The 56,764-nt window shown below is 62.8% G+C and carries 57 protein-coding genes and 1 riboswitch (2 of these 58 cut by a window edge); of the genes, 30 read left to right on the forward strand and 27 right to left on the reverse strand.

Annotation, left to right across the window (positions count from 1 at the left end; translation table 11 throughout):
* A protein-coding gene (locus ACFWEM_RS22715; protein WP_378537315.1) for an NUDIX domain-containing protein crosses the window boundary here: on the forward strand, positions 1–273 show its end. 339 nt of this gene lie to the left of the window's left edge; 273 of the gene's 612 nt are visible here — the last part of the coding sequence; its start codon lies off the left edge, out of view; it ends in the stop codon at positions 271–273.
* Positions 274–366: 93 nt separating this feature from the next.
* Here ACFWEM_RS22715 and ACFWEM_RS22720 read toward each other — a convergent pair whose 3' ends face one another.
* Together ACFWEM_RS22720 and thiE are read right to left on the reverse strand one after the other, a co-directional pair.
* Positions 367–498, reverse strand: coding sequence for a hypothetical protein (locus ACFWEM_RS22720; protein WP_003944354.1), 132 nt, complete (start codon positions 496–498; stop codon positions 367–369).
* Between the two features lie 249 nt (positions 499–747).
* Positions 748–1,443 carry a thiamine phosphate synthase gene (gene thiE, locus ACFWEM_RS22725; protein WP_230816258.1) on the reverse strand — a complete coding sequence of 232 codons (696 nt, stop codon included), beginning with the start codon at positions 1,441–1,443 and terminating at the stop codon, positions 748–750.
* A gap of 26 nt (positions 1,444–1,469) precedes the next feature.
* Positions 1,470–1,616: riboswitch (TPP riboswitch) on the forward strand.
* Here thiE and thiO point away from each other — a divergent pair.
* From thiO to ACFWEM_RS22760, 7 genes are all read left to right on the forward strand, one after another.
* Complete coding sequence (gene thiO, locus ACFWEM_RS22730; RefSeq protein ID WP_378537319.1) at positions 1,616–2,695, forward strand: glycine oxidase ThiO; 1,080 nt, start codon at positions 1,616–1,618, stop codon at positions 2,693–2,695. Its footprint overlaps the riboswitch before it by 1 nt.
* On the forward strand, positions 2,692–2,907 hold the full coding sequence (gene thiS / locus ACFWEM_RS22735) for a sulfur carrier protein ThiS (protein WP_003944402.1): 216 nt from the start codon (positions 2,692–2,694) through the stop codon (positions 2,905–2,907). The genes thiO and thiS overlap by 4 nt, the downstream gene beginning before the upstream one ends.
* Positions 2,900–3,652 carry a thiazole synthase gene (locus ACFWEM_RS22740; protein WP_007726857.1) on the forward strand — a complete coding sequence of 251 codons (753 nt, stop codon included), beginning with the start codon at positions 2,900–2,902 and terminating at the stop codon, positions 3,650–3,652. The genes thiS and ACFWEM_RS22740 overlap by 8 nt, the downstream gene beginning before the upstream one ends.
* A gap of 129 nt (positions 3,653–3,781) precedes the next feature.
* Positions 3,782–4,771 (forward strand): ABC transporter ATP-binding protein, encoded by a 990-nt coding sequence (locus tag ACFWEM_RS22745; RefSeq protein ID WP_378537322.1) that lies wholly within the window; start codon positions 3,782–3,784, stop codon positions 4,769–4,771.
* Complete coding sequence (locus ACFWEM_RS22750; protein ID WP_378537325.1) at positions 4,771–5,541, forward strand: ABC transporter permease; 771 nt, start codon at positions 4,771–4,773, stop codon at positions 5,539–5,541. The genes ACFWEM_RS22745 and ACFWEM_RS22750 overlap by 1 nt, the downstream gene beginning before the upstream one ends.
* Before the next feature lie 132 nt (positions 5,542–5,673).
* Positions 5,674–7,125, forward strand: a complete 1,452-nt coding sequence (locus ACFWEM_RS22755) for a M20/M25/M40 family metallo-hydrolase (RefSeq protein ID WP_378447031.1) — start codon at positions 5,674–5,676, stop codon at positions 7,123–7,125.
* Between the two features lie 113 nt (positions 7,126–7,238).
* On the forward strand, positions 7,239–8,090 hold the full coding sequence (locus tag ACFWEM_RS22760; protein WP_378537328.1) for an adenylate/guanylate cyclase domain-containing protein: 852 nt from the start codon (positions 7,239–7,241) through the stop codon (positions 8,088–8,090).
* Between the two features lie 14 nt (positions 8,091–8,104).
* Here ACFWEM_RS22760 and thiD read toward each other — a convergent pair whose 3' ends face one another.
* Positions 8,105–8,947, reverse strand: coding sequence for a bifunctional hydroxymethylpyrimidine kinase/phosphomethylpyrimidine kinase (thiD, locus tag ACFWEM_RS22765; RefSeq protein ID WP_003945044.1), 843 nt, complete (start codon positions 8,945–8,947; stop codon positions 8,105–8,107).
* A 260-nt stretch (positions 8,948–9,207) separates the two neighbouring features.
* Here thiD and ACFWEM_RS22770 point away from each other — a divergent pair, with 260 nt between their 5' ends.
* Positions 9,208–9,558, forward strand: a complete 351-nt coding sequence (locus tag ACFWEM_RS22770) for a GNAT family N-acetyltransferase (protein ID WP_378537332.1) — start codon at positions 9,208–9,210, stop codon at positions 9,556–9,558.
* 44 nt (positions 9,559–9,602) lie between these two features.
* On the opposite strand, the gene ACFWEM_RS22775 is transcribed toward ACFWEM_RS22770, so the two are convergent.
* From ACFWEM_RS22775 to ACFWEM_RS22785, 3 genes are read right to left on the reverse strand one after another with little or no spacing between them, the layout of a single operon-like run.
* Positions 9,603–10,403 carry an exodeoxyribonuclease III gene (locus ACFWEM_RS22775; RefSeq protein WP_054186900.1) on the reverse strand — a complete coding sequence of 267 codons (801 nt, stop codon included), beginning with the start codon at positions 10,401–10,403 and terminating at the stop codon, positions 9,603–9,605.
* A 16-nt stretch (positions 10,404–10,419) separates the two neighbouring features.
* The gene (locus ACFWEM_RS22780) at positions 10,420–11,331 is read right to left on the reverse strand and encodes a GNAT family N-acetyltransferase (RefSeq protein WP_378537336.1); all 912 of its coding nucleotides are present in this window, start codon (positions 11,329–11,331) and stop codon (positions 10,420–10,422) included.
* Positions 11,332–11,371: 40 nt separating this feature from the next.
* Positions 11,372–11,971 (reverse strand): peptide deformylase, encoded by a 600-nt coding sequence (locus tag ACFWEM_RS22785; protein ID WP_230816827.1) that lies wholly within the window; start codon positions 11,969–11,971, stop codon positions 11,372–11,374.
* Positions 11,972–12,214: 243 nt separating this feature from the next.
* Here ACFWEM_RS22785 and ACFWEM_RS22790 point away from each other — a divergent pair, with 243 nt between their 5' ends.
* From ACFWEM_RS22790 to ACFWEM_RS22810, 5 genes are all read left to right on the forward strand, one after another.
* Positions 12,215–12,565 (forward strand): DUF3263 domain-containing protein, encoded by a 351-nt coding sequence (locus ACFWEM_RS22790; protein ID WP_378447035.1) that lies wholly within the window; start codon positions 12,215–12,217, stop codon positions 12,563–12,565.
* 53 nt (positions 12,566–12,618) lie between these two features.
* On the forward strand, positions 12,619–13,215 hold the full coding sequence (locus tag ACFWEM_RS22795) for a LytR C-terminal domain-containing protein (protein ID WP_317825021.1): 597 nt from the start codon (positions 12,619–12,621) through the stop codon (positions 13,213–13,215).
* A gap of 95 nt (positions 13,216–13,310) precedes the next feature.
* On the forward strand, positions 13,311–14,012 hold the full coding sequence (locus ACFWEM_RS22800) for a superoxide dismutase family protein (protein ID WP_378537338.1): 702 nt from the start codon (positions 13,311–13,313) through the stop codon (positions 14,010–14,012).
* A gap of 89 nt (positions 14,013–14,101) precedes the next feature.
* Complete coding sequence (locus ACFWEM_RS22805; RefSeq protein ID WP_378537341.1) at positions 14,102–15,226, forward strand: glutamate--cysteine ligase; 1,125 nt, start codon at positions 14,102–14,104, stop codon at positions 15,224–15,226.
* A 107-nt stretch (positions 15,227–15,333) separates the two neighbouring features.
* A complete protein-coding gene (locus ACFWEM_RS22810; RefSeq protein ID WP_378537343.1) occupies positions 15,334–16,701 on the forward strand; it encodes a DUF5933 domain-containing protein in 1,368 nt (455 codons plus the stop codon).
* Here ACFWEM_RS22810 and mnhG read toward each other — a convergent pair.
* Genes mnhG through ACFWEM_RS22840 form a run of 6 tightly spaced genes read right to left on the reverse strand, consistent with a single transcriptional unit; the run spans position 16,667 to position 23,006 of the window.
* The gene (gene mnhG / locus ACFWEM_RS22815) at positions 16,667–17,011 is read right to left on the reverse strand and encodes a monovalent cation/H(+) antiporter subunit G (RefSeq protein WP_058038511.1); all 345 of its coding nucleotides are present in this window, start codon (positions 17,009–17,011) and stop codon (positions 16,667–16,669) included. The genes ACFWEM_RS22810 and mnhG overlap by 35 nt on opposite strands.
* Entirely contained in the window at positions 17,008–17,277 is a 270-nt protein-coding gene (locus ACFWEM_RS22820; protein ID WP_003945061.1) for a monovalent cation/H+ antiporter complex subunit F, read from the reverse strand. The genes mnhG and ACFWEM_RS22820 overlap by 4 nt, the downstream gene beginning before the upstream one ends.
* Positions 17,274–17,846, reverse strand: coding sequence for a Na+/H+ antiporter subunit E (locus ACFWEM_RS22825; protein WP_050655100.1), 573 nt, complete (start codon positions 17,844–17,846; stop codon positions 17,274–17,276). Before ACFWEM_RS22825 ends, ACFWEM_RS22820 begins: the two co-directional genes overlap by 4 nt.
* The gene (locus ACFWEM_RS22830; RefSeq protein ID WP_378537346.1) at positions 17,843–19,543 is read right to left on the reverse strand and encodes a Na+/H+ antiporter subunit D; all 1,701 of its coding nucleotides are present in this window, start codon (positions 19,541–19,543) and stop codon (positions 17,843–17,845) included. The genes ACFWEM_RS22825 and ACFWEM_RS22830 overlap by 4 nt, the downstream gene beginning before the upstream one ends.
* Positions 19,540–20,172 (reverse strand): Na(+)/H(+) antiporter subunit C, encoded by a 633-nt coding sequence (locus tag ACFWEM_RS22835; RefSeq protein WP_378537348.1) that lies wholly within the window; start codon positions 20,170–20,172, stop codon positions 19,540–19,542. The genes ACFWEM_RS22830 and ACFWEM_RS22835 overlap by 4 nt, the downstream gene beginning before the upstream one ends.
* A complete protein-coding gene (locus ACFWEM_RS22840; RefSeq protein WP_378537350.1) occupies positions 20,169–23,006 on the reverse strand; it encodes a Na+/H+ antiporter subunit A in 2,838 nt (945 codons plus the stop codon). Before ACFWEM_RS22840 ends, ACFWEM_RS22835 begins: the two co-directional genes overlap by 4 nt.
* A 190-nt stretch (positions 23,007–23,196) precedes the next feature.
* On the opposite strand from ACFWEM_RS22840, the gene ACFWEM_RS22845 reads away from it, so the two are divergent.
* A complete protein-coding gene (locus ACFWEM_RS22845) occupies positions 23,197–23,622 on the forward strand; it encodes an NUDIX domain-containing protein (RefSeq protein WP_378537352.1) in 426 nt (141 codons plus the stop codon).
* Here the strand turns inward: ACFWEM_RS22845 and ACFWEM_RS22850 are convergent.
* Genes ACFWEM_RS22850 through ACFWEM_RS22865 form a run of 4 tightly spaced genes read right to left on the reverse strand, consistent with a single transcriptional unit; the run spans position 23,579 to position 28,493 of the window.
* Positions 23,579–24,958 carry a hypothetical protein gene (locus tag ACFWEM_RS22850; protein ID WP_378537354.1) on the reverse strand — a complete coding sequence of 460 codons (1,380 nt, stop codon included), beginning with the start codon at positions 24,956–24,958 and terminating at the stop codon, positions 23,579–23,581. The genes ACFWEM_RS22845 and ACFWEM_RS22850 overlap by 44 nt on opposite strands.
* A 48-nt stretch (positions 24,959–25,006) precedes the next feature.
* Positions 25,007–26,422: a hypothetical protein gene (locus tag ACFWEM_RS22855; protein ID WP_378537356.1), complete on the reverse strand. Its 1,416-nt coding sequence runs from the start codon at positions 26,420–26,422 to the stop codon at positions 25,007–25,009.
* A gap of 13 nt (positions 26,423–26,435) precedes the next feature.
* Positions 26,436–27,848: a hypothetical protein gene (locus tag ACFWEM_RS22860; RefSeq protein WP_378537359.1), complete on the reverse strand. Its 1,413-nt coding sequence runs from the start codon at positions 27,846–27,848 to the stop codon at positions 26,436–26,438.
* A 9-nt stretch (positions 27,849–27,857) separates the two neighbouring features.
* A complete protein-coding gene (locus ACFWEM_RS22865) occupies positions 27,858–28,493 on the reverse strand; it encodes a TetR/AcrR family transcriptional regulator (protein ID WP_378537361.1) in 636 nt (211 codons plus the stop codon).
* 128 nt (positions 28,494–28,621) lie between these two features.
* Here ACFWEM_RS22865 and ACFWEM_RS22870 point away from each other — a divergent pair, with 128 nt between their 5' ends.
* From ACFWEM_RS22870 to ACFWEM_RS22880, 3 genes are read left to right on the forward strand one after another with little or no spacing between them, the layout of a single operon-like run.
* On the forward strand, positions 28,622–29,890 hold the full coding sequence (locus ACFWEM_RS22870) for a cytochrome P450 (protein WP_003945041.1): 1,269 nt from the start codon (positions 28,622–28,624) through the stop codon (positions 29,888–29,890).
* Positions 29,891–29,936: 46 nt separating this feature from the next.
* Complete coding sequence (locus tag ACFWEM_RS22875) at positions 29,937–30,689, forward strand: isocitrate lyase/phosphoenolpyruvate mutase family protein (protein ID WP_378537364.1); 753 nt, start codon at positions 29,937–29,939, stop codon at positions 30,687–30,689.
* A 2-nt stretch (positions 30,690–30,691) separates the two neighbouring features.
* Positions 30,692–31,711, forward strand: coding sequence for a DUF2804 domain-containing protein (locus tag ACFWEM_RS22880; protein WP_378537366.1), 1,020 nt, complete (start codon positions 30,692–30,694; stop codon positions 31,709–31,711).
* 89 nt (positions 31,712–31,800) lie between these two features.
* Here the strand turns inward: ACFWEM_RS22880 and ACFWEM_RS22885 are convergent, their stop codons facing one another.
* The 8 genes from ACFWEM_RS22885 to ACFWEM_RS22920 all read right to left on the reverse strand — a co-directional run bounded on the left by ACFWEM_RS22885 (position 31,801) and on the right by ACFWEM_RS22920 (position 40,578).
* Positions 31,801–33,039: a DUF222 domain-containing protein gene (locus tag ACFWEM_RS22885; RefSeq protein ID WP_378537368.1), complete on the reverse strand. Its 1,239-nt coding sequence runs from the start codon at positions 33,037–33,039 to the stop codon at positions 31,801–31,803.
* A gap of 65 nt (positions 33,040–33,104) precedes the next feature.
* Entirely contained in the window at positions 33,105–34,727 is a 1,623-nt protein-coding gene (locus tag ACFWEM_RS22890) for an amidohydrolase (protein WP_378537370.1), read from the reverse strand.
* Positions 34,728–34,736: 9 nt separating this feature from the next.
* Positions 34,737–36,914, reverse strand: coding sequence for an AAA family ATPase (locus tag ACFWEM_RS22895; RefSeq protein WP_075832584.1), 2,178 nt, complete (start codon positions 36,912–36,914; stop codon positions 34,737–34,739).
* Between the two features lie 21 nt (positions 36,915–36,935).
* Positions 36,936–37,766, reverse strand: a complete 831-nt coding sequence (locus ACFWEM_RS22900) for a phosphatidylcholine/phosphatidylserine synthase (RefSeq protein WP_029254795.1) — start codon at positions 37,764–37,766, stop codon at positions 36,936–36,938.
* A 59-nt stretch (positions 37,767–37,825) separates the two neighbouring features.
* On the reverse strand, positions 37,826–38,539 hold the full coding sequence (locus ACFWEM_RS22905; protein ID WP_003941540.1) for a phosphatidylserine decarboxylase: 714 nt from the start codon (positions 38,537–38,539) through the stop codon (positions 37,826–37,828).
* 72 nt (positions 38,540–38,611) lie between these two features.
* Positions 38,612–39,631 (reverse strand): MerR family DNA-binding transcriptional regulator, encoded by a 1,020-nt coding sequence (locus tag ACFWEM_RS22910; protein ID WP_378537373.1) that lies wholly within the window; start codon positions 39,629–39,631, stop codon positions 38,612–38,614.
* Positions 39,621–40,073 (reverse strand): hypothetical protein, encoded by a 453-nt coding sequence (locus tag ACFWEM_RS22915; protein ID WP_007733713.1) that lies wholly within the window; start codon positions 40,071–40,073, stop codon positions 39,621–39,623. Before ACFWEM_RS22915 ends, ACFWEM_RS22910 begins: the two co-directional genes overlap by 11 nt.
* 34 nt (positions 40,074–40,107) lie before the next feature.
* Positions 40,108–40,578, reverse strand: coding sequence for an SRPBCC family protein (locus ACFWEM_RS22920; RefSeq protein WP_003941500.1), 471 nt, complete (start codon positions 40,576–40,578; stop codon positions 40,108–40,110).
* Between the two features lie 189 nt (positions 40,579–40,767).
* On the opposite strand from ACFWEM_RS22920, the gene ACFWEM_RS22925 reads away from it, so the two are divergent.
* Complete coding sequence (locus tag ACFWEM_RS22925) at positions 40,768–42,159, forward strand: amino acid permease (protein ID WP_378537375.1); 1,392 nt, start codon at positions 40,768–40,770, stop codon at positions 42,157–42,159.
* Here the strand turns inward: ACFWEM_RS22925 and ACFWEM_RS22930 are convergent.
* Positions 42,131–43,384: an NAD(P)/FAD-dependent oxidoreductase gene (locus tag ACFWEM_RS22930; RefSeq protein ID WP_378537377.1), complete on the reverse strand. Its 1,254-nt coding sequence runs from the start codon at positions 43,382–43,384 to the stop codon at positions 42,131–42,133. The genes ACFWEM_RS22925 and ACFWEM_RS22930 overlap by 29 nt on opposite strands.
* Positions 43,385–43,539: 155 nt before the next feature.
* A complete protein-coding gene (locus ACFWEM_RS22935) occupies positions 43,540–44,685 on the reverse strand; it encodes a PucR family transcriptional regulator (protein ID WP_378537379.1) in 1,146 nt (381 codons plus the stop codon).
* 82 nt (positions 44,686–44,767) lie between these two features.
* On the opposite strand from ACFWEM_RS22935, the gene ACFWEM_RS22940 reads away from it, so the two are divergent.
* From ACFWEM_RS22940 to ACFWEM_RS22980, 9 genes are all read left to right on the forward strand, one after another.
* Entirely contained in the window at positions 44,768–45,553 is a 786-nt protein-coding gene (locus tag ACFWEM_RS22940; RefSeq protein ID WP_064443292.1) for an HAD-IIA family hydrolase, read from the forward strand.
* 81 nt (positions 45,554–45,634) lie between these two features.
* Entirely contained in the window at positions 45,635–46,192 is a 558-nt protein-coding gene (locus tag ACFWEM_RS22945; RefSeq protein WP_019744475.1) for a DUF6764 family protein, read from the forward strand.
* Positions 46,193–46,465: 273 nt separating this feature from the next.
* Positions 46,466–48,091 carry a chaperonin GroEL gene (groL, locus tag ACFWEM_RS22950; protein ID WP_003941476.1) on the forward strand — a complete coding sequence of 542 codons (1,626 nt, stop codon included), beginning with the start codon at positions 46,466–46,468 and terminating at the stop codon, positions 48,089–48,091.
* A 588-nt stretch (positions 48,092–48,679) separates the two neighbouring features.
* A complete protein-coding gene (locus tag ACFWEM_RS22955) occupies positions 48,680–49,459 on the forward strand; it encodes a hypothetical protein (protein ID WP_378537381.1) in 780 nt (259 codons plus the stop codon).
* 723 nt (positions 49,460–50,182) lie between these two features.
* Positions 50,183–50,314 carry a hypothetical protein gene (locus tag ACFWEM_RS22960; protein WP_378537383.1) on the forward strand — a complete coding sequence of 44 codons (132 nt, stop codon included), beginning with the start codon at positions 50,183–50,185 and terminating at the stop codon, positions 50,312–50,314.
* A gap of 868 nt (positions 50,315–51,182) precedes the next feature.
* The gene (locus ACFWEM_RS22965; protein WP_378537385.1) at positions 51,183–52,643 is read left to right on the forward strand and encodes a wax ester/triacylglycerol synthase domain-containing protein; all 1,461 of its coding nucleotides are present in this window, start codon (positions 51,183–51,185) and stop codon (positions 52,641–52,643) included.
* A gap of 136 nt (positions 52,644–52,779) precedes the next feature.
* On the forward strand, positions 52,780–54,225 hold the full coding sequence (locus tag ACFWEM_RS22970; RefSeq protein WP_378447059.1) for a wax ester/triacylglycerol synthase domain-containing protein: 1,446 nt from the start codon (positions 52,780–52,782) through the stop codon (positions 54,223–54,225).
* A 122-nt stretch (positions 54,226–54,347) separates the two neighbouring features.
* Positions 54,348–54,623, forward strand: coding sequence for a hypothetical protein (locus ACFWEM_RS22975; protein WP_378537387.1), 276 nt, complete (start codon positions 54,348–54,350; stop codon positions 54,621–54,623).
* Positions 54,624–54,686: 63 nt separating this feature from the next.
* Positions 54,687–54,830, forward strand: coding sequence for a hypothetical protein (locus tag ACFWEM_RS22980; RefSeq protein WP_003941503.1), 144 nt, complete (start codon positions 54,687–54,689; stop codon positions 54,828–54,830).
* Positions 54,831–54,923: 93 nt separating this feature from the next.
* Here the strand turns inward: ACFWEM_RS22980 and ACFWEM_RS22985 are convergent, their stop codons facing one another.
* Positions 54,924–55,127, reverse strand: a complete 204-nt coding sequence (locus ACFWEM_RS22985) for a PspC domain-containing protein (RefSeq protein WP_003941534.1) — start codon at positions 55,125–55,127, stop codon at positions 54,924–54,926.
* 145 nt (positions 55,128–55,272) lie between these two features.
* Between ACFWEM_RS22985 and ppk2 the strand changes: the two genes are divergently transcribed.
* Both ppk2 and ACFWEM_RS22995 read left to right on the forward strand, forming a co-directional pair.
* Positions 55,273–56,187 (forward strand): polyphosphate kinase 2, encoded by a 915-nt coding sequence (gene ppk2, locus ACFWEM_RS22990; protein WP_007733731.1) that lies wholly within the window; start codon positions 55,273–55,275, stop codon positions 56,185–56,187.
* 51 nt (positions 56,188–56,238) lie between these two features.
* Positions 56,239–56,764: the 5' portion of an alpha/beta fold hydrolase gene (locus ACFWEM_RS22995; RefSeq protein WP_378537389.1), read on the forward strand. The gene runs 308 nt beyond the window's last position; the window shows 526 of its 834 coding nt (coding positions 1–526); the start codon lies at positions 56,239–56,241; its stop codon lies off the right edge, out of view.

A 56,764-nucleotide genomic window follows, 5' to 3' on the forward strand; every position in this document is an offset into this window, starting at 1 on the left:
CTCTCGACGGTTGCCAACGGTGAGAGCACCGAGTTGCGGTGGGTCCGTGAAGCCGACGTCGACTCGCTGCCACTGCATCCGGGATTCGGTTCCTCGTGGCCCGAACTCCGGACTGCGCCGGTTGTGTCGGTGGACGCCGATCCGCACACCGTCGTGCTCGAGGACGGCGGATTCGGATGGTTGTCGGGTAGTTCCCCCGAAGACAGCGCCCACGAAGACAGCGACCAGAACCTGTCCGAGGCGAGCAGGACGGCGAGCAGTACCCAGTCGTAACAACTCGAGTATTGACAGTTCGTACACAGCAGAAGGGCCGGACTCCTCGGGAGTCCGGCCCTTCTGTGTTTCGGTCGTCGACCGAAACGAGGCTCAGCTGAGCGAGTTCAGCGCCGTGATGAAGCTGACCGCGGTGATACCGAGCTTGAGCAGCTCGCTGATCTTGCCGAGATTCAGGTCTTCGAGCGATTCGGTGCTGAGCGAGCCGGTGTCGAGGGATCCCATTTAGTGCTCCTAGGTTTCAGTTAGTAACTGGGAGTAAACTACAACAAACCGAATGGGATGCGACACGCAATCGAACTAACTGTGATGAAGATCACTTAATCCGACTTTTCGGACATCCAATCGCACCTAGGAACTGGGGATTTGTTGTCTAATTGGACAACTTCCATTCACGTTTCGCGTCAGGCGTGCTGACCCGTAACTGTGTGGGAACGGCCCGGCTAACAGTCGACGGTCGCCAGTTACCGGTTTTCAGCGCCCGGCGACGGCCGCGGCAAGGCGTTGCGCGGCGGCCTGGGGATCCGATGCTTGCGTGATTGCACGCACGACGACGATGCGAGTGGCACCGGCATCGAGAAGCTCTGGCAGGCGTTCCTCGTCGATGCCGCCGATCGCGAACCAGGGCCGCGGCGGTGCGGCGTCGGCAGTCGATCGAACAAGTTCCAGGCCGGAAGCACTTCGATTCGGTTTGGTCGGTGTCGCCCAGACCGGCCCGGTGCAGAAGTAGTCGACGCCCTCTTCGATGGCGGCCAGACTCGCCTGTGCGCGACTGCTCGTCGAACGGCCGATGACGACGTCTTCGCCGACGACAGTTCGCGCGTAGGGGACGGGGATGTCGTTCTGGCCGAGGTGGAGGATGTCGGCACCGGAAGCCATTGCGAGATCCGCGCGGTCGTTGACGGCCAACAATGCGCCGTGACGCCGCGCTGCAGTTGCGAGAATGCCCAGCGCTACCAGTTCGTCTTTGGCCTCGAGCGGGCCGAACTCGCGCTCACCGGCAGAGCCCTTGTCGCGCAATTGGATGATGTCGACTCCGCCGGACAATGCCGCCTCGGCGAACTGCGCGAGGTCGCCTTTCTCGCGGCGCGCGTCGGTGCACAGGTACAGCCGTGCTGCTGCCAGGCGCTCGCGCCGGTCGATGACGTTACTGGGATGTGTGGGGTGCACGGAGCAAACGGTAGCCTCTAGGGAGCAAGGTTCGACACGGGAGTCCTGAAACGTCGTCGTCACTTTTTGTCGTGACTGCGAGGTTCGTAGGGCTGAGAGGGGATCGCGACCAGATCCCGACCGTCAGACCTGACCCGGATCATGCCGGCGCAGGAAGTGGAGGTGGAGTTTCGTGAATACACACGCTCGTACGGTGTCGGTGGTCGGCGGCGGTGTCATCGGTCTCGCCATAGCGTGGCGCGCAGCCCGCGACGGTTGGACTGTTCGGTTGTACGACCCGTCCATCGGATCAGGGGCTTCGTGGGTGGCGGGCGGAATGCTTGCCCCACTGTCCGAAGGCTGGCCGGGCGAGGAAACAGCGTTGACCGTCGGCGCGGCCTCCCTGGAGCGGTGGCCGACGTTCGGTGAAGAGCTCGGAAAATTCGGTCCCTCGGTCTTCACTGCGGACAGCTCGCTGACGGTCGCTCTCGATGCTGCCGACGCGCAGGACCTGCAGACCATCGCCGAATGGGTGAGCTCGCAGGGCCATGAACTCGAAATCCTCGGTCGCGCCCGCATCCGTGAACTCGAACCGATGCTCGGCCGCGGCATCCGGTCGGGACTCATGGCTGTCGGTGAGTCCGCCGTCGACAACAGACTTCTGCTGGAGGCCTTGCAGAAGGCTTGTGCGGAATCCGGCGTCGAATTGATCGCGCGTGCCGTCGACGACCTTGCCGAACTCGATACCGATCAGATAGTGCTCACCGCCGGTATCGCGTCACCCAAGCTGTGGCCCGGACTGCCGGTGCGACCGGTCAAGGGTGAGATCCTTCGCCTGCGTAGCAGGCCGGGAGTCACCCCGGCGCCCAGTCGCACAATCCGCGGAAGCGTCCATGGGCGACCCGCGTATCTCGTCCCGCGCGGCGACGGAATCGTCGTCGGCGCAACACAATACGAGTCCGGCGAGGACACGCAGGTCACGATGGCCGGAGTGCGGGACCTGATCAACGACGCCGAGGCACTGATGCCCGCGATCGGCGAATACGAACTCTACGAATGCGCGGCAGGCCTGCGTCCGATGACGCCGGACAACCTGCCGTTGATCGGGCGCGTGTCCGATCGTGTTGTCGTCTCCACCGGGCACGGCCGCAACGGGGTCCTGCTGACGCCCGTCACCGCCGATGCGACGGTCGCGTTGCTGAACGGCACATCTTTGGTCGAGGTAAAAGGAACCGAACCCGAGCGGTTCGCAGTAGCTAAGGAAAATTCATGAGCGAGCAGGTCCCGATCGGGATCACCGTCAACGGCGAAGATCTCGAGTTCGATCGAGCAGTCACGGTGACCGAACTTCTGACGCATCTCGAGTTGCCCAGCAAGGGCATCGCCGTCGCCGTCGACGGTGCACTGTTTCCGCGCGGGCGTTGGGACGAATCCGTCGGACGTGGTTGGGAAATCGAGATCCTCACGGCGGTGCAGGGTGGCTGAGCAGGATCTTCTCACCATTGCGGGCCGTAGTTTCGGTTCCCGGCTCATCACCGGCACAGGTGGCGCCGCCAACCTCGCGGTGCTCGAAGAAGCTCTGGTGGCCTCGGGCACCGAACTGACCACCGTCGCGATGCGGCGAGTCGACGCGGCCGGCGGCACCGGGGTACTGGACCTGCTCCGCCGCCTCGGAATCGAACCGCTCCCGAACACCGCCGGTTGTCGCGGCGCCGCCGAAGCAGTGCTGACGGCGCAGCTGGCACGGGAAGCGCTCGAGACGAACTGGGTGAAACTCGAAGTCATCGCCGACGAGCGGACCCTGCTGCCCGATGCGATCGAACTGGTCTCCGCCGCAGAACAATTGGTGGACGACGGCTTCACCGTCCTGCCGTACACCACGGACGATCCGGTTCTGGCGCTTCGCCTCGAGGAGGTCGGCTGCGCGGCAGTCATGCCGCTCGGTTCACCCATCGGGACAGGGCTGGGTATCGCGAATCCGCACAACATCGAGATGATCGTCGAGCGCGCCGGTGTGCCCGTCATCCTCGACGCCGGAATCGGAACGGCCAGCGACGCCACCCTTGCCATGGAGTTGGGCTGCGACGCAGTCCTACTTGCGACAGCAGTGACGCGGGCCAAGAATCCCGCACTGATGGCGTCGGCGATGCGGCACGCAGTGGTAGCCGGTTTCGAGGCGCGTCACGCCGGCCGGATTCCCAAGCGGTTCTGGGCTCAAGCATCGTCCTGACGGACCATTTCCGGGTGTTTTCTCAGGGTTATGCCCGGATTGCCCGGCTTCGTGTCCTACCTGAGTACCACTCGGAACTAGACCTGTGGCCGATGTGCTGGTCATTGCCGGTAGGGCAAAGTTCTCCTCATGATTGAACTGAGGGGATTGACCAAGGTTTACGGACCGACGAAAGCGGTGGACGATTTGTCGTTCACGGTCAAGCCGGGCATCGTGACGGGCTTTCTGGGCCCGAACGGTGCGGGTAAGTCGACGACGATGCGGATGATCCTGGGTTTGGATCAGCCGACGTCGGGTGCGGCGTTGATCGACGGCAAGCCGTACCGGGAGCTCAAGACGCCGTTGCGGACGGTGGGCGCGTTGTTGGATGCGAAGTGGGTGCACCCCAATCGCAGTGCGCGGGCGCATCTGCAGTGGATGGCTGCCTCGAACGGGATCCCGAAGTCCCGCGTCGACGAGGTGCTCGGGTTGGTCGGGTTGTCCGAGGTGGCGGGCAAGAAGGCCGGCGGGTTCTCGCTCGGCATGTCGCAGCGTCTCGGGTTGGCCGGTGCGTTGTTGGGGGATCCGAAGGTGCTGTTGTTCGACGAGCCGGTCAACGGTCTCGATCCGGAAGGCATCGTCTGGATTCGTAAGTTCATGCAGCGGTTGGCGGCCGAGGGCCGCACGGTGCTCGTGTCGAGTCACCTCCTGTCGGAGATGGCGCTCACGGCGGAGCAGTTGGTGGTGATCGGTCGGGGTCGGTTGATTTCGGATTCGACTGTGGCGGAGTTCGTGGATCGTTCGTCGGAGTCGACGGTGCGGGTGCGCAGCCCACAGCTCGATGCGTTGCGCAGTGTGTTGCTTTCGCAGGGGTTGACGGTGCGTGAAGACGGTTCCGGTGTTGCGCCGGCATTGGTGGTGGTGGATTCGACTACCGATGTGATCGGTGGTTTGGCTGGTTCGCAGGGAATCGTGTTGTACGAGTTGGCGTCTCAGCAGGGGTCGCTCGAGGATGCGTTCATGAAGTTGACCGGAGACGATGTCCAGTACCACGCGTCCGGTATCGATCCGGGTGCTGGAGCCCACCAAGCAAATGCACACCAGGCAAACACACAGCAGGCTATGGGAGGTGCACTGTAATGGCTGTTCTCAGTGCTGAACGTATCAAGATCACCACGACCAAGTCGCCGCTGTGGTGCTCGGTCATCATCGTCGTGCTCGCTCTCGGCTTCGCGGCCATCATGGGCGCCGTTGCCAAGTCGGCTCTGACGTCTTCGGACGTCCAGGGAGCACCTGACCTCGACACCGCCGTCGCCACGGCCGGCATCTCGGGTTTCGGAATCATGGTTCTCATGATCATGGCGGCCCTCGCGGTCACCAGTGAGTACCGCTTCGGGACCATCCGCACCACCTTCCAGGCAGTTCCCAACCGCGCCTCGGTTCTGATCGCCAAGGCCGGTTTGATCGGTGCCTTCGGTGCTGTACTGACATTCGTTCTCGCTTTTGGTGCGTACGCCATGGCCAAGGCCATCGCCGGTACCGAGGCGAGTGCCGGGTTGACGTTGTCGAGCGGCAGTGACTGGCGCGCGATCTACGGCATCCCCGTTTACGCGTTCCTGTGCGTGATTCTTGCTGTCGGCGTCGGATCGATCATTCGCCAGTCGGCCGGCGCAATTGCGTTGCTGCTGCTCTGGCCGCTGCTCATCGAGAGCCTGTTCGGACTGTTCGGCAGTTTTGGTGAGAAGATCACCCCGTTCCTGCCGTTCGCGAATGCCAACCACTTCCTCAGTGCGAGCAGCGGTGGCGTCGACTTCCACTGGGGACCCTGGGGAAGCCTGATCTACTTCGCGGCCTTCGTTCTGGTGATTTTCGGAGCAAGTATCGTCATCGTGAATCGTCGCGACGCCTGATCTTGTCGCTCACTCGGTAGGTGTTGTCGGGAGACCTACCGAGAACCAGGAGTGACAGCAGAGTAGGGACCCAGTACGAAAAACCATTCGTACTGGGTCCCTTTCCTGTGCTTCGGCCGATATCCTCCGAAGATGAGACTCTTCGGTGTGGTTGTGGTCGCAATGGCTGGAGCACTCGTGGTGAGTGGATGCTCGTCGGGAAGTGAAGCGGCCGTCCCGACAGACCCGGTTGCATTCTCCGAGACCGTCACGGTCGACGCCGTGACCGGGCATCTGGAGCAACTCGAGAAGATCGCCGCTAACAACGACGGCAATCGATCGGCCGGAACCCCCGGTTACGACGCCAGTGTCGACTACGTGGCAAACCTGCTCGAAGACAAGGGCTTCGACGTCAGCACCCCGGAATTCGACTTCAGCTCCTTCGATCCCGGCACCGAATCCCTGAAAGCCGCTGACGGCTCCGATGTTCCGGTGCGGGCGTTGACGTATTCGACGTCCACGGGACCGACCGGAATCACGGCGCGTCTGGTGGCGATTCCCGCCGACGAGACCCCCGGTTGCGAGGCCACCGACTACGACGGCCGCGACGTGAACGGTGCCATCGTGCTGGTCACCCGTGGAGTGTGCCCGTTCGGCGACAAGCAGAAGATCGCCGCAGAGCGCGGCGCGGCAGCGTTGCTGGTTGCGAACAACGAGGACGCAATGCTGGGCGGGGCTACCTTGGGTGAACCCGAAGACGCCCGCATCCCGACGGGCGGGGTGAGTAAGGCGTCGGGCGAGGCTCTTGCCGCAACTCCCGGAGATCTCACGCTGATTCTCGACACGTCGACGGAAACGACGAAGTCGCGCAATGTGATTGCGCAGACCAAGACCGGCGCGACCGACAATGTGGTTGTCGTGGGCGCCCACCTCGACAGCGTGCCGGAAGGTCCCGGAATCAACGACAACGGAAGCGGTACCGCAGCCGTACTGGAAACCGCGTTGCAGATGGGAAGCTCACCGAGCATCGAAAATGCCGTGCGCTTCGCATTCTGGGGAGCGGAAGAAGTGGGATTGGTCGGCTCCACTCGCTACGTCGAGGGCCTGAGCGATCAGGAACGGGCCGACATCGCCCTGTACCTGAATTTCGACATGCTCGGTTCGCCCAACGCCGGATATCTGGCTTACGACGGCGACAACTCGGATGCCGTGGGGGAGGGGCCCGGGCCCGAGGGCTCGGCAGGCATTGAGCGCACTTTCGTCGATTTTCTCGCCGGGCGGGGGATTGCGGCGGACGGAACGGACTTCGACGGGCGCTCCGACTACGGCCCGTTCATCGAGATCGGAATCCCGGCGGGGGGAGTGTTCAGCGGCGCCGACGAACGCAAGACGCCGGCACAGGCGGAGAAGTGGGGCGGAGAAGCGGAGGAGACCTTCGACCCGAATTACCACAGTGCCCAGGACAACCTCGCGAACATCGATCGCGAAGCGCTCGCTGCCAATGCTTCTGCAGTAGCCTTCGGAGTTGCGACGTATGCCCAGGACTTGAGCGGGCCCAACGGAGTGCCCGTCGGCGATGCCCGGACACAGGCCAGAACCGAATGATCGACTGACCGAATGATCGACTGACCGAATGATCGATTGCGCGAGCGACCAGGAGGTCACTGTGCGAGAACCGCGGCAGCACACTGTCTGTAACTCTGAGTTACGCTTGAGTTATGGCTGATCTGTCCCCGGAGAGCACCGACACGACAGGTGCTTCTTCCTCCTCCGTTCGAGGCGTCGTCGACGTCGTCTTGAACTCTGCGGCAGAACTGAACCGTCGGCAGCAGCTCATCGACGCGCTACGGCGGCTCAGGCGGGCATTACCCGGCGATCCCGGGTTCGGGGATCCGCTCTCACTCGCCGGCCCCGGCGGTGCCCGTGCCGTGGCCCGCGTCGCCGACAGATTGCTCGATCAGAAGCCGGCAGCCACTCGGGAAGTGAGCCTCGGAGCACTGCAGGTATGGCAGGCGGCGCTGGAAAAGATGGGCCGCGGCCGCGGAGATCAAGAACTGACCATCGTCTTCACCGATCTGGTCGGCTTCTCCACGTGGTCGCTCGAAGCCGGTGACGCGGCCACGCTGACCCTTCTGCGTGCGGTGGCGCAGGCCGTGGAAACCCCGATCACCGACAACGGCGGACACGTCGTCAAACGGATGGGCGACGGCCTGATGGCGGTGTTCATTCGCCCGGATGCGGCCTTGAAAGCGGTGTTCAACGCACAGGACGCGCTCGCGGGAGTCGACCTCGACGGATACACCCCACGCATGCGCGTCGGCCTCCACACGGGAACTCCGCGTCAGATCGGCGACGACTGGCTCGGTGTCGACGTAACCATTGCCGCCCGGATGATGGGCTTGGGCGGCGACGGCAACATCATGATGTCGGCGACCACCCTCGAGGAACTCGAAGCTGGCACCCTCGAGGATCTCGATCTCACGATCCGGCCGTGGCGGCGAGGGTTTTTCGCCACCACGCCCAACGGAGTTCCCGTCGATCTGGGAATCTGGCGCGTACGACGGAACTAGCTAAACCTCGAAGGCTAGACCTGGAGTCGCCAGAGAGGGGACACCGGACCGTGGCCGGCGCCCAGGTCGTACGACGCTTCGAGGCACTTGGTCACCCACTCCTTGCCGAATGCCACTGCATCCGGAACGGAATAGCCGTGTGCGAGAGCACAAGTGATCGCAGCAGCCAGTGTGTCACCACCGCCGTGATCGTTGCCGGTGTCGATCCGGGCACTGCTGAATTCGAGGAAACGGTCGCCGTCGAACAGCAGGTCGGTGGACAATTCCGACGTTCGAAGGTGACCGCCCTTGACGATGGACCACTGAGCGCCGAGCGCATGCAGCGCTTCTGCCGCTTGGCGGGCGCTCTTGTCGTCGACGACCTCGATACCGGTGATCAACCGAACCTCGTCGAGGTTCGGAGTGACCACCGTGGCAGCCGGAATCAAGGTGTTGCGGACCGCGTCGAGCGCTTCTTCGTGCAGCAGTGGATCACCGTGCATCGATGCGCACACCGGGTCGACCACGAGCGGAATCGGTCGATCGCGCCCGATCCCCACCTCGGCGGCCACAGCGGCCACGGCTTCGATGATCGTCGTCGATGCCAGCATTCCCGTCTTCGCCGCGCCGACACCGATGTCCGAGACCACGACGCGTACCTGGTCGGCGACGATCTCCGGCGGAATCTCGTGGAAACCGCTGACGCCCACCGAATTCTGGACCGTCACAGCGGCGACGGCCACGCAGGCGTGCACTCCACACATCGCCATCGTGCGGGAATCGGCTTGAATACCGGCTCCGCCACCGGAGTCGGTTCCGGCGATGGTCAATGCCCGAATCGGGGTCTGTCCGGCGGGGGTCAGGGGCAGCAGCTTCACGACGACGAGCCTACCGATCGGACCTGGGGAAACGGCAGCTCGGTCCACCCCTTGCATGAACGACGGTACGAACGACCGCACGAACGGCCGCGCGAACTGCGATTGCCATCCGGTCGCTTCCGGTGCAAAAATTGGTCGAATCCGGGACAGCGTCGTCGGTAGCTGATTCTATGAGTGGCATGGATCACAGTTATGGAGAGCGTGCGAACGCAGCTGTCGCCGATCGCGCAGGTGCACATCGTGCCGTGGAGGTCGCCGCAATGAACGACATCGAAAACTCGAAAACCGGAACCTCACCGGAAGTGACGCTCGTGGACAATCCGTCGCACGATCGATTCGAACTGCTCTCCGGCGACGAGTTGGTCGGCATCCTCGGGTACCGCGACGAGGACGAGATTCTGGGCAGCGGAGCCGAAGCCGGCGACGTGGTCGCGTACATGCACACCGTGGTCAAGGAAGAGTACGGCGGGCAGGGGCTGGCAGCGGTACTCGTGCAGTTCGCGATGGACTGTGCCCGTGACCGTGAATGGTCGGTACGGCCCGTGTGCACCTACGTTCAGCGGTACCTCGGCGAGCATCCCGAGTATCTGGAACTGCTCGTCGAAGACTGACCGCCGGCAACTACGTACAGACGATCAGGCTCCGAGATCGACGCTTACCCGAGATTTACGATCACCGGAGCGTGATCGCTGGCGCCCTTGCCTTTTCGCTCGTTCCGATCGATCTCGGCCGCCTCGACGCGCGCTGCGAATGCCGGTGAACCGAGGATGAAGTCGATGCGCATGCCCTGCTTCTTCGGGAAGCGAAGCTGCGTGTAGTCCCAGTACGTGTACACACCGGGGCCGGGGGTGTACGGGCGAACTACGTCCGCGAACCCGGACTCGGTGAAGGCGGTGAACGCAGCTCGTTCCGGCTCCGACGTGTGGGTCTTGCCCTCGAAGAAAGCGGGATCCCACACGTCGTCGTCCGTGGGAGCGACGTTCCAGTCGCCGACCAGGGCGATTTGCGCGTCGGGATCCTGCTTGAGCCAGCCCTCCGCGTCGTCGCGCAGCTTGGCCAGCCAATCCAGCTTGTAGGCGTAATGCGGGTCTTCGAGCTCACGGCCGTTGGGGACGTACAGGCTCCACACCCGCACACCGCCGCAGGTCGCACCGATCGCACGTGCCTCGCGGACCGGATCGGCCTCCGGGTCCTTGTCGAAGCCGGGCTGATCCTCGAAGCCGATCTGCACGTCTTCCAGGCCGACGCGGGAAGCGATCGCGACACCGTTCCACTGGCTCAACCCGACGTGGGCGACCTCGTAGCCGATCTCCTTGAAACGCTCGTACGGAAACTGCTCGTCCTTGCACTTGGTTTCCTGCATTGCCAGGACGTCGACGTCGGATCGACCGAGCCAGTCGATGATCCGGTCGGTACGGGCACGGACGGAGTTGACGTTCCAAGTAGCGATGCGCACGAGGGCAAGCCTAGCGTCAGCCGCCGACAGGATCGGTGGCGTATCGGTAGCGGTGGTGTTCGACGAACCCGAGCCGCTCGTAGAGCGCGATCGCCGCGGAGTTCCCGGCCGAAACCTGAAGGTACGCGTGCGTCGCACCGTTCTCGCGACCCCGGGAGAGTAGATCTCCGCAGATCAGCGACCCGATTCCGTGACGACGGTGTTCAGGGGCGACGTGAATGCCGGTCAGCCCTACCCAGCGTTTGTGGTCGGGTGCCTCGGTGAGCGCAGCGCGCCCGATGGCAAGCGTGGTGTCTGTGTTTCCGATCGCGCCGAAAGTTGCAGTGCCCACGACAGCCGTGAGGACCGCCTCGACGTACGCCGGGTTGCCGTGGGCGTCGTACATCGACAGCCAGTTGTGGTCGGGGCGGTCGGCGAACGAGGTGACCGGAGGACCGAGCGGCAGCGTGACATTGCCCAGATCGGCGGCCATCACGATGGTTTCCTTCTCGCTGGTCCACCCGTCCGGAGCGGTGCCGAGTCGATCGGGGAGGAGCAGCAGGGTCGGCAGTCCGCGGTCACCGAACCACTGGCGTATCCGCTCGATGGTGCTCGCGTCGAAGCCGGCAACCGCCCCCGCACCGCCGAGCGGCAAAGCGGAATTGGCGCGACCGGTGACACCGTGACCGGCGCGCAGCAACCAACCGTCGATCCACGCCTGCTCGACCCCCGGCCACGCCGCCGCAGCAGCCGTTTCGAGGTTTCGAATCTCGCCGATGCGAATCGGGCGGGCCGAGAGACTCTTGAGCGCGATCACCTGATCGGCGGAGACCTGGACCAGCCGACCGTCGCCGGCGCGGACGGCGATGGGATCGGCGCCCTCGAGGATGCCGATGACGTCGGTCATGGGATGCGAATAGCCGGGTGGGAGCTTGTATCGCAAAACCACCCGGCTACCGATCGAAATGTTGCCGTTCAGAGCAGAATTCTCAGTCTTCGTAATCGTCGTCGTCGTGACCGAACGGATCGTCGACGGTCCCCGGCGTCCACGTCAGGCCGGGCTTGCCCCAACCGGAACGCTTGATGATCTTCTTGGCGGCGCGCGCGTTGCGGCCGATCAGCACGTCCGTGTAGAGGAAGCCGTCGAGATGGCCCGTCTCGTGTTGGAGCATCCGTGCGAAGAATCCGGTGCCCTCGACCTCGATCGGGTTGCCGTCGGCGTCGGTGCCGGTGACCTTCGCCCAATCGGCGCGGCCCGTCGGGAACTGCTCGCCGGGGACGGACAGGCAACCCTCGAAGTCTTCGTCCGGGTCGGGCATCGTCTGGGGGATTTCGGAGGTCTCGAGTACCGGATTGACGACGACACCGCGTCGACGCTCGCTGGTGCGGTCGTCACCGGGGCAGTCGTAGACGAAGACTCGGAGTGAAACACCGACCTGATTGGCCGCCAGACCGACGCCGTTGGCGGCGTCCATCGTCTCGTACATGTCTGCGATCAGTTCGGCGATCTCGGCCGGGGACTGAGTGACCGGCTCTGTCGCCTTGTGCAGTACCGGGTCGCCGACGATTCGGATGGGGAGGATAGCCATGCGGACAAGGATAGTGCGGCGCGCCCGCGTAGTTATCACGGCCCGCACACTCGATCATGGTTCAATGGTTGCTGAAGAACAGCGATGTAATTCGTTGCTCGGTCGGAACGTGGGCCGCGGGGGAAATTGTGAGTTACCTTCGGGCCAGGGGACCGGGAAACTCACGGCCGCGAGAATTCGGTCGGAAAAGAACACCGGGCATACGAGTCTCGCTGACGCCGAGCACAGCAGTCGAGGAGTGACATGGACGGCGCAACCGCGCGTAGTCGGAACCAGTCCGAAGGCACTGGCGCCGACGATTCGGTAGTAGATACAGCAGGCATGCACGAGGTCGGCGACGACGGCCTCACCCGCCGGGAACACGACATCCTCTCCTTCGAGCGCCAGTGGTGGAAGTACGCCGGTGCGAAGGAAGAGGCCATCAAGGAGTTGTTCGACATGTCGGCAACCCGCTACTACCAGGTTCTCAATGCCTTGGTCGATCGCCCCGAATCCTTGGCGGCTGATCCCATGCTGGTCAAGCGCTTGCGTCGTCTGCGTGCCAGCCGTCAGAAGGCCAGGGCCGCCCGTCGCCTCGGCTTCGAGGTCACCTGAATCACGCGCACATATGAGCGGGCTGTCCACGTACTGGCGATAAGGTCGACATCGTGAGTACCCCGAAAGAGCAGCCGTCCGGACCTCCGCTTCGCGCAATCGCCATGGTGTTGATCGCTCTCGCGATCGTGTTCATCGGTCTCGGAGCAGCCTCTCTCGGTGGATCGGGCGACGGTGGATCGGGCGACGAGAACACTGCAGCAGAGCAGACCGAATCTTCGGCGCCTGCCACGACGAGTGCTCCCGCGGCGGCCCCTGCCACCTCCAAGCCGGCAGCGACGACGCAACCCGCTTCGGGCGATACCACCACCACGTCGCGTCCTTCGGGAACTGCGACGACTACGACTTCCAGCTCCGCGAGCGGCACCGACACGTCGAATGTCAGCGTGCGAGTTCTCAACAACAGCACCGTCTCCGGTCTGGCAGCAGGCACTGCCGAGGAGTTGACGGCAGCAGGTTGGAACGTCGAGGAGACGGGTAACTACAGCGAGGGCACCGTCAGTACGACGACGGTGTACTACGGATCGTCCGCGGCGGAGAAGGCAGCGGCGCAGAAGATCGCAGCTGAACTCGGAGTCACCGCAGAACCTCGATTCGCCGGCATCGCGAACGCGTCACCTGGCGTGATCGTGATCGTGACCTCCAACTGACCGGTCGTGAAGGTGGAACTGACCCGTCGGTTCCAGCTACTACACACGCCGTTATGATCAGAAGCACTTTCTCGCCACCTCAAAGGAGCGGTTCGATGGCCCCCAGCAGCACCCGGCGTATGTCCTGGCGCGTCGTTGCCCCTGTAGTCGCGATTGCCGCTTTCGGCTTGACCGCTTGCAGTAACAGCGAAGAGCCCAGCAGCGTCCCCGGCACGACTCCTCCGGTGTGGACCGGTGCAGCCGATCCCAGCGCGCACGAAAGCGCGGGCGGCCACGGTTCCGAGACGGCTCACGCCGGCGCGTCTGCCGAGACGGTCACCGCAACGCTGAACGGCACCGACGGCGCCAAGGTCGGAACGGTCACGTTCGCGCAGGAAGGTAGCGACGTCAAGGTCACCCTCGACGCCAAGGGCCTGACCCCCGGATTCCACGGATTCCACGTTCACCAGGTTGCCAAGTGCGAGACCAATTCCGTTGCCCCCAGCGGCGGAGAGCCGGGTAACTTCCTCTCGGCAGGCGGACACTTCCAGGCCGAGGGCCACACGGGCCATCCGGCGAGCGGCGACCTCACTTCAGTTCAGGTCCTCGAAGACGGCACCGCCACACTGGTCACCACGACAGACGCATTCACCGTCGACGAACTGATCGCGAACGGCGGAACTTCCGTCATGATCCATGCCGGTGCGGACAACTTCGGCAACATCCCGACGCGTTACGCGCCGGCACCGGATCAGCAGACCCTCGACACCGGTGACGCAGGCGGACGCGTTGCTTGCGGTGTCATCACCAAGAGCTGACAACTCACCTGAGTTTTGCATCACTTCCGGCGACTACCACGCAGTAGCCAGCACGGTGTTTTTACCGACACTGTGATTGGATTCTCTGCGTGGTAGTTCCATTTCCAGGTTCGCCGCGCCCGACGCTGGGCGTGGAGTGGGAGATCGCGCTGGTCGATCGCAAGACCAGAGATCTCTCTAATACAGCAGCCGAGGTGTTTTCGGCGGTCGAAGAGCTTGCCGGCTCCGAGACCCCGCACATCACCAAGGAACTACTGCGAAATACCGTCGAACTCGTCACGGGTATTCACTCGACGGTCGGCGAGGCGATGAGTGATCTCGACAGGTCACTGGATCTGCTGCGTCGCGCGGCGAATCCGCTCGGCGTCGACCTCATCAGTGCGGGCACGCACCCGTTCGCGCAATGGTCGACGCAGTTGGTCACGCGGACGCCCGACTACGACGAACTCATCGAACGCACGCAGTGGTGGGGCCGGCAGATGCTGATCTGGGGCGTGCACGTTCACGTGGGTGTCTCGTCCGCGGACCGCGTGTTCCCCATCATCAACGCATTGCTGCAGCGCTATCCGCACCTGCTGGCGCTGTCGGCGTCCTCGCCGATGTGGGCCGGTGTGGATACGGGGTATGCGTCCAATCGCGCATTGATGTTCCAGCAGCTGCCCACCGCAGGCCTTCCGTACCAGTTCGAGAACTGGGCCGAATACGAGTCGTTCATCGACGACCAGATGAAGACCGGTGTGATCACCAAGATCGGTGGCATGCACTGGGACATCCGCCCCGCACCGAAGTGGGGAACCATCGAGGTCCGGGTGTTCGACGGCGTCTCGACGCGCGCAGAACTGGGCGCACTGGTTGCTCTGGTCCACTGCCTCATCGTCGACCTGGATCGAAGACTGACCGCCGGTGAGACTCTGCCGAACATGCAGCCGTGGCACGTCAAGGAAAACAAGTGGCGCGCAGCGAGATACGGACTGGACGCCGAGATCATCCTCGACTCCGACGCGAACGAGTGCCTCGTCACTGACGATCTGGATCGCCTGCTCGACGACTTGGCGCCGATTGCGGTCTCACTCGGGTGCGCGGACGAGTTGGCGTCGGTAGCGGACATTCCCCGTCGGGGCGCGTCCTACCAGCGTCAACGCCGTGTTGCGGAAGCGACGGGCGGCGATCTGGTTGCGGTCGTCGACGCCCTGGTCGCAGAGTTGGGCACCTAGCAAGCTCAAGGCTCGAAGGGCTGTTTCGCGCGCTGGAAATCCGGGCATACCAACCGTTTGTCCAGTGGGTGTCCATATTCGGTTCACACGCCGTTTACTATTGTCCGGTGTTGATAGACAGTTGGTCCCAACGAGGGGACGCACCCGGACAGTCGGATCGTTCGTGGTCGAGTTCTCATCGAGTCCTTCTGATCGGCACAGCAGCATTGACCGTGCTGGTCCTGGGCGTGCAGGCGTTCGCGTCGTACAAGGGCTATCTCGGTCCGGTGGAAAGCCTGTTCGGTGACTACTTCCTCGTTCCCCGATCCGCGACGATGCCCTGGGTTGGCCTCGCTCTCGCACTGGTCGGACTGAACAACAAGGAGCGCATCTACGCGGTATCCGCGGCCGTCGTGATCGACGTGGTCGTCGGCGCGATCCGCTGGTTCTCCGGTGGGCCGCTGACGATGGGCACCGGCGGCACCTGGGTGCTGACGGCCATCGCGGTGTACGCGGTGTGGAAGTTGTCCGGTGAGCGTCGACTCAGCGTTCTGCACGGCGTTGCGCTGGGCGCGTTGCTCATCATCGCGGCCAAGGTTGCCGAGACGTGGCTGGAGATCACCATTCTCGTCGGCACCGATGTGTGGGACGAGTACGTCTTCCTCGCAGACCAGGCTCTCGGGAACCCGTCGTGGGTGATGGGCCAGATCGTCGACGCCATGGGCCCCGTCGGCGCCGCAGCGCTCGACTGGATCTACGTCGAACTGCCGGTAGCGGTGATCGTGGTCGCGCTCTATCAAGTACGCAAGGGATGGCCGTCGCATCACCTGCTGCGTACGTTCCTGCTCATCGGGTTGATCGGCCCGATCTTCTACGTCCTGTTCCCGGTGGTCGGTCCGGTGTTCGCCTTCGGTCCGCGTGGTTTCGGATTCCAGATCGGTGACTACTGGCCGAACATCGTGCCCAACTTCGACTTCGCGTCACCGTCGTCGCTGCCGTTCGACGACGCCGCGCCGCGAAACTGCATGCCGAGCCTGCACACCGCGTGGGCAGTCGCGTTGTTCATCCACTCTCGCAGCGGGCCGTGGTGGATTCGCAGCCTGGGATCGTTCTGGCTCGTCGCGACCCTGACGGCGACGCTCGGTTTCGGATTCCACTACGGCGTCGACCTCATTGCCGGTGCGGTTCTTTGCTTGACCCTCGATGCGGCGCTGCGTGATCCGGAGCGCGGCTGGGGTTGGTTCCGAGTGCGTCTGTTGCTCGGTGGCTCGGCACTGCTCGCGGGGTTGTTGCTCTCCTACAGATTCGCTTCGGTGCAGATGGCCGAGTACCCGGCGATCTTCGGTCCGCTGCTGCTGGCTGTTCTCGTTCTCATGTCGGTGGCGTACTTCGCCACCTTCTTCGCCCGCCCCGGCACCGCTCTTGCAGTGTGGGGCGAGCGCGACGGTGAGTGGGATGTCGTTACCGGAGAGAGTCCGGGTCTTCCAGTTCGTTGATCTTCATGAGGTCGTCCTCCTCGCGCTGTTCGCGGTAGGCGACCCGTCCGACGCTGTGTGCGATGACCGGCGCGGTCAGCAACGTGAAGATGCCGACCAGTACCAGCATCCAGATGTCGACGCTCCCACGAAGCAGGAACACGGCACCCATCAGAACAAGGATGAGCCCGACCACCTGAGGCTTGGTGGCCGCGTGCATACGGCGCAGGGTGTCGGGGAAGCGAACGATTCCCACTGCGGCGGTCAGCGCGAGCAGCGCGCCCAGGAAGATGGAGATTGCCCCGATCGTGTCGAGGATGTTGCCGATCACTGGTCACTCACCCGGAAGCGTGCGACGGACACCGAACCGATGAAGCCGACCAGTGCCAGCGCGACGATCGCGGGAACGATGGTCGTGTCTTTGCTGTACGCGGCCCAGACCGCGAGCCCACACATCGAGACCGCAATGATCGTGTCCAGGGCGACGAGGCGGTCGAGTGAGCTCGGCCCGTCGAGCAATCGGAACGTGGTCAGTACGGCGGCGATCAGGAGAATCACTCCCGAAATGATCAAGATCGTGGTGATGAACCCGTTCATGGTCGGTCCTCCTGCCGGGGTGCATCGAATTCGTAGTCGCGCTGGTGCCACGGGCTGGGCTGCCAGTCCGAATCACGTTCGAACGACGCGATGAACAACCGCTCGAGATCCTCCACCGAGCGGTAGAACGCGCTGACGGCTTTCTGCGAACCGACGTCGAGCACGTGGACGTAGACGATGCGCCGGTTCTGGTCGATCTCGAGAACCATCGTGCCCGGGATCAGGTTCAGAACGTCGATGCACAGCGTGAGAACCAGGTCCGACTTGATCCCGAGTTGGTACCGCAGAACTCCGGTGACCGGCGGCGGCGACGGACGGATCGCCAGCCAGGCGACCTGGATACTCGACTGGATCGCGTAGTACACGATCATCCACAGCAGACGCAGGATCGAGAGCAGATGGACCCGGCCCTCGACCGGTACGCGGGGGAGGGGAAGCAGGACCATGATGATCAGGCCGACGGCGAGTCCGCCGAAGATGTTGCCGAAGCTGATGTTGCCCCACAACAGGATCCACACGACCATCAGCCACAGCAGGATCCCGACGCGGAGTACCTGTTCGCGTTTCATCGCGGAGCCTCCTCGGTGTTCGGGGCCTCGGTGTTCGGGGCATCGGTACTGGGAGCTTTTGCAGGGTCCTCTGCAGCGACGGGAGCCTCGTCGACCGGAACGGGTCGGTGGTTGCCGAGAACCGCGTCGATGTAGATGGAACGATCCTGCAGATCCTTCGCCGCTCGGTCGCTGATGTCGATGATCCGGCCCGCGAATACCGTCAGCCCCAGGCCGACGATGACGAGCCCGACCGTCGGAATCAGCATGAAGATCGGAATCTTGCCGACGTCCTCGCGGTCGACGAACGCGATGTCCTCTTCGGATTCGTCGATCAACGCTGACGGGCTGACGTCGGCGAGGTCACCTTCGGGCGCGTCGGCGCGGGCTCGCCAGAATGCCTTTGTCCACACGCGGGCGACCGCGTAGAGCGTCAGCAAGCTGGTGATCGTGCCGCCGGCGACGAGGATCCAGGCCAGCGCGCTCGCGTCGGACGCACCGGCTTGCAGGAGTGCGACCTTGCCGATGAAGCCCGAGAACGGTGGGATACCACCGAGGTTCAGGGCTGGGATCAGGAAGACGATTGCGAGGATCGGGCTGGCCGCCGCGAGACCACCGAGACGACGCAGCGACGACGACCCGGCTTGTCGTTCGATCAGACCCACCACGAGGAAGAGCGTCGTCTGCACGATGATGTGGTGGGCGACGTAGTAAATCGCGCCGGACAGCCCGGACGTCGTGGACAACGCGATACCGAAGATCATGTAACCGATATGGCTGACCAGGGTGAACGAGAGCAGACGTTTGATGTCGCTCTGCGCGATGGCACCCATGATGCCGACCACCATCGTCAGCAGGCCACACACCATCAATACGTTGTCGAGTTCTCCTTGCGGGAACAGCAGCGAGTGCGCCCGGATGATCGCGTACACACCGACCTTGGTGAGCAACCCCGCGAAGACGGCGGTAATCGGTGCGGGCGCGGTCGGATACGAGTCCGGGAGCCACGCCGACAGCGGGAAGACCGCAGCCTTGATGCCGAACGCCACGAGGAGGACACCGAAGATGGCGGTGCGTGTTCCTGGCGGAATGTTGTCGAAGCGCAGGGCCATGTCGGCCATGTTGAGGGTGCCGGTCGCCGCGTAGGCGAAGGCGATGCCTGCCAGGAAGATCAGCGAAGACACCATCGAGACCATCACGTACGAGATGCCGGCCCGGACGCGGTCGGCGCTGGCACCGAGCGTCAGGAGCACGAAACTCGCGGCGAGCAGGACCTCGAAACCGACGTACAGGTTGAAGAGGTCTCCGGCGAGGAACGCGTTGGAGATACCAGCAGTCAACGCCAGATAGGTCGGCAGGAAGATCGAGACCGGCTGGGCCTCGCTGCCGTCGCGAATACCCTGACCGATCGCGTAGATCATGACGGCGAGCAGTACCACCGACGAGACTACGAGCATCATCGCCGAGAGACGGTCGACCACGAGTGTGATGCCGATGGGCGAATCCCAGCCGCCGACCTGAACCGCGGTCGTACCGTCGCGGTCTGCGAGGTAGAGAAGCAGGCCCGACACCGCGACGACGCCGACGAGCGCGATCAGTGTGATCACACGCTGGAAGCGCGGGCGTCGGCCGACGACCAGCGTCGCGGCTGCGGCCAGCATCGGGATCAGGACAGGCAGGGGCGCAAGGGCTCCCATCAGGTTGTCCGAGATGGTCATGCGCCTCCACCTCCCTCGATCTTGGTCTGGCGAGCGTCTTTGCGCCGCTTCTCGGATTCCTTCTTACGAGCAAGGTCGGTGGCCCAGTCGGGTACCGGTTCGTCCTCGAAGTCGCCGTCGTGGAGGTCGTCGTAGCATTCGATGTCCTCCAGGTTGACCAGTTGTTCGAGGGGAATAGGGTTGCCGTCCTTGTCGAATGCGTCGCCGCCGATGCTCGGGGCACCGGTGAGCGGGTCGTCGGAGCGGTCGTGGTCGGGAGCGTCGGCGGGCAGGCGACGCTTGAGAACCTTGGTGTCCTCGGGATCGTCCTCGACGGCGTCGGCGGTGTTGATCTTGTAAGACCGGTACGCCAGTGCCAGAACGAAGCCGGCGATACCCATCGTGATCACGATCGCCGTCAGGATCATGCCCTGGGCGAGCGGATCCGCTATCTCCTCGTGGACCGAATCTCGGCCGACGATGGGCGGATTCCCGTCCGATCCACCGACGGTCAGGATCAAAAGGTTGATGGCGTTGCCGAACAGGAGCAAGCCGAGGAGCATCCGGGTGATGCTTCGTTCGATCAGGAGGTAGACACCGGCCGACGTGAGGACGCCGATCAGGATCAGCATTCCGATGTTTGCGCTCATGGTGCTTTCACCTCGATTTCTGCGTCGAGGCGGGCGCCGAGACTTCGGAGTACGTCCAGGACCAGTCCGACCACGATGAGGTAGACGCCCAGGTCGAAGAACAGTGCGGTGACCAGTTTGACGTGGCCGATGAGCGGGAGGGTGAACTCGAAGACGGCCGACGAGAGTGCCGGGGCGCCGAGGAACAGCGACACCAGGGCGGTGCCCGCGGCCAGCGCCAAACCGAGGCCGAGAATCTTGCCCGCGTCGATGGGTACGGCTTCACCGAGTTCATAGCGGCCACCGGCGAGGTAGCGAAGTACCAGTGCCAGGCCCGCCGTCAGGCCGCCGGCGAAACCGCCGCCGGGAGCATTGTGGCCGGAGAAGAAGAAGTAGATCGACAACACCATGATGGTCGGGAAGATCAACCTCGTGGTGACCTCCAGAACCAGCGAACGGTGTCGCGGATCGATCAAGTCTCCGCCGCGCAACCACGTCGTGTCAGAGTTGGCGGCCGCCTTGTCCACGATGACGGAGGGTGCGTCGGCGACGCGAGGCGCAATGCCGAAACGGCGGTTGCGGAACACGAGGCTGGCGACGCCGGTTGCCGCGACCAGCAGCACCGAGATCTCACCGAGGGTGTCCCATGCGCGGATGTCGACGAGTAGGACGTTGACGACGTTCTTGCCGTTGCCCAGGTCGTAGGCCGCGTCGGGAAGCAGCTCGTAGATCGGACGAGTGTTTCGGGCATTGGTCGCGAAGGCCGCGATGGTGGTGACGGTGATACCGACGGCGACGGCGAGTGCGGCACGCGGCCACTTGAAGCCGATCGCCTTGCTCTCGTCGACTTCGGCGGGGAACTTCCGGAGCACGAGCACGAAGATCACCAGTGTCAGCGTCTCGACGAGGAACTGGGTCAGCGCGAGGTCGGGTGCACCGTGCAGCGCGAACAACACGCCGCAGCCGTAACCGGTGAGTCCGACCAGGATGACGCTGGCGAGGCGGTTGCGCATCAGCGTCGCGGCGATGGCGGCCGAGATCATCATCAGCGCGATAGTGAACTGGATGGGCGAATCCCACATCCGAAGGTCGACTCCGCCACCCTTGGTGTCGATGATCAGCAGGAACAGCGGCACCACGACCAGCGTCGCGAGAATCGTCGACTGCGTGCGGGGGAGCGAACCACGCTGAGTGGCGCCGGTCAGGCGCATCGAGATGGTGTCCATGCCGCGCAGGGTTGCGTCGTAGATACGGTCGGCGTTGCCGAGTGGCGGGTGCTCGAAGTGCAGGCGGCTGATCTGACGCTGCGCGATGTAGAGCGCGACACCGCCGGCGATGACGATGCACGTGAGCAGCAGCGGAGTGTTGAATCCGTGCCACAGCGCGAGGTGGTAATCGGCGTGCGGTCCGGGAGCCAGCGTGGTGGAGTACGGCGTCAGCAGCTTCTCGAGTTGGGGCGAGAGAATGCCTGCGGCCAGACCGAGAACAGCGAGCAGGCCGGGCGCGAACAAGAACAGCCAACCAGACTTGTGCATCTTGCTCACGGCCGGACTTGGCTTGCTCAGGGTCTTGCGTCCGAAGGCGCCCCAGATGAAGCGGACGCTGTAGCCGACCGTCAGGATCGAGCCCAACACGATCACCGTGACGACGGCGATGGACGACCAGTGCCCGAGCGCGTTCGTTTCGAGCACCGATTCGAGTGCGGCTTCCTTGCCGACAAATCCGAGGAGTGGTGGCAGACCGGCCATGCTGGCGGCAGCGAGGCTCGCAATGATCGCGAGAGCTGGTGCCGCCTTACCCAGGTGAGCAAGTTTGCGCAGGTCACGGGTGCCGGTGGTGTGATCGATGATGCCCACCACCATGAAGAGCGCGGCCTTGAACATCGCGTGCGCCACGACCATCGTCATGCCGGCGAGGGCGGCGTCACGCGTGCCGATGCCGACCAGGACCATCATGAAGCCGAGTTGGCTGACGGTTCCGAAGGCAAGGACGAGTTTGAGGTCGTACGCGCGCATGGCTCGCCAACCGGCGAGGATCATCGACAGCAGACCCAAACTGATGATGGTGATGCGCCACGGCGGCGAATCGGCGTAACCGGGAGCCAGGCGCGCGACCAGGTAGATACCGGCCTTGACCATCGCGGCAGCATGGAGATAACCGCTGACGGGGGTGGGCGCGGCCATTGCACCGGGCAGCCAGAAGTGCAGCGGCACGATTGCCGATTTGGAGAGCGCACCGATCAGGATCAGCACGATCGCGACGGACGGGAGCCAACCCGTCGGCGGGTTCGCGACCAGTTCGGACAGGTTGTAGCTACCGCCGACCTGGCCGAGGATGATCATGCCGACCAACATCGCGAGACCACCGGCGGTGGTGACGAGCAGTGCCTGCGTTGCGGCGCGGCGACTGGTGGCGCGCTCGGCGTAGTGACCGACCAGCAGGAACGACAGGACCGTCGTCAGTTCCCAGAACACATAGAGAAGCAACATGTTGTCGCTGGTCACGAGCCCGAACATGGCACCCGCGAAGGCGACCATCTCGGCGGCGAAGATGCCGAGTCGAGGTTCGTCGTCGTTGAAGTAGCGGGCGCAGTAGATCAGGATCAGCGTGCCGACGCCCAGGACGAGGACGGCCATGATGGCCGAAAGCGCGTCGAATCTGAAGTCGATGTCCATCGACAGGCCAGGGACCCAGGTGATGTGCAGCGTCTCGACGGTGCCCCATTTGTCGATGACCCAGCCGAGGCTGGCGAGGGGGACTATCGCGAGGGGGAAGAAGCCGTTTCGCCCTAACCTGCGCACCACAAGCGGAGCCAAGAGGGCGGCAACGGCATGGGCAAGCAAGATAGCGAGCAAAAGGCACTCCGTCGTGTTGTCAGCGGGCGGCGGGGTGTCCGAACAAAATCGAACCTATCGGATTAACGAGACAATTCACCTAGTCGGAGAGGTTGTCTTTGCGTACATATTACCGGGCGTGGCAGTTTCGATGTGCAGCGAGTCGATTCGGACATCTTCAGCACTCGCTGATACACGTAGGTTGGACGACGTGAATTCGCCGACTCCCACCACGATCATCCGTACCGCTGCCCTCGCGCACATTCGCGATCGCAAGCTGATCCAGACCCGCTCCGTGGGCAAGACCGCGTTCTACATGGCCGGCGGAAAGATCGACCCGGGTGAGACACCCGAGCAGGCGCTGCACCGCGAAATTCGGGAGGAACTCGACGTCGATCTGGTCGACGGAACGGTGAAGTTCCTCGACGTCTTCGAGGCTCACGCTTTCGGTCATTCCGCGGACACCGGGCTGCACATGAGTTGCTATCTGGCGGAGATGGCCGGAGACCCGCACCCGACCAGTGAGATCGCCGAGTTCCGATACTTCACGCTCTCCGAGTACGCGGCGATGGACGAGGTGGCGCCGGGATCGCTCAAAGTGTTCCATCGCCTGGCGTCGATGGATCTGATCGACTGATCGACGGAGGAACGGATCGTGTTATCCGGCCCAATCGCAGACTTGTGTAGGCGCAAACGGCCACGATGATCAGCGCGACGGCGTCGAGTATCAGGATGTCGGTCGAGATCTCGAACGGGCCGACCGTAGTGATGCCGTTGAAGGGCTTGTTCTCGTCCAGCGGGGTGTACGCCGTCCATCCGTAGTCGAACTGCGGATAGACGAGCAGGGCCAGCGCCGTTGGGCCGAAGATGACACCGAATCCGACGAGGGCTCGTGACGCTCCGGTCCGCGGTGGTTCCCGGTACATCGCGCTGGCGATCGCGTAGGTGACGACCGCTGCGGTCAGGGCGACAAGAAGATCGCTGATCGTGAGAAGGTCACCGATCTTCGGCGAAGGCGACGTGGCATAGCTGACGATCCCGGCGACCGTCACCGTCAGGAGCAATCCGTAGCCGACGACGCGGGACGGTGCGAGAGCGCCGACGGCTGCCGCGGCAACGATGACGACGCCGATCACGACGGCGGTCGAGGCCGGGGTTTTCGACCACTCCATCGCCTCGGTTGCCGGACGATTCGCCGAGACCGCCGCCAGAGTTGCGACGGCAGCGGTACACATCAGCAGGATCCGACTGCCGTCGCCCAACACCCGCGCACAGATCACCGTGATCACCAGCGCGACGAGTAGCAGGGGCACCGCCGCCGTGACGGTGGTGATGTCGAACCACCAATTTGCCGCGACGCCGAAGAGGGTTAGCACCGCTGCGATCGTCACCGGCCGAACGGCCATCCGTTCCTTGGGGTGGTCCTTGTCGAAATCGTGGAACCAGAACGCGGCGACACATGCGGCGGTCAATGCCAGTGCGATCAGTGTTGCCGCCAGCACTGGTGGTTGAAACTGGTTGGTGTTGTCGGCGATGTAGTCCGCGTACCGCCGAGGAATTGCATCCTCGTCCAGGAGCGAATCCGAGACATGTACGGCAACAATCGTTCCCGCGACCGAAGCGGCTCGGACCCGGGGAGCGGCAGCAACCGTGACCGCGCCGACAGCGACTCCCGCCCCGACGGGCGAGAGTGCCTCGAAGTTGTGATCGTAGAGTCCGGGCAGTTCGAGGAGGAGCCCACCGAATGCCGTCATGGCAGCGGTCCGTAACCGGCAACGGGCCATCATCGCGGCTGTCCCGACCGCGACGACAGCCAAGACGCCGGCACCGATGGTCGAGATCGACCAGAATCGGTCACCCGTCGAAATCGACGTCGACTGGCTGTTGACGAAGGGCGCCAAAGCGACGACGGTGACGACGAATGCCGTCACACCACTCAGTGCGACGAGCAGCGTCCTGCGGGCGATGGGCACTGCTCCAAAATAGTCAATCCGGTACCAGTTGCACCGCAATAGGAGGTCTCAGTCCGGTGACGGTGTGTCAACGGCGTTTCGGCGACGAAGCGCGATCCCGGAGGCGACGACAACTACACACATCAGAAGCGCGGTGCCGACGGAACGTGGTGGCGCCTCAGTTGCGTCGACGATAACGAACGAGACGTCCGCCTGCCAGGCTGCGCCGGGCTCGCTCGCGTCGACGTAGCCGCGCAGTCCGGTGTCCTGCTGGAAGTACGTCGAGGGCGGATCGGGCCGGACGTACGTTGGTGACACAGTCTCGATGTCGTGCTGCCCGATCGACATGAAGACCAGGGCAGTGAAAGGAATGGTCAACCCCAGCGCCCCGATGACGGGATTCGAGGGCAAGACGGATCCGAACAGTAGCCCCGTTCCGACGCCTAGCGCGACGATCCGGAGCAACAGAACCAGTTCGTGATCGCCGCTGAAGATCCACTCCGACAACGGGATCGCAGCGAGGAGTGCCAGAGCTGCGATCCTGCGATCTCGGTGTCGAGCACGCGTCAACCCGAAGGCAACTGCGATGATCGCGAGGGCAGTGATCACCAACAGCGAGGTTCGGTCACCGTCGAGAAAGAAGCGGTCGGTCAGATCGGCGAACACCGTCGTGGCGGCGGCCGCAACGGCGGTTGCAGCCCAGAGGAATCCGCCGCTGTCTGAAGTTGCGTCGAGTTTCCTCGTACAGAACCAGGTCAGGGTGAGGACGGCGATGGTGGACGCGATCATGACCAGCCAACCCGAATACGTCGACGGGCGCTCTTGCCGGTCGATGACCGAACTCAGAATCCGTTGAGTGACAGCGAGCCCGGTGACAACCGCCAGAGCGGTTGCGGCAATGCCCGGTTCGCTTTTGCCGATCCCCGATTCGGGATCAACGGTGATGGCGCACGCTACTGCGCAGATCAACGTCAGCCACAGAAGTGCCCAGGCGGGTTCACCGATGGACGACGTGCTGACGGGTATCAAATCTCCGGTGGACGATTGCGCGGCCAACCACGTCGACACCAAGCCCACGATCAGCAGGTTGCGACCGATGCGACTGTCCCACGAGGCGGCGACCGCGCCGCCCAGGATGAGTCCTGCGGCAATGGTTTTGGCAAAACCCAGAACGCTCAGCAGATCGAGACCAAGTTCTTCGGGGACGACGTATCTGATCAGAATCAGCACGACGACGCCTACGTACACAAATGCCCACGCGCGCCGGCGAGAACCGCGGTGCTGGAGATATACGCAGGCCGCCACCGCGACGATGGCGCCGACCACGACGCTGGTGGATTGGCTGCTGATCCATTGGTCGATCTTCGACTGCGGTTCGGTAACAGGCCATCTCATTCGCACCGGGTTCGTCAGCGCCACGGCGGCAAGGATTCCCGCGAGAAAGGCCGCAAGGGCGCCGGTGCTTGACCGGACGTCGATGGTCATCGGTCTGTCCTGATCAGGCGGTCTCGGTGGGTTCCGGTACCTCGACGGGCGGATGTGACCGTCGGAGGATCGCCGCGCCGCAGAAGCCGATGATCAGGGTGAAGAGTACCGCTGCGCCGACGGTCTGAGCGGTGACGTAGTCGACGGTGATGCCGATGCCGCGTCCGAATAATCCTCCGTCGCCGTGGGGAGAGACCGCGTCGATGTCGAGCTGGCCTTGGATGTATATCGACCTCATCATCGGTGGGAAAGAGAGCTGATCGGTGAGGATGGCGATCGACGAGAAGGTCATCGCGGCAAAGGGAATGGCGAGTCCGAGTGTGGCGTCGACCAAGCTGCCGGGAGCCAGGGAACCGAACAGCAGTCCGGCGGCGAATCCCAGTGCGGCGATCTTCAGCGCGATTGACCAGACACCGTGCGCGGAGTCGAAGGGCAGTAGTTCTGACAGAGGTACCGCAACGAGAACGGCGATGGGAACGAGGTGTGGCACCTGCTTGTGCAGTCTCAATCCGACGGCCACCGGCAGGGCTGCGAAAAGCACCAGTACCCAGGGGGACTTCAGGTCTCCCCAGTGACCGGAACCCTTCGCGATGTCGACGAACAGCGGAGCTGACGCAGCGGCCAGAGCGGTTGCCGCCCAGAGGAACTTGCCACCAGCACCGGAGGTGTCGCCGAGACGGTAGGCGGCGATCCACGTCAACGCGAGCGCAGCACCTGCCGCCAAAACCATGACAATCCAGGCGGTCGCTTCGGACGCGTATTGCTGGCGGTCGATCACGGCGCCGAGAACGCGATGCCCGATCGCCAGCGCGGTGATCACCACGAGAGCGATGCGGATTTCACCCGCGTCGGGCTTGCGGATCCGGAAGCCGGCCTGCGCCGTCACTGCGCAGGCGATCGCTGCTGCGGCCGTGGCGCCGATCAGCCACCATGACGGCTCACCCACCGAAGACGTTGTCATCCTGGCTGTCCCACCGGCGAACGTGCGGATCGCGAGGAAGGTGGCGAGTACTCCGAGGAGTGTCGCGTTCTTCGTGGCAGTGCGGTCCCAACTGACGGCAGCCACACAGCCCAGAATAGTGCCGGCTGCAACACTTTTGACGATGATCAAGGCGATCAGCAGGTCCAGTGACGCAACCTCGGGTACGACTGCCCGAATGATCGCGATGACGGCGACCCCGACAGCGATCGCGATCCAGGCCGCCCGCCGGGACCCGCGACGCTGCGAGAGTGCGCAGGCAAGCACGGCAACTACGGCGCCGAGTCCGACAGCAGTGGGTCCACTACTGATCCAGCGATCCACTTCCGATGGGGAGGCGACGATGGCCCAGTCACGAAGAACGGGATTGGTCAGGGCCAGCGCAGCGAGTATCGCGGACAGGAGCGCAGCGACGGTGGTGAGGATCGCTCGAGGATCGAGTGGCATCGGGCCAACCTATCGCGGCGCCGCAACATCGGTAGCGGGCGGCGTGAGTGCCGGAAACCAGATGTCGGTGAGAACGTCTGCTGCGACGTCCGCACCCGCGGTGATTGCGCCCTGCTCGGCCCAGCGAATGAAGAAACGCTCGATTTGTGTGAGCAGGAGCTCTACTCGGAGTTTTGCTTCGTCATGCCGGTCCTGCGGCCACCGGGCCAGGTACGACGGCATCGCGTTGGGCAGTGCGGAGATGCCTTCGCGGGCCAGTGTGCGGAACTCTGGTTCGAGGACCATGGCCTCGTCCCACGCCCGCATCATGTGGTGGTGATCGCGGCACCAGTCGAGAGCGCGTGCGATCCAGCCGGCGAATTCTTCGCGCGAACCGGAGTCGAGTACATGGTCGAGATCCTGGAATATGGCGAGGGTGCTGGATACGACAGTGTTCGAGCCGAGGGCCTTGAGAATGTCGATCTTTCCGGGAAAGTGCAGGTAGAAGGTGGCTCGGCTGCAGCCGACCCGGCCCGCGATGTCTTCCACGGTGACAGCCGCGTATCCGCGTTCGGTGAAGAGCGCGCCGGCGGCGTCCACGAGGTCTGCGCGGGTTCGCTGCTTCTGCTTCTCTCGCAGCGTCAGTCTGCCGGAGGTATCTGTCATTACCGGGATCCTAGTGCCGCGGGGGCTCTTGCGGGACGGTTGCACGAGACTCCCCGTCTTTCACTTGACAGGCCGTTAGTGAAAGCTACTCTGTGGTGTAGCGCACATTCGACCGATCAGAGGACGCCATGACCATCTCGGACACAACACGCACGCCTGACCTGCCGGCCGGATTCGACGTCACCGATCCTGCTGTCCTCGGGGAGCGGATCCCTTTCGAGGAGTTCGCCGAACTGCGTCGCAACGCACCCGTGTGGTGGTGTGAGCAGCCGCCGACGGTCGGCGGATTCCAGGACGAGGGCTACTGGGTGGTCTCGCGTCACGCTGACGTCAAAGAGGTCAGCCAGCGCAGCGATGTGTTCTCGAGCTGGGAGAACACCGCGATCGCGCGTTTCGCCGACGACATGCCTCGCGAGGCCGTCGAGATGCTCCGCCATCTTCTGCTCAACAAGGATGCGCCGGAGCACACCAAGCTCCGCAAGCTGATTTCGAAGCTGTTCACGCCGCGCGCGATCAACGGCATGCGCGACGAGTTGGATCGTCGTGCGCGGAGCATCGTCGACACCGCTGTGAGCGAAGGCCCGGGCGACTTCGTGAAGCAGGTTGCCAGTGAGCTGCCGCTCCAGGCGATCGCGGATCTGATCGGTGTGCCGCAGGACGATCGAGACAAGCTGTTCAAGTGGTCCAACGAGATGATGGGCTACGACGACCCGGAATACCAGGGTGATCCGGCAGTCGCGTCCACCGAAGTCCTCGGATACGCGTACCAAATGGCAGACGCGCGTCGTACCTGCCCGGCAGACGACATCGTCACCACACTGGTCCAGGCGGATATCGACGGCGACTCTTTGAGCCCGGAGGAGTTCGGGTTCTTCGTGTTGATCCTGGCGGTGGCGGGCAACGAGACCACCCGCAACGCCATCACGCACGGAATGATCGCGTTCCTGGACAACCCCGAGCAGTGGGAGCTGTACAAGAAGGAACGTCCCAAGACGACGGCCGACGAGATCGTCCGTTGGGCGACACCCGTCACCGCCTTCCAGCGCACCGCGCTCGAGGACACGGAATTGGCAGGAGTGTCGATCAAGAAGGGGCAGCGCGTGGTGATGCTGTACAGCTCCGCGAACTTCGACGAGGACGTTTTCGAGAACCCGATGACGTTCGACATCACTCGTAACCCCAATCCGCACTTGGGCTTCGGCGGAACGGGCGCGCACTTCTGCATCGGTGCCAACCTCGCTCGTATGGAGATCGACTTGATGTTCAACGCGATCGCCGACAACGTCCCGGACATCACCAAGATCGGTGATCCGCGCCGTCTGCGCTCGGGTTGGATCAACGGCATCAAGGAGTTCCAAGTCGATTACAAGAGCACAGGCTGCCCGGTCGCTCACTAGAGTCGGTAGGTGAGAGGTACACCCCACGATCTCGAGGAGCCACCGCATGACTTCGATCAACGACAAGGCAACTGCTCTATTGGCGTTGCACCAGCCAGGTAATCCGGTCATTCTTCCGACGGTGTGGGACGCGTGGTCGGCGAATCTTGCGGTGGCTGCAGGTTTTGCAGCCCTGACGGTGGGCAGCCACCCGGTTTCCGATTCCATCGGCAAGCCGGACAACGAGGGCATCACCTTCGACGAACTTCTGCACCGGATCAAGCAGATCACCGTTGCGGTCGACGCCCCGATCTCGGTGGACATCGAGGGCGGTTACGGGCTCGAGCCGGCAGTTCTCATCGACGGGTTGATCGATGCCGGCGCTGTCGGACTCAACATCGAGGACACCGTTCACAGTGAAGGCGGACGCTTGCGCGAGGCGCAGGAGCACGCCGACTTCGTGGGTGGGCTTCGTCAGGCCGCCGACGCAGCCGGAGTTCACGTTGTCGTCAACGCGCGCACCGACCTGTTCGTGAAGCAGGTCGGTGACGAGTCCGATCGCGTCGATCGCGCCATCGCACGCCTCAAGCTGGCGGCCGACGCCGGCGCCGACGTTCTTTACCCCGTCGGGCGGCATGACGACGCGACCCAGCGCCGCCTGACGTCCGAGCTCCCACTTCCGATCAATGCGATCGGAATCCCGGATCAGGACGACCCGGCAAGTTTCGGTCCGCTCGGAGTGGCACGTGTGAGCTTCGGTCCGTTCTTCCAGATGGCATTGGCCAACCGTGCGAACGAAATCTTGGGACGCTGGAAGTAAGAATGCAGACACTGATGTCGCCCGGCCCGCTTCTCGACGATGGCGGACATTTGGTCGAGACGGGTTGGGCCCCATCGGAGATTCGCAAGTATCGACGCTCTGCGATCACCGCTCCCAAGTTCCGGATCAAGGAGTGGGACTACTACTGCGTTCTTACTGCGGATTACGGCATCGCGTTGACCGTCGCCGACAACGGGTACATGGGCTTGCTCGGGGTTTCCTGGCTCGATTTCCGAACGCCGCACGAGATCACCGAAAACGTGATGCTGCCGTTCCCGATGGGAAGGCTCGGTCTGCCCGAAAGTGCGGACGACGGTGATGTGGTGGTGTCGAAAGGTAAGGCTCGGTTCGAGTTTCGCCATGTAGACGGCGGGCGACACCTGATCGTCGACTATCCGGCTTTCGACGGTGGACGAGGTCTACATGCCGATTTGTTTCTGGCGAGTCCTGCCGATGACCGGATGGTGATCGCCACGCCGTTTCCGAAGGCGCCCCGATCGTTCTATTACAACCAGAAGATCAACTGCCTTCCCGCAGCCGGGGCCGTGCGAATCGGGAGCGACGACTTCTCATTTCACTCGGAAGACTCGTTCGGCGTTCTCGATTGGGGCAGGGGAGTCTGGACTTACGACAACACCTGGTACTGGGGTTCTGCATCCGGACTGGTGAGCGGCGAGCGGTTCGGATTCAATATCGGTTATGGCTTCGGGGACACTACGGCGGCCAGTGAGAACATCGTGTTTGTCGGCGGGCGGGCGCACAAACTGGACAGGATCGACTTCGATATCCCGCAGGGCACGTACGACGGCGCTCCGTGGACTTTCTCGAGCAGCGATGGTCGCTTCGAGATGACTTTCGAGCCGGTTATCGACCGCGCCGCGACTTTCGACGTCGGGGTGTTGCGTTCGATTCAGCATCAGGTGTTCGGAAAGTTTTCCGGCACAGTGATCCTCGATGACGGTTCGTCTCTGGTGGTTCGAGATCTCCTCGGATTTGCCGAGGAGGTTCGGAACCGCTGGTAAGCCGTGCGCATCCGCGAAGGTGTCGGGAACGCAGCACGAGCACCGAGGCATGGAGGTGCCCCGGTGCTCGCGTCTTCAGTTGTCGCGGTTCATGCCGCTGTCGGTGGACTGTTCCCGCCGATCGGATGCTGGAACGGGTCGATCGACATCGGCGGATAGAACACTGTTTTTCGGTCGGGGCCGATCTCCACTCGCCATTCCGTGTGGTGCAGTGTCCGATGATGATGGCCACATAACAGAATCAGGTTGTCGAGATCCGTTGGGCCACCATCATTCCAGTGAACGATATGGTGAGCATCGCACCATCCCGATGGAGTTCCGCACCCTGGAAACGCGCACCCACCATCACGCACAGCCAACGCCCGCCGCTGGGGTACCGTCGCGGTCCTTGCTTCCTTGCCGCACTCGAGCGGAACACCATTCTCATCCAACAAAATCCGCGTCACAGTGCAATCGCACGCCAACATCCGTGCAGTGTCGATGCTGATCGGCCCCACCCAATCCGTCCACGCGAACCCGAGTTCCTCGGTCGACGGCAACAAGTCTTTCAAAGCCTGCATATCCGTCATGTCTTTCGCGCTGGCCGTGACAGTGATGTGCGGTTTCACCCCGCCCTCGATCGGACCCAACCCCGCCCGCTCGTACCGGCGCAACAACTCACTAAACCCGTCCGCGCGTCGCAGTGCCGGAGTGCGGGTGTCTTTGACGCCGTCTTTCTCCGGCGTCGGAGCGGACAGGCTCGACAGCAACGTGATCAGACGAGCCCCGTTCACGGCATCCAGATCGCCCTTCACCGACACGCGCCCGTACAGGCCTTTCGAGGCGTAGAACTCGTTGCGCTCCGAATCCTCACCGACCGGGACACCGTCCTCGCGTTTTCCGTACTGCTTCTCGATCCGGCGGATCGCCGCCCGCACCGCATCACAATCGGCAATGTTCTTCGACGCCAACCCCAACAGGATCCCGCGGGCCTTGTCGACGTCCGCCGGGGTCATGTTCTTGGGTGGATGCTGACAAAACGACGCCACCTGACGGGCCTTCAACGCATCCACATCGCCCCGGTGAAAAGCATCCGCCACAACAGGTTCGAGCAACAACAACCGCGCCAGACTGACCAGCAGACTGCACTCACCGATCTCCAGATTCGTCGAACCGTGCAGCCATTGCGCGATCGCCCGAAAACCCTTCCCGACCACAGTCTCCCGGGAAAACATTTCCACGATCAGCAGCACCATCCGCGACTGCAACTCGTGCCGGACGCGCACCAGATCCAGAACCTCACTCTTGAGGCCCTCGCCATCCAGCTGCCACGCTTCCCGACTGTCCATACTCAAAGTTTAATCGAACATATTTTCGATAACCAGGGACATATCGGACGACTTTGAGTTCGAGATCAGCCGATCGCGCTCAGGTCCCCGTACACCGTCCGGCCCTCCAGGACGGTGGCGAGCACCGTGATGTCGGCCAGCTCGGTCGGCTCGACATCGAGGGGATTTTCCGACAGCACAACAAGATCCGCGTAGGAACCGGGAAAGATGGACCCGATGTGATCCTCGCTGAACAGCTGCCAAGCGGCGTTGACCGTATGGGCGCGCACGGCGGCGTCCACGGGGATCCGCTCCTGGGGCGCCACGACGCGGCCGCTGGGTGAAAGTCTGGTGACGGCATCCTGCATGTTCCGTAGCGGATTGGCGGGGGTGACGGGTCCGTCGTTGTGGAAGGTGAACCGTTGTCCGGCCGCGAGTGCAGATCCTGCTGCGGCCCAAACGGATCCGTATTCGGGGCCGAACAGGTCATCCACCAGAACGTCACCCCAGTAGTGCAGGTGGTCGATGAAGATGCTGACCGTGACACCCAGTTCCGCCGCGCGGACGAACTGATCCGGACGCATCGCGCCGACGTGTTCGAGACGCAACCGGTGATCGGGCCGGGGGTGCTCCTTCAGAAGTTGCTCCCACGCATCGAGAACCATGGTGATCGCGTCGTCACCGTGGGCGTGGCACGCCATCTGCCACCCTTTGGCGAAGTAGGCGGAACTGATGTCGTGGATCTGTTCGCCGGTGTAGTTGGCGTGCCCGTGCGTGCAGGCGATCCCGAGCGCGCGGGTGGCTTCGGTATCGAGATACGGGAAGCTGGTGGCGATGTTACCGACCCACGGTGAACCGTCGGACCAGACCTTGATGCCGATCTGGCGCACCAGGTCGTTTCCGTCGCCCGGTGACGCCTCGGTAGTGCGCGCGTCGTTGGACATCTCGTAGAGCCGCAGGCGGGTGGTGAGGAGTCCGGCGTCGGCTATCGCTGCCAGGGCGGGCCGCATCTTGGGGTCGAACGACAATTCGGCGATGGTGGTGATTCCCGCGGCGTTCAGCCGGGCGCATTCGGCCGCCACCAGTGCGGGGAAGTCGTCACCGATGGTGACTGCGTGGCCCGCGACTGCGAACACCGCAGGCATTTCGTACGCGGCTCCGTCGAGTGCGCCCGTCGCGTCGTGGCCGTACGATCCGCCGATCGGATCGGGGGTATCGCGGGTGATGCTGGCCTGCACTGCTGCCGCCGTGTTGAAATACGCGACGTGTCCCGAGTTGTGCATGATCACGAGGGGGTACTCCGGCGCTACGGAGTCCAGCCAGTCGATGGTCGGATCGGGTAGGCCCTTCTGCAGCAACGGGTCCCAACCGTTCAGAGAAGCGCCGGCAGCACCTCGCGAACGAACAGTGTCGACGACGGCAGCAACTACGGCATCCGCCTCGGCGATCGTGACAGGCCGGATGTCGACGACGTCAGGCCCGAGAACGATGGCTTCTTCCAGGGGGTGACCGTGCGGCTCGATGAACCCCGGTAGAACGGCGGCACCTCCGACGTCGACGACGAGGGTGTCCGGCACCACCAGTTTCTCGACGTCCGTCCGTGCTCCGACGGCTGTGATCCGGCCGCCCGTCACGGCGAGCGCCTGGGCGCGTGGTGATTCCTCGTGCATGGTCACGATGTCGCCGTACAGAACCAGATCAGCAGCCATGGTCAGTCCTTATCGGTTGTCCGCGTACGCCTGTAGGTGTGCCACCTGCTCGGGATCGAGTGAGGGACGTACCTTCTCACGGGCGGTTGCCACGTCCGCGGCCGTCACGTCGGCCGCGTCCATGCTCCGACGCATGGCGGCGAGTGCAGCCTCACGCAGGAGAGCCGAGCAGTCTGCTGCCGAGTATCCCTCGAGATCGACGGCCAGAATGTCCAAATCGACATCTTCGGCGAGCGGTACCGACTTGCCGGAAGCACGCAGAATCGCTTTGCGGGCCTCCGCATCCGGCGGCGGTACGAATACGAGACGTTCGAGTCTGCCGGGGCGCAAGAGAGCCGGGTCGATCAGATCCGGTCGATTGGTGGCGCCCAACACCACGACGTCGCGTAGCGGTTCGACGCCGTCGAGTTCGGTCAGCAACGCGGCTACGACGCGATCCGACACCCCGGAGTCGGAACTTTGACCACGACGCGGGGCAAGGGCGTCGATTTCGTCGAGGAAGATCAACGAGGGCGCCGAATCGCGTGCGCGCTGGAACAACTCGCGTACGGCCTTTTCGGAGGCGCCGACCCACTTGTCCATCAGCTCCGCACCTTTGACGGCGTGGACGCTGAGGTGACCTGAGCTGGCAAGGGCACGAACGAGATACGTCTTACCGCAGCCGGGAGGGCCGTAGAGGAGCACGCCGCGGGGTGGGTCGACACCGAGGCGTGCGAAGGAGTCGGGGTGCTGTAGCGGCCACAGCACCGCTTCGGTGAGGGCCTGTTTGGTTTCGACCATGTCGCCGACGTCGTCGAGGGTGACGCTGCCGATCGACAGTTCTTCGGTACTCGAACGAGACAGTGGCCGAATCACTTCGAGGGCACCGACAAGATCTTCCTGCGTGATCTCCGGAGAATCACCGGATTTGGACGCCCGCGTCGCCGCTCGCAAGGCAGCTTCACGGCAGAGCGCCGCGAGGTCGGCGACCACGAATCCCGGTGCGCGCGAGGCGATGGCGTCGAGTTCGAGGGTTCCGGTGGGCACGCGGCGGAGCAGGAGTTCGAGCAACGCCTTGCGGGTTGCGCCGTCCGGCAGGGTAAGTGCGAGTTCTCGATCGCAGAGATCCTGGCCGCGAAGGCGCGCGTCGACGGTCTCCGGATGGGCGGAGGTCGCGACGAATGCCACGCCCGGGGTTGCGACGGCGCTGCGCAGTTGTTCGAGGATCAGTGCGGATACCGGTTCCGCGGTGGCCGGAAGCAGAGCGTCGATGTCACTGATCAGCAGTACACCACCGCCGCGCACGGCAGCAACGGCGTCGACGATTCGCTGCAGGCGGGTATTCGCCTCGGTGGCACCGACTCCCGGGCCGTCGAGTTCGACAAGTTTGCGCGAGGACAGGACCGAGCGGGCCAACGTGGCTTTGCCCACGCCGGCGGGGCCCGTGATGAGGACGCCGAGGTGCGGTGAGGCGCCGAGCGTACGGAGCAGTTCTGGTTCGTCGAGTGCCAGGCCGAGCCACTCGGTCAGCTTGGCTGCCTGCGCTTGCGCGCCGGCGAGGTGATCCAGCGGAACCGACGGTGCAGGCTCGATCGCGACGGCGGCCGGACTGGAAACAAGCGCACTCGGTGTCAGTGTGCCCGCCGAGCCGGAACCCCAGTTGACTGCCGAATTCGGCTGGACGCTGACCGGACCACCGGCAGGTTCGACGGCCGTGACGGTGAGCAGTTCGGATGTCCACGCGACGCCGAAGGTACGGGAAAGCGCTTGGGTGGCTTCGGAAGTGCTCGTACCCGGACCGAGATCGCGGGGGAGGAGCGAGACCGTGTCGCCGACGCTGACGACCTTGCCCAGAAGGGCCTGTCGCAGAACCGTCGAACTGATCGAATTTGTCGCCATCGAAGATCCGGTGACGGAGACGGATCGCGCTCCGTACACCGTCACCGGACCGACCACGACGGAAGAGTTCTCGGTCAGGCCGACGTTCGACATGGTGACGTCGTCGAGAAGGATCGTGCCTGCCGGGGTTCCGGTGGGTGCACGGCCCGCGACGGTCGCGGTGCCGCGGGCTCCCATGAGTGCGATGGCATCCCATTCGCGGATGCCCAACGCCGCCAACGCTTCGGGGTGCAAGCGCACGACCCCGCGGCGTAGGTCGGCGGCAGAGGTGTTGAGTCGAACGGTGAGGGCGAGTTCCGGCGAAGTCACCTCTCGAGAGTACGTCGTGGACTAGCGGGGTCGCCGCAATCCGAGACGAGCGGCCGAGCGGCGGCCACCGACGTTGGGTTGGCGTCGGATCGCGCGGCGTTCGGAAGGCTTGATGTCCCAGGTTTCGGGACGCGCTGCCACCCACCGCTTCGAGTGCACGGCAAACGGGATGTGCACCAGGTAGATCGCGATGAGAACGATCAGCAGGATGTACGGGTAGGTGATGAGTGCGGCCGCAGCCAACGTCACCAGGACGAGCAGGCCGGCCGCCATGTGCGGCGGCACGGATACCGACTTCATCGCCAGCGTCGGGATGCGGCTGACGATCAGTGCAGCCGAGAAGAGCGTCCACACGATGACGACGAAGTGCGAAGACCACCAGCCGTCACCCCACTGAGCCGTCGCGGCCAGAGGGGTGAGGGCGATGAGTGCGCCGGCCGGGGCCGGAACGCCGACGAAGTACTCACGTGCGTACGCGGGGACGTCGTCGTCGTCGAGCAGGGTGTTGAAACGTGCGAGTCGCAACACGATGCTGACCGCGTAGATCAACGCGATGATCCAGCCGATGCTGGTGCCGTCCAGCAAGGTCACGTACAGGACCAGAGCTGGGGCCACGCCGAAGGAGATGGAGTCGGCCAGTGAGTCGAGTTCGGCGCCGATCTTGCTGGTGGCGTCTAGCAGTCGCGCGATGCGGCCGTCGAGTGAATCGAGGACGGCTGCGGCGCCGATCATCGCGAGCGAGGTACCGGGTTGTCCGTCGAGAGCGAACTTGACGGCGGACAGCCCGGCACACAGCGCCAGGATGGTGATGACGGACGGCAGCAACCGCACCGCCTGGGTGCGTTTGGGCATCTTTGCGCCGGGTTGGGCTGCTCCCGGCTTCTTCACGGCTGACTTCATCTTCGGCGTCTTCACGGCAGTTGCGCGATAACTGTTTCAGCACCGATCGTGCGTTGTCCCGGCTCGACCAGGAGAGTGGTTCCGGCGGGGAAATACGTGTCGACGCGTGAGCCGAAACGGATCAGTCCGTACGTGTCGCCGATCGGCAGGACGTCACCGACACCGGCGTAGCAGACGATGCGGCGCGCGAGCAGTCCCGCGATCTGGACAACTGCCACGTCGTGACCGTCGGCGGTTTCGATGAGCATGCTGTTGCGCTCGTTGACCTCGCTGGCGTCGGCGAGATCTGCGGAGAGGAACTTGCCTGCCTGGTGAACGACCTCTTTGACCGTTCCACCGACAGGGCTGCGCTGGACATGCACGTCGAGAACCGACAGGAAGATGCTGACGCGCGGGCGCGGCTCGCTTCCGAGATTGAGCTCGGCGGGCGGAACGGCGTTGTCGACCAGAGCCACTTCGCCGTCGGCGGGTGCGACGACGACGCCGATGCGGTTGGGCGGCACCCGGTGCGGGTGACGGAAGAACGTGGCGCATGCGGCGGCGGTGGTCAGACCGGCTCGGCGCACCCACTTACGGTTGCGGCCCAGTGCTGCAACTCCCAGCGGGGCCAGCACGAACGGCAGGCCGGCGGGATGAAGTGGCGGAATCGCATGGCGAACCAGATCGACGATATGTCCGATCCCGGTGGGTTGCGGGGTTCCGGGGGGTGTGGGTCGGCGTGCCACAGGCTCCTCTAACTACTCGGTAGGTCTTCTGCTGGTCGCACTGACAGTACGGGGTGGTAGAGCATCCATAGATTACGTGAACGCCTTCTCTCCTACAGGCTGTAGTGGCATCAAGTACGAGTAGTACCCGACACAGTCGCCCGTGCGTATCGCCAGCGGGAGCGTCGCACCGCTTACTCGGATCACCAGTTGCCGCCCCGGTTGGGCTGCGGCGGCGTCGCGCAGTCGCTGCCGGTCGACCAGTACGCGGAACCTCTCACGGGGATCCATTCCACCCGGATCCACCCGGGCACCACCGTCTTCGCCGACGCTGACGACGGCACTGTCCTCGGTGCCGTTGAGCAGGGCGGCAAGGTGGTCGCCGCTCAGTTCGACGGCGTTGTGGTGCTCGCGCAGGATTCGGTGATCGGGGAACTCTCCGTCCTCGATCAGGGGACTGGACACTTCACCTCCTGGATACGACGCAGTCACCGTGCGCGCGGAGAAAGTCAGCGTCACGACGCCGGCGACATCGCGTAACAATCGCGCGAAGGCCACGGGAACGACGGCGGACACTGCCAGAGCGGAGTGAACTTTCACCTCGGCGACCGCGAGCCGGAACTGATCAGTGGTGACAAACGCAGCGACGCCGTCGTGAATGTCGAGGTGGACGCCGCGAAGTATCGGGAACTCCGATTCCTCGTTCACTGCGAACAGCACGGCGTCGAGTGCGCGTCGTAGATCCCAGGAGTCGATGTCCACGCCGCCGGAGGCAGGTAGCGAATCGATCAGCCGGTGGATTCTCTCGAGTTCGGCGCGGGCGCCGGCGAGGCCGTCCTCGAGATTGCGCAGATGGGCGTCCAGGCACGAATGGGGTTCCGGCCCGGTCAGGACGGCCATCATGTCGCGGATCGGAACACCGACGCGCCGCATACCGGCGATCACGCGTGCGTCGCGGAGTTGGTCGTCGGTGTACCAGCGGTAACCGGTGTGCGGATCGACGGAATGCGGGACGAGCACGCCTTCCTTGTCGTAGAACCGCAGCGCGCTGATCGGGAGCGCCGACGCCCTGGACATCTCGCCGATCGTCAAGAGGGCGGAACTAGTGGTCACGGATCAATTCTGCCCGCAGTCGCTCGATAGCGCCCCTGATCATCCGGCCGTAACCGTCGTCGGCGAGTGTGCCGACCGACGCCTCGGCCTTCGTCAGATGCTCGACGGCCTCGGCGTCGCGTCCGAGTTTGCGGTAGTCGGCAGCCAGGTTGAGGTGCAGCGATGGATAGAAACCGGCGACCTGCAGCGATGCGTGGTGTTCCTGGGCTCGCGCGTCGGTCAACGAATCTGCAGCGTCGAGGGCGCGCAGGTCCCAGCAGAGCTCTTGAGCCGGATCGTCTTGAACGTCGGCCATGTAGTGCGCGAGGGAGACGATGTGGAGCGCATCGGGGGCGGCGCTGATCTCTTCCCACACCTTCTCGAACGCAGAGCGAGCCCCGGCTCGATCGCCGGAGCTCGCCAATTCTTGTGCCTGCGCTATCTGTGTCATCACGGGATCCATGGAACGGATCCTGATGCCTCGACCAGGTCGAGGGTCAAGCAGAGGTGCGTGCAGCCGCCTCGGCCTCGCTCTTCACACGCTTCAAGGTGGCATTCATGCCTTCAACGAGCTCGACCTCGAAGTCGGCGTTTCCGCCCAGGACGGTCTTGACGAGGAACTGCGAGACCTTCGACGTTCCGGTGGGAGCCTCGCGACGCTCGGTCACTTTGGTGCCGGTAGCGGTCGGCTCGAGTTCGTAGGACCAGATCGTGCGGTTCTCCGCGATGCGGAACGCCACCGACTTGTTGGGCTCGAAGCGAACGACCTTCGACGACGTCGGCCAGACCAGCAGGCCCTTGCGGTTGACGTTGATCGTCTTGGCGCCCTCACGCACGGTCCCGCCGATTACCTTCATCACCTTGCACTGGGGGCTCCATTCGCCCATGCGCTGCAGGTCGGCGACGATTGCCCACACGTCCTGCGGTGATGCGTCGATGTCGATGCTTGCTTCGAGGGTGTTGGACACAGTCTCTCCAGTCGAGTTGATGCTACGTAAAGTTACAAACACTTTTGTCGATCGTAAGCGATCCGTCAATGGACCATGTGTGTCAGGTCACTGTACGGCCGTCCAACAGGGTCGTGCGGGAACACGCGCGGTGGTAGCGGACAATGGTTCGCGCACGTATGACGATCCATCCGACTGGAGTACCGAGAAGTGAACAGCGACGCAGCGACGCAGGATGGCCTCAAGCGAGGGCTGACAGCGCGCCATATCCGCTTCATCGCCCTCGGATCAGCCATCGGAACCGGACTGTTCTACGGCAGCGCCGAGGCCATCAAACGAGCCGGCCCGTCGGTGCTCCTGGCCTACCTGATCGGCGGTATCGCGGTCTACCTAGTGTTGCGAGCGCTCGGCGAGATGGCGGTCCGTAACCCGGTTTCCGGTTCGTTCAGCGAGTACGCGAACAAGCACCTCGGACCACTCGCCGGTTTCATGACCGGGTGGACGTACACGTTCGAGATGGTGATCGTGTGCCTCGCCGATGTCACCGCCTTCGGCCTGTACATGCAGTTCTGGTTCCCGGACGTACCGAGATGGATCTGGGTTCTGGCTGTCGTCTTCTTCATCGGCGCGATAAACCTGTTGAGCGTCAAGGTGTTCGGCGAACTGGAATTCTGGTTCACGCTCGTGAAGATCACCGCCATCGTCGCGATGATCGCCGGCGGCATCGCGATCATCGTGTTCGGATTCGGCGTTCACGACACCGATGCCGGAATCAGCCACCTCTGGTCGGACGGCGGGTTCTTCGCGACGGGCTTCGGCGGATTCGTCGCGTGCTTCGCGATCGTCATGTTTGCGTTCGGTGGCACCGAGATCATCGGTATCACCGCGGGCGAAGCCGAGGATCCGGCGCAGACCATCAGGAAAGCCGTCAACACGGTCCCGGTGCGCATCATTCTCTTCTACATCTGCACCCTCGCCGTCATCATGGCGATCATTCCGTGGCAGACCATCAACTCCGACAACAGCCCGTTCGTCCAGATCTTCGAGAACCTCGGATTGGGAACGGCCGCATCGATCCTCAACATCGTCGTCATCACCGCGGCCCTGTCCGCCATCAACAGCGACGTTTTCGGTGCGGGTCGCATGATGTTCGGAATGTCGCATGCCGGCCAGGCCCCGCAGGTGATGAAGAGAGTCTCCGCCAACGGTGTTCCGTGGATGACCGTTGTCATCATGACCGGTGCCCTGTTGGTGGGAGTACTGCTCAACTACCTGATCCCGGACCAGGTGTTCCTCGTCATCGCCTCGCTGGCGACCTTCGCCACCATTTTCGTCTGGATCATGATCCTGCTCTCGCAGTTCCGTTCCCGCGCTCAGATGAGTGCAGACGAAACAGCGGCACTGAAGTTTCCAGTGCCGCTGTGGCCGTACGGTCAGATCTTCGCGATCGTGTTCCTGGCTTTTGTCATCGTGTTGCTCGGCGTCATCGCCGATACCCGAGTTGCGCTGCTCGTCGGTGCCGGATGGCTGGTTCTGCTGACGGGCGCGTACTACAAGTGGGTGAAACCGGCTGTCAGCGCAGCGGATCGAAGTGACGCATGACGGTCGGCGTCTGAGCGCCGGTCATCGAGTCGGCCACCATCTTTCCGGTCAACGGACCCAGGGCGATTCCCCACATCCCGTGACCACCGGCGACGTGCACGCGCGGTGAGCGCGTGGCTCCGATCAACGGCAAGCCGTCGGTAGTGCACGGTCGTGAGCCCACCCATTCCTCTTCCCGCGCAGTCCAGTCGATGCCACTGAGCATCGGCTTGGCCGCATCGATGATCGCCTGCACGCGGCGCGGATCCAACGGCGCGTCGGGGCTGCGGAATTCCATCATTCCGGCCACTCGGAAGCGGTCGTGCAACGGCGTGCACGCAACGCGCTGGGTGGGGAAATACACAGGATTCTTGGGGAGGTGCTCGGGCTTGACGCTGAAGCTGTAGCCGCGCCCGGCCTGCACCAGTTTGCGTACGCCGAACGGTGCTGCGAGCTTGTTCAAGCGGGCACCACTCGAGATGACCACGGCGTCACCGTCGCGTGAATCACCGTGTGCACTGCGAACACTGACTCCGCCGACCCGATCGTCGATCTGCGTGACGTCGAAACCGCTGACGATTTCTCCACCGCGTTCACGGACTGCGTCCGCCAACGAGTTCACGAACAACGGGGGATCGATGAAACGCTGATTGCGCAGACGCAAACCGGCTTTCACGCCCTGACCGAGTGAAGGCTCGAGCGAATGAATCGCGTCGTAGTCGAGGAGGTCGAAGTCGACTTCGCCGCCGGCAGCTTCGACGTGATGGAACTCGTCCACCAAAGTCTGTCGGTCCTTCTCGGACGCAAACGCGGCTAGGAAAGGATCGGCCAGGCGCGTCAACTCTCGGACGCCACCGTCGGCGAGTTCGTCGTACGCGCCCAAGGCTGTTCGGTTGACCTCGGTGTAGACCGACATCGCTTCCTGCCACTTCGACGGCGTGCAGTGGCGCGCGAACCCGACCAGGAACCGAATCAGCTTCAGATCGGTGGTCAGTGGCACGTACACCGGGGACGACGGGCTGAGCATCGCGCGCAAGCCGTATTGGAGCACTGCGGGTTCGGGCAGCGGAAGCGTCAATGCGGGTGCCAGCCAACCGGCGTTGCCCCAGCTCGCGTCGGCTGCGACGCCGTCGCGATCGACGACGGTGACCTCGACTCCACGTTCCTGCAAGAACCAGGCCGTCGACAATCCGACAACACCCGCACCGACCACGACCACACGATCGGGGCTCTGACGAGTTCCCATGACGCACTCCTTCTACAGACTCTGCTCGAACCGAGACGCCGGTCACATCCGGGTCTGTCTCAAGCATGAATCGCGGGGCCGGCAAAAGGACTGGCCGTTCGGCCATCGTCGGAGCTACCTCGTTGTGGATTCGCACAACGCGCCGCCGCGCCTGCTCAGCGAGCGAGTTTGAACTGCAGCATCAGAATCAAGCGGGTGTCGGCGTCGGTCAGGTCGACGCCGCACATCTCCTTGCCTCGACGCAAGCGGTTGCGGAGCGTGTTGGGGTGAACATGCAGTGCGGCAGAAGAATTCGCCACGTCACCGCCGTGCTCGAGAAAGGCTTTTGCCGTCGCGACCAGATCGCTGCCGTGCTGAGAGTCGTGACGTTCGAGGCTTCCGAGTGGTGTGGCGTCACCGAGACCGTCGATGATGTCGGCGACGTGCAGGGCGAGTACGGAGGCCAACGTGTCCCTCATTCCCGCGACGGTTCCGCCGGACCGGCCATGACGAAGCGCTCCGAGAACATGGTCGGCGTCCGAACGTGAAAGATGTGATTCGCTTGCAGACTTCACGGTCCGGCCGACGGCTACTGCCAGGAATTCGCGACCGCGAGCGCGGGTGAGGAAATCGGCGGACAATCGGCGAGCGTTGGTCTCGTCGGCCGCGATGACAAGGTAGATGGTCTCGGACAGTTGAGCGGCAACGGCGTCGACGGCCAGAGTGTCGAGGTACAGGCTCAAGGACGCGACCAACCCCGCCGGCAGTGGTTCCGCGATTGTTCCGACGGCGACGACGGTGAGCGGGCCTGCCAACCGCAAGTCGTCTGCGGCGCGGAAAGCCGGTTCGCCACCGCCGATCAGAGCTTGGACGCGCTGGGACTGGCGACGGCGTGTGCTGTCGACACGGTCACGCTCCGAGGCGATTCTCTCGGCCACGACGGATACCGCGGAACGAAGTATCGATTCCTGTGTGGGCGTCGGTGTTCCGGCGAGTGCAACCCAGATCGAGCCGACGGGATGATCGTTCTCGCGAACTGCGATGACCATGCGCGGCGTGATCGCAGGGTCTTCGAGGTCGACGTAGATGGGATCGCTCTCTCGGTGGAGGCGATCGAATACTCCTGCATCGGAGAGTAATTGGCGGAATCGGCTGGGTACCTGCCGGCCGAGGATCGTGCCGATGCGAGCTTCGTCCACGGCCTGCTCGCCGCCGGAGTACGCGAGGACAGTCGAGTTCTCGTCCTCGATCGTGACGGGAGCGCCGAGTAATTCGGCCAGAGAACCGGCAACGGAGAAGAGGTCGTCGTCGCGCAGGTCCATGGGTGGGAGCCTACTGAGCGATCGACGGATTTCGGGTTACGACGCCTCGGCAGGACCTCGATGGCGAATATAGGCTGGTGCAATGGCCGACATCGAAGGTGTTCTGTTCGATATCGACGGAGTCCTGCTCACGTCCTGGCAGCCGATCGAGGGAGCAGGGGAAGCAGTACGCGAAGTTCGGCGGCGGGGATTGGCCTGTGGGTTTCTGACCAACACAACCTCGCGCAGTTCGACGCTCATCGCGCAGGGGTTGTGCGACGCCGGTATCGAGGTCGAGGCGAGCCAGATAGTTACTGCCGCCAGGCTCACGGGGGAGTACGTGCGGGCGACGTACCCGGACGCGCGGGCGTGGGTCCTCAATCACGGTGACGTGTCTGCCGATCTCGAGGGAATCGAATTCGACGACGCCGATCCGGAGGTCGTGATTCTCGGCGGCGCCGGCCCGGAGTTCACCCACGAGGCGCTGAGTCGAGTGCTCGAACTTCTGCTCGCCGGTGTGCCCGTCGTCGCGATGCACCGCGGGATGATGTGGGAGACGTCAGGCGGCCTTCGAATCGACACCGGGACGTACTTGCCGGGCTTCGAGGAAGTGGCGGGTGTAAATATCGCGGCAGTGGGTAAACCGTCTCTCACGGGGTTCCTGACAGCCACGGAGCTGATGCACGTCGAACCGGAGGCGACGGTGATGGTCGGCGACGATCTGATCGGGGACGTCCTTTCGTCACAACGAGTCGGCTTGACCGGAGTTCTGGTGCGCACAGGCAAGTTTCGGCAAACAGTGCTCGACCTCTCCGTTCAGAAGCCCGACCACGTCATCGATTCGGTCGCCGATCTTCCGGCCCTTCTCGGGGTCGTCCTCGAGGCTTGACCAGCCGGGGGTGACGGACTTCACTCGAGCGGGTACTCTCGCGCCCGAATCCAATGAACCTGTTCCACGAAGGAGTTTTCTATGCCCTTGATCTCGTCAGTCTGGTTCCGTCGCTCATCCTCTCGAGTCAGCGGAATTTCCAGTAGTCGGTTGGGGGGCCGCCTGGCGAGAACAGGGGCTGTGATGACTGTAGGTATGGGGCTCGCCGCCGGGCTGGCGCTGACCGGTGCGGGAGCTGCTTCGGCAGCCCCCGTCACGTGTGTCTCGCCGCCGTCGGCCAATGACATCCAGGTCTCCGAGACCGCGAGCTGCGGCGCGCAGTCCGTCGGAGCCGGCCGTTCGCAGGCCGGTGCTGCCGAGAGCGGTACCGCTGTGAGCGTCGCCGCCGACAACGGCTACTCCAATTCATATGCAAACGGCTTCGGAACCGCGCTGGGGGCTTCTCGCGGTAACGGTCAGGCGCAGGCATTTGCGCTCGGCGGCGGTATCGCGCGGGCCGGGGCGGCGGACGGAAACGTCACCTTCGCCATCGCCGGTTACGGAGCGGGCGCTACGGCCGATGCCAACGGCGTCGACTGCGTCGGAGTGCTCTCGTTTGCGGTCAATTTGAGTAACGGACAGTTCTGCATCGCGGGCTGAGGCTCAACCTTGCACTCGGCACGCTCGAGTGCTAAAAATGCAGTTGGCACTCGCGAACCGTGAGTGCCAGGTCGAGGCAGTGAGACCGGGAACCATAGACACCCCCGGTCGTCCGTCGCGGGCACTGACTAGACCACAGGCGTAGATGGGTGACCAGGCAAATCGGTCGCCCGTGTAATGAGGTGACTGGTCAAACGGTCGCCTTGTGCCGATGAGGTGACCCGACGAGCGGTCACCTTGTGTGTCACCCCCTATCCGGAGGATCACTTCGCAATGGCAAAGATCATCGCGTTCGACGAAGAGGCACGTCGTGGCCTCGAGCGAGGCCTCAACGCCCTCGCCGACGCTGTCAAGGTGACGTTGGGCCCCAAGGGTCGCAACGTCGTTCTCGAAAAGAAGTGGGGCGCCCCCACGATCACCAACGATGGTGTTTCCATCGCCAAGGAGATCGAACTCGACGACCCGTACGAGAAGATCGGCGCCGAGCTCGTCAAGGAGGTCGCCAAGAAGACTGACGACGTCGCTGGCGACGGCACCACCACCGCTACCGTTCTCGCACAGGCTCTGGTCCGTGAAGGCCTGCGCAACGTCGCAGCCGGCGCGAACCCGCTCGGCCTCAAGCGCGGCATCGAGAAGGCTGTCGAGGCTGTCACAGCTCGCCTGCTCGAGACCGCCAAGGAGATCGACACCAAGGAGCAGATCGCTGCTACCGCCGGTATTTCCGCCGGCGACCCGTCCATCGGTGAGCTCATCGCCGAGGCTATGGACAAGGTCGGCAAGGAAGGCGTCATCACGGTCGAGGAGTCCAACACCTTCGGCCTGCAGCTCGAGCTCACCGAGGGCATGCGCTTCGACAAGGGCTACATCTCGGCGTACTTCGCCACCGATGCAGAGCGTCAGGAAGCCGTCCTCGAAGACGCGTACATCCTGCTCGTCAGCTCCAAGATCTCCACGGTCAAGGACCTGCTGCCCCTGCTGGAGAAGGTCATCCAGTCCGGCAAGCCGCTCCTGATCATCGCCGAGGACGTCGAGGGCGAAGCTCTCTCCACCCTCGTGGTCAACAAGATCCGTGGCACCTTCAAGTCTGTTGCCGTCAAGGCTCCCGGCTTCGGTGACCGTCGTAAGGCTCAGCTCGCCGACATCGCCATCCTCACCGGTGGCGAGGTCATCAGCGAAGAGGTCGGACTCTCCTTGGAGACCGCAGGCCTCGAGCTCCTCGGCCAGGCACGCAAGGTCGTCATCACCAAGGACGAGACCACCATCGTCGAGGGTGCCGGCGACGCCGACGCAATCGCCGGTCGTGTCAGCCAGATCCGCGCCGAGATCGAGAACAGCGACTCGGATTACGACCGTGAGAAGCTGCAGGAACGTCTGGCCAAGCTGGCCGGCGGCGTTGCAGTCATCAAGGCCGGCGCTGCTACCGAGGTCGAGCTCAAGGAGCGCAAGCACCGCATCGAAGATGCAGTGCGTAACGCAAAGGCAGCTGTCGAAGAGGGCATCGTCGCCGGCGGTGGCGTTGCACTTCTCCAGGCAGCTCCCGCACTGGACGACCTCAAGCTCGAAGGTGACGAGGCAACCGGCGCGAACATCGTTCGCGTTGCACTGTCCGCTCCGCTCAAGCAGATCGCATTCAACGCAGGCCTCGAGCCCGGCGTTGTTGCGGACAAGGTCTCCAACCTGCCCGCAGGTCACGGCCTCAACGCTGCGACCAACGAGTACGGCGACCTGCTCGCTGCAGGCATCAACGACCCGGTCAAGGTCACCCGCTCGGCACTGCAGAACGCAGCGTCCATCGCGGCTCTGTTCCTGACGACCGAAGCCGTTGTCGCTGACAAGCCCGAGAAGGCCGGAGCGCCCGCAGGCGATCCGACCGGCGGCATGGGCGGCATGGACTTCTGAGTCCATCTCCACCTAGCTCCTAGAGCCCGGCCCACCGTTTGGTGGGCCGGGCTTTTGCTTGTCTGGAGATGAATGCGGGCATTTTGTCGACTACTGCGACGCGATTGCGCTGTTTGGCTGTCCACCGATTCCGGATCAATTTCAAGTTCGTACAAAAGTAGTAAGGCCACGATAAATGCCCTCAGGTTCGTACTTTTGTAGGATATTTTGGGCCTTGACGGCGAATTTTCTTGCTACTTAAGTCTAGCTAATCGGATACCCTTGCTTTCGCTAATGTTGTCGAGAATTCGGGAGTTCAGAGCTGCTCCAGGAAAACTGGTACACGTTTCAGAAGTATGGTCTACGCTCGCAAATGCCGCATAGCCCCCAGAGTCGACGCTTCGGGCAACGCGGATCGGGCGTCAAAATTCGAACAGGCCGGTGCGCGCGGTTCTGATTCAGTTTCTTCGAATGTTTGATGCACATGCTCGCTTCTCGATAGCAGTGATTGTGTGCTGCGGAGAGAGTGAAGCATGCTTTCGGTAGTTGAAGATATCCTGATACCTTCAACTGCTTCATCCGTCTATCCCTTTTATTGGGGATTACTTCATGATGAAATCTGGAATTAAATTCGAGAGAGATGAAGGAACGATGAAGAAGATGCGTCATTCAGCTGTTCGTCAAATTGCTACCAGCGTCGCAATACCCGCAGCTGCGATAGGGCTGGTGCTTGCTGCAGTTTCGCCCGCATCGGCTCACACGGTTGCCACCACGGATAACATGGCGTGCATGGGTGATCCGGTAGCGTCCGGAATTGCGAATGTTCACCAGAGTTTGGTCGCGTTCACTGAAAATGTCACGCATCCCACGGCAAACACTTTTCATGTGCAGCCAGGCACGCAGATTTTCAACAACTCCACCCCCTTTGCCATGAAGCGACTTGAAAATGTGCGAATGGTGTACAAGATCACCGACACGTCCAAGTTTGTGTCGGCCGCGGTGGGTACTGCAGGAAGCGGCTACACAGGGACGCCCGCCGTCACTCGTGTTGACGCTACCCTCGCGCCCAGCGCGACGGGGTCCTATCTGCTCTTGAGTGGAATCACCGTGCCTGCGGTAGCGGGAGCGACAACGTCTTTCGTTCAGCCCGGGATCACGATCAATCAGACTGACGATGCCGATCTGTACCTGGAGATCAACCGTGATGGCGATGCAGGAAAGTATGCCAATTCGAAGAACTTCCTGACCTTCACGTCGGTCGCAACTTTCCTTGGTTTCGAGCAAAAAGCCGCGACAATGTGTCTCGCTACTGATGTCAGTGCTCGCTCCGACTCCGATATCGGAAGTGTGTTGGCAACCAACGATTTGGGTGGGGACCTGCACCCCTGAACGAAGATTGGTGATCGACAGTATTAGTACATACCAATGAAATGGTTACCTTCATTCAATTTCTGGATGAAGGTAACCATATTGTGGAGGAAGTTGAATATCGGGTGCGCGCAACCGATGTGGCGCTTCCGGCTCTCAGGTGAGGTGGGAGCGCGCCCTAGGGCAATTTGGCTGGGAGGGTCTGCATGCCCAGGGGTGATCGGACGCATGGGCACGTTCATATCTGTTCCTTGTGAGATCTACACGGGCGCTAGCACTTTCGGCGGTATTTCGGGAGGGGTACCTCCTCGAGTACTAGTACTTTTGCTCTGCGTCGACTGCAGTGCGTTGCCGTCGAAAAGTATTGGTGGGCAGATCGATTGCACTCGTCGGCAGATACGTTGCAGTGTGTGGTGCCGCGTTGCCGAAGCTATTGAGTGCGGTGTGTTGATGGATTTCAGTAGAAATTGTGGCCGACTCGGGCCCGCGACCTGCAAAAATGGAACAGGTTTCAGAAAGCTTCAAAATGTTTAGCCGAAAGTTCCCCAAATCGGGCTCTTCTGCACTACCTTGATGTCACCCCACAGCCGCGGAAAGGGCGCGTACGCCCCGAAGAATATCGGTTACCTGGTTTGCAAAATCTTTCTCTTTGCTGCTCGGACCAGTTCTTTGTGGGCTACTGCAAGCGGTCCGATGTAAACGTCCTATGAGTAATCCAAGACCTACGAAAGGGTGGGAATCAGTATGATCGTCATGTTCCTCCAGGCGACTGCGCAATTGTTCACCGATCTGCTGGGCAACACATGGAGCGGGTCGATGCTGCCGGGCGTAGAGGCCGGCACAGGCTCGTTGGTATCCGCTATCGAACTCAGCTGATCGATAGTTTCAATTTCCGAGGATCTTTCTGACAGTGGGAGTGAATGATGGGTAGTTTGGGATCGGTCGCTGATGTGCTCGAAGGCGAAATGGGAGGGTTGATCAAGTCGGTCATTGCGGGCATCATTTTCGCGCCGATAATGTCGTCGATCGACCTGGGGTGGCAGGTTCCCCCTCTGCCGTAATTCGGAATCGTCAAGACCCGCGTGTTTGGATAACGGCCACGCAGATCTGATGGACTCCGCTGTTTTTCTTTTCAAAACCCGAACGAACGAATTCCAAGGAGTGTGGAAGTACAGTGGATACAGCAAGTTTGATCGACGCGGTCGGCAGTATTGACGCGAACTCGGTCCAGTTGCCTTTGGCGGCTCTCAAGGGAATTATCGAGGGAGTTTTCGCAGCTATCTCTTCTTTCATTGAACTGGGTGTCACAGGATCCGCTGCGTCAGCCGGATCGATCCAATCCGGCCTCGGCTCCATAGCCGGCACCTAATCCGAAGAGGAGAAAGAAATGTTGAACGGATCATTGACGTACCTGTCCGATCTCGTCAGTTTCGGGTCGGTTGATCTCGTGGGCACGATCGGGAAATACCTGAACGCGCTTTCGTCCTTCCCAGTGTGATGAAAGGAAATGCACAATGCTTGAAAGATACCTGACTTCGATCGTGCAATGGGTTATCGACACAGCGGGCCTCACCTCCGCCGGAAGCAAGATGCTTCAGAATCCGAAGTAGGAAATTCTTGGTGGAGTCTGAATTGGAATACGCCACCGAGTCCGAATGATCCCCGAGGCTGACGTAGGCCTCGGGGATCATTCGGTTTCGAGTTCCGGTCACGATTACCGATGCAGTGAGACGAGGTAGTGTCGATGCGATTGGCCAGCAAATTTGCGGTGCAGTTGGCGCGGTTGAGCCCGCGTGATGCCGATTTCATCTACAACGAGGCGGACGGCCATCTGGGGCATTTGATAGGGGTGTATTTCTTCGATACTTCTCAGCGCCCTGAGTCGGAGTTCTCGCGCGAGCAAGCAGTCGAATGGGTGACCGCACGGCTCGGCCACCATCGCATGTTCACCCACAAGGTAGGTCGTATCCCGCTCGGACTCGATCATCCGTACTGGATGCCAGTCAATGACTTCGACATCCGTGACCACGTACACGTCACAGACCTTGCGGAGCCTGGTTGGGCGTCACTCGAGAAGCCTTTGAGTGCTTTGATGACTTCCCGGATGGACTTGACCCGTCCGCCATGGGAGTTGCACTTCTTCAACGGAATCGAAGGTCTCGACGATCTGGACGGGAGGCTGACCGCCGTAGTGCTCAAGTCCCACCACAGCGCAGCGGATGGGATAGCAATCCGGATGTTGGGGGAATCCATCTTCTCGGGCGAAGAGCGAGCCGCCCGACACGTTCCAGTACCTCGACTATTGAAGGTGCGTGTACTCCTCGAATCGTTGGCGAGCATTCCCAGCCAGATGTTCAGATTCGCCCGGAGCGTTCCAGGGAATCGCGCTGCTCAACGAAGTGCGAACGCGGCCCAATCGGCCGGTGAATGGGTCGAGAGCCTCAACGAACGTCCGGCTACCAGGTTCAACGGCAAAGTCAGCGGATCGGGAACGCTGCAGCAATTAACCCTTCCAGGTGCCGTAATCGGTGGGGTCAAACACGCGGTTCCAGGCGCCACTGTCAACGATGTTCTCCTGGCGATCGTCGGTGGTGCGCTGTCGCGGTATCTGACAGAAAATGGTGAGCCGCCAGGGGGATCCTTGGTGGCAATGGTGCCTCGCTCGATGCGCAAGGTCGAGGAGTGGCAGTCTGCCAATCAACTGGTGACCTTGTCAGTCGATATGCACACGTCCGTTGCGGCGCCGCTGGAACGATTGGCACTCATCGCGCAATCCTCGCGTTCGGAGAAGGTACGTACTTCCCACCCTGCCACTCGCCGTGTGGACGCCGCGATCGAAACGGCGCCGGCATTCCTGCTGAGATTCATTGCTTTTGCGCGAAGTAGGAATTCCCACGATGTCACTCGTCCCCGCTACCAGCACACAATGGTGAGCAATATTCCGCTCTCCGTTGAAGGGCTGACATTGAACGGTGCACCGGGTGCAGCCGTGCTGGCAACCCAGCCCCCGGTTGACGGCGACGGGCTACGGCATTTCATGGTCGCCGCAGCAGGTGGGGGACTGACCCTCAACGTCATCGCGGATACCGCGACCATGCCCGATCTCCACCGTTACATCGAACTACTGCGAGCAAGTTTCGATGATTTGGCGGCGGCAGCCGCGATGCAGACTGCGGATTCACCTGACCAAGAGGTTGCCTCCTGATCGATCGGAATCGCAGGCGCCTTCTCTGATTGCTGGATCCGGTGATACCCAACGATTCCGAGCAGAACCCAGAGGATCTGCATGTCAGCTCGCTACAATTCGGACATTCGTTCAGCGTCGGAATTGAGGGGCATGCATGATCTTTCGGAACTCGTTGCCAGCCGCGGTATCTCAGATGGGACCGCGAGACGCGGAGTTCGTCTACAACGAGTCCGGCGGACATCTGAGCCACATGGTCTGCGCCTACTTCTTCGACACGACGGGCCATCCGCTCGCAGAGATGACGCACGACGACGCGGTTCGGTGGATCACCGAAAGATTCGGGTACTGGCCACTGTTCACGAGTCGACTCCAGCGAGTTCCGCTGGATCTGGATTATCCCTATTGGGTCCCGGCCGATTTCGACGTCGATGATCATGTGCACGTCCATCGTGCCCCTGTTGCCGGGTGGGCGCCGGTTCGTGAATTGCTCGGGCGCTCGCTCGGGGAGCCGATGGACCTGTCCCGGCCGCCCTGGGAGTTGCACGTCATGACCGGCGTGCACGGGATCGACGAGCTGCCGGGCAATCTGACGCTGATCATGCTCAAGACCCACCACGGGGCCGGTGACGGTCTGGCGATCCGCGATCTGACCAACCTTCTGTTCTCCGGTCCGCCGAAACCGGAGACGAAGCGTGCCGGTTCGGGGCTTTCGTCGCTGGATTTGATCGGGCGCACGGTCGTGGGTCTGCCCGGCCAGGCGATCCGTTTCGGCCGGGGTCTGTCCGTGACAAAGGTTGCGGCCGAGACGGTTCGGGAGGCGGAAGAGGCCGGAGAGCTACCTACGTACTCGGCCGACCGCCTACCGACCCGATTCAACGGCGTGCTGGGTGGAGACATCACGATCGATTTCCTGACGCTGGACGGCGCAGACATCAAAGCGATCCGAGCGGCCGTTCCGGACGTGACGGTCAACGACATCTTCCTGACCGTCGTCGCCGGTGCTCTCGACGCCTACCTGTCGGAGAAGGGCGAGAAGTCGGCCAGTGGGTTGGCGGCGATGGTTCCCCGATCGATGCGGCAGATAGCCGAATGGGAATCGGCCAACCAACTGGCGCTGTTGACGGTCGATCTGCACACGGACGTCGAAGATCCGGTCGAGCGGCTGACACTGATCAGGGATTCGGCGCTGATGGCAAAGGGGCGGAGTGCGCACCCAGCCGTCCGTCGTTACGGCACACGCATCGAAACCTCGCCTGCGGCTCTGCTCAGACTCACCGGTCTCTCGCGTCGGCTCAACAAGCTGGACCCTTCGCACAAGGTCATTCAGAACACGACGATCAGCAATGTCCCGGTATCGGTCGACGGCAATGTTTTCGAAGGTGCGCCGGCGGTGGCAGTTCTCGGCGGGCAGGCGCCGGTCGACGGAGACATTCTGCGCCACTTCCTCATTGCCGCGCGTGGAGGTTCTCTGACGCTCAATGTCATCGTCTCGCGAGAGACGATGCCGGATATCGAGCACTATGTCGAATTGTTGCGGGTGGGGTTCACGACGCTTCTGCAGGCAGTTTCTGAACAAAATCGTGAGGTAGTCGAACGATAAAGAGCAACTTGCGTCGGAACTTGTGGTGAATCGACGATTTGTGTTCGGGAAATTTCTGTCGAATTCGTCCTAATTAAGGTAATTGTCCGTAGTGGTGTCGAGTCGTTATCTCGCGGATTAATGTGACTGTCGACACGTCGAGTGTCTACCGCCGGACTGGTTCGATAATCGTCACCGACGGTAAAAAGAATCACCTACGCGAGGAGCTGAACATGGGTTCGTTGATGGATATTCTCGGTGGTCCGAATGGGGACGGTGCACCGATGCAGGCTTTGCTGACAATGCTGCTCGGATTGGACAATGTCGGTGCAAACCTCTTCGGTTCACTGGCTGACACCGCCGGTGGAATCTTCGGATCTCTCGACACCCTCAGCTTTGCGCCGCCTGTCGTTCCCTGAGTTTTCTGATCGGCGTCATTTGCTCGTCCCAAGTGAACCACTGAACATCTAAAGGAGAACGTCATGCTTGAAGGATCTGTCATGGACGCTGCCGGCTCAGTCGGTGCGATCATCGGTCAGGGGTTGGGCAGCGTCAGTGGCCTGGCCGTCAAGGGTCTCGAGGCCCTCGCTGCGCTCAGCGGTGGAGAGTTGAAGGCCGCCAAGTAGATTGTTGATTTCGGGGCCTGCTCGTGTTGGCGCGTAGGCCCCGAAATACCTTTTGGCGGCGCGTAATTCTCGCCATGTCAATTGCCGGAATTCTCAACCTAACGGCATGAGCATCCAGGCGGCGAGATATACCAAAGCCGCGGTTCCGCCCGTGCAAATAGCGGCGATAACGGCGAGTAGACGGACAAGATTTACGTCGGCGCCGAAGTAATCTGCAATTCCGCCGCACACTCCGGCGAACATTTTCTTGTCGTTGGAACGGGTGAAGGGGCGAGGTGTGTTGCTTTCGAATGTCATGCTTCAATTCTGAAGCGAGATGGCGCCGCGCACCATCGGGGACGACCCCCATCTGCACCCTGATCTTTTGAGGCCGCCGTGTCATACCCCGGTAGTTCATCCCAGCGTCACCGAACGGTTGCTGCGGGAGACTAACTTGTCGGCGGTGACCGATTTAGCAGAACGCCGACCGTTCCTCAGCGCCTTCGCGGATCTCTCGACCGCCGTCGATCTGGCCGACACCGCCGCCTTCACCGTCGACGACAACGACGACGATGATCCGGTGCTGCTGACGTCGCCGGACGGTTTCGAGGTCGACACCTGGCGGGAGGGCTACCCGTACGACGCACGGATGCCTCGGGACGAGTACGAAATGTCCAAGCGTCTGCTGCAGATCGAACTCCTCAAGCTGCAGAACTGGTCGAAGGAAACCGGCGCACGGCACGCCATCGTGTTCGAAGGACGCGACGCTGCCGGCAAGGGCGGAACGATCAAACGATTCATGGAGCACCTCAATCCTCGTGGCGCTCGCGTCGTCGCATTGGAGAAGCCGTCGGCTCGCGAGTCGACGCAGTGGTACTTCCAGCGCTATGTGCAGCACCTTCCCGCAGCCGGGGAACTGGTGATGTTCGATCGGTCTTGGTACAACCGGGCCGGGGTCGAGCGGGTCATGGGCTTCTGCACCGACGAGGAGCACGAGCGTTTTCTGCGCCAGGTGCCGTTGTTCGAGCAGATGCTCGTCGACGACGGCATCAGCTTGATCAAGTTCTGGTTCTCGGTTTCACCGCTGGAGCAGCGCACGCGGTTCGCGATCAGACAGGTCGATCCGGTGCGGCAGTGGAAGCTTTCGCCGATGGACATCGCTTCTCTGGACAAGTGGGATGCGTACACGGCGGCGAAGGAAGAGATGATCCGGTTCACCGATACCGCTACCGCTCCGTGGACCGTCATCAAGAGCAACGACAAGAAACGCGCGCGGATAAACGCGATGCGTCACGTGCTCAGTCAGTTCGATTACGACAACAAGGATTACGAGATCGTGGGTACTCCGGATCCGCTGATCGTGGGCAGCCTCGAATAGTCGGCGCGTGTGCTCTGCCCATCCGCGGCGTGGGTGGTTAGTGTGAGTTGAATGGAGACCGTACCGATCCAACTCCCCGACGGCACCGTGACCCCGATCCGTCTGTTTCCCGGACCGAACGACGACGCACCCGTGGTGGTGATGTTGCCAGGGCTCGGAGTTCCCGCCGGGTTCTACGATCCGGTGGCGCAGGCCCTGGTCGAAGCCGGCTTCAATGCGGCCATCGGTGAACTGCGCGGCCAAGGTGACAGCAAACCGCGCCCGAGCGCGTCGAGTGCTTTCGGATATCAGGAACTGGTCTCGATCGATTGTCCGGCGACGTTCGAGGTGGTGCGCGAGCGGTTTCCGGCCAGCACACCATTTCTGATGGGGCACAGCATGGGCGGCCAGATCGGGGTCATGTACGCGTCGAGGATTCGGGGCCGGCTCGGCGGTTTGATCCTGGTTGCGTCCGGATCGCCGTATCACCGCGGATTCCCCGGAATCCGTGCGCCCGGACTCTATCTGGGTGCGTCCGCGATGTCGGTGACGGCCAACATCGCTGGTTTCTGGCCGGGAGACCGGGTCAACGTGGGCG

Origin of the sequence: Rhodococcus sp. NPDC060176 (genome assembly GCF_042728675.1) — a bacterium.
Taxonomy (GTDB): Bacteria; Actinomycetota; Actinomycetes; order Mycobacteriales; family Mycobacteriaceae; genus Rhodococcus_F.

Excerpts from the sequence above, each read along its gene's own strand:
- ACFWEM_RS22720 (WP_003944354.1), bottom strand. The coding sequence starts at position 498 with ATGGGATCCCTCGACACCGGCTCGCTCAGCACCGAATCGCTCGAAGAC.
- thiS (WP_003944402.1), top strand. The coding sequence starts at position 2,692 with ATGAGCGAGCAGGTCCCGATCGGGATCACCGTCAACGGCGAAGATCTC.
- ACFWEM_RS22745 (WP_378537322.1), top strand. The coding sequence starts at position 3,782 with ATGATTGAACTGAGGGGATTGACCAAGGTTTACGGACCGACGAAAGCG.
- ACFWEM_RS22750 (WP_378537325.1), top strand. The coding sequence starts at position 4,771 with ATGGCTGTTCTCAGTGCTGAACGTATCAAGATCACCACGACCAAGTCG.
- ACFWEM_RS22755 (WP_378447031.1), top strand. The coding sequence starts at position 5,674 with ATGAGACTCTTCGGTGTGGTTGTGGTCGCAATGGCTGGAGCACTCGTG.
- ACFWEM_RS22760 (WP_378537328.1), top strand. The coding sequence starts at position 7,239 with ATGGCTGATCTGTCCCCGGAGAGCACCGACACGACAGGTGCTTCTTCC.
- ACFWEM_RS22770 (WP_378537332.1), top strand. The coding sequence starts at position 9,208 with ATGAACGACATCGAAAACTCGAAAACCGGAACCTCACCGGAAGTGACG.
- ACFWEM_RS22785 (WP_230816827.1), bottom strand. The coding sequence starts at position 11,971 with ATGGCTATCCTCCCCATCCGAATCGTCGGCGACCCGGTACTGCACAAG.
- ACFWEM_RS22790 (WP_378447035.1), top strand. The coding sequence starts at position 12,215 with ATGGACGGCGCAACCGCGCGTAGTCGGAACCAGTCCGAAGGCACTGGC.
- ACFWEM_RS22800 (WP_378537338.1), top strand. The coding sequence starts at position 13,311 with ATGGCCCCCAGCAGCACCCGGCGTATGTCCTGGCGCGTCGTTGCCCCT.
- ACFWEM_RS22820 (WP_003945061.1), bottom strand. The coding sequence starts at position 17,277 with ATGAACGGGTTCATCACCACGATCTTGATCATTTCGGGAGTGATTCTC.
- ACFWEM_RS22825 (WP_050655100.1), bottom strand. The coding sequence starts at position 17,846 with ATGAAACGCGAACAGGTACTCCGCGTCGGGATCCTGCTGTGGCTGATG.
- ACFWEM_RS22830 (WP_378537346.1), bottom strand. The coding sequence starts at position 19,543 with ATGACCATCTCGGACAACCTGATGGGAGCCCTTGCGCCCCTGCCTGTC.
- ACFWEM_RS22835 (WP_378537348.1), bottom strand. The coding sequence starts at position 20,172 with ATGAGCGCAAACATCGGAATGCTGATCCTGATCGGCGTCCTCACGTCG.
- ACFWEM_RS22855 (WP_378537356.1), bottom strand. The coding sequence starts at position 26,422 with ATGACCATCGACGTCCGGTCAAGCACCGGCGCCCTTGCGGCCTTTCTC.
- ACFWEM_RS22860 (WP_378537359.1), bottom strand. The coding sequence starts at position 27,848 with ATGCCACTCGATCCTCGAGCGATCCTCACCACCGTCGCTGCGCTCCTG.
- ACFWEM_RS22865 (WP_378537361.1), bottom strand. The coding sequence starts at position 28,493 with ATGACAGATACCTCCGGCAGACTGACGCTGCGAGAGAAGCAGAAGCAG.
- ACFWEM_RS22870 (WP_003945041.1), top strand. The coding sequence starts at position 28,622 with ATGACCATCTCGGACACAACACGCACGCCTGACCTGCCGGCCGGATTC.
- ACFWEM_RS22875 (WP_378537364.1), top strand. The coding sequence starts at position 29,937 with ATGACTTCGATCAACGACAAGGCAACTGCTCTATTGGCGTTGCACCAG.
- ACFWEM_RS22880 (WP_378537366.1), top strand. The coding sequence starts at position 30,692 with ATGCAGACACTGATGTCGCCCGGCCCGCTTCTCGACGATGGCGGACAT.
- ACFWEM_RS22885 (WP_378537368.1), bottom strand. The coding sequence starts at position 33,039 with ATGGACAGTCGGGAAGCGTGGCAGCTGGATGGCGAGGGCCTCAAGAGT.
- ACFWEM_RS22890 (WP_378537370.1), bottom strand. The coding sequence starts at position 34,727 with ATGGCTGCTGATCTGGTTCTGTACGGCGACATCGTGACCATGCACGAG.
- ACFWEM_RS22900 (WP_029254795.1), bottom strand. The coding sequence starts at position 37,766 with ATGCCCAAACGCACCCAGGCGGTGCGGTTGCTGCCGTCCGTCATCACC.
- ACFWEM_RS22915 (WP_007733713.1), bottom strand. The coding sequence starts at position 40,073 with ATGGATCCCGTGATGACACAGATAGCGCAGGCACAAGAATTGGCGAGC.
- ACFWEM_RS22930 (WP_378537377.1), bottom strand. The coding sequence starts at position 43,384 with ATGGGAACTCGTCAGAGCCCCGATCGTGTGGTCGTGGTCGGTGCGGGT.
- ACFWEM_RS22935 (WP_378537379.1), bottom strand. The coding sequence starts at position 44,685 with ATGGACCTGCGCGACGACGACCTCTTCTCCGTTGCCGGTTCTCTGGCC.
- ACFWEM_RS22940 (WP_064443292.1), top strand. The coding sequence starts at position 44,768 with ATGGCCGACATCGAAGGTGTTCTGTTCGATATCGACGGAGTCCTGCTC.
- ACFWEM_RS22945 (WP_019744475.1), top strand. The coding sequence starts at position 45,635 with ATGCCCTTGATCTCGTCAGTCTGGTTCCGTCGCTCATCCTCTCGAGTC.
- groL (WP_003941476.1), top strand. The coding sequence starts at position 46,466 with ATGGCAAAGATCATCGCGTTCGACGAAGAGGCACGTCGTGGCCTCGAG.
- ACFWEM_RS22955 (WP_378537381.1), top strand. The coding sequence starts at position 48,680 with ATGATGAAATCTGGAATTAAATTCGAGAGAGATGAAGGAACGATGAAG.
- ACFWEM_RS22960 (WP_378537383.1), top strand. The coding sequence starts at position 50,183 with ATGATCGTCATGTTCCTCCAGGCGACTGCGCAATTGTTCACCGATCTG.
- ACFWEM_RS22965 (WP_378537385.1), top strand. The coding sequence starts at position 51,183 with ATGCGATTGGCCAGCAAATTTGCGGTGCAGTTGGCGCGGTTGAGCCCG.
- ACFWEM_RS22970 (WP_378447059.1), top strand. The coding sequence starts at position 52,780 with ATGATCTTTCGGAACTCGTTGCCAGCCGCGGTATCTCAGATGGGACCG.
- ACFWEM_RS22980 (WP_003941503.1), top strand. The coding sequence starts at position 54,687 with ATGCTTGAAGGATCTGTCATGGACGCTGCCGGCTCAGTCGGTGCGATC.
- ACFWEM_RS22985 (WP_003941534.1), bottom strand. The coding sequence starts at position 55,127 with ATGACATTCGAAAGCAACACACCTCGCCCCTTCACCCGTTCCAACGAC.